This is a genomic window from Falsiroseomonas sp., from assembly GCF_041690465.1.
In the GTDB taxonomy this organism is placed as follows: domain Bacteria; phylum Pseudomonadota; class Alphaproteobacteria; order Acetobacterales; family Acetobacteraceae; genus Falsiroseomonas.
Genome location: NZ_JAWLHG010000023.1, coordinates 1 through 54403 on the forward strand (window position 1 = coordinate 1; position 54403 = coordinate 54403).

The 54403-nt window shown below is 72.0% G+C and carries 57 protein-coding genes and 1 tRNA gene (1 of these 58 cut by a window edge); 31 read left to right on the forward strand and 27 right to left on the reverse strand.

The genetic code is table 11. The features are described 5' to 3' along the window. Positions 1-168: 168 nt before the first annotated feature. The gene (locus ACESM1_RS19485; protein WP_372622953.1) at positions 169-2805 is read right to left on the reverse strand and encodes an SLBB domain-containing protein; all 2637 of its coding nucleotides are present in this window, start codon (positions 2803-2805) and stop codon (positions 169-171) included. Positions 2806-2891: 86 nt separating this feature from the next. Between ACESM1_RS19485 and ACESM1_RS19490 the strand changes: the two genes are divergently transcribed. The 8 genes from ACESM1_RS19490 (at position 2892) to ACESM1_RS19525 (ending at position 12023) form a co-directional block, all read left to right on the forward strand. Further along, positions 2892-4682: a heparinase II/III family protein gene (locus ACESM1_RS19490; protein WP_372622875.1), complete on the forward strand. Its 1791-nt coding sequence runs from the start codon at positions 2892-2894 to the stop codon at positions 4680-4682. A gap of 61 nt (positions 4683-4743) precedes the next feature. After that, a complete protein-coding gene (locus ACESM1_RS19495; protein ID WP_372622876.1) occupies positions 4744-5610 on the forward strand; it encodes a hypothetical protein in 867 nt (288 codons plus the stop codon). Beyond that, positions 5607-6830 (forward strand): O-antigen ligase family protein, encoded by a 1224-nt coding sequence (locus tag ACESM1_RS19500; protein WP_372622877.1) that lies wholly within the window; start codon positions 5607-5609, stop codon positions 6828-6830. The genes ACESM1_RS19495 and ACESM1_RS19500 overlap by 4 nt, the downstream gene beginning before the upstream one ends. Continuing rightward, positions 6823-7425: a sugar transferase gene (locus ACESM1_RS19505; RefSeq protein WP_372622878.1), complete on the forward strand. Its 603-nt coding sequence runs from the start codon at positions 6823-6825 to the stop codon at positions 7423-7425. Before ACESM1_RS19500 ends, ACESM1_RS19505 begins: the two co-directional genes overlap by 8 nt. An 85-nt stretch (positions 7426-7510) precedes the next feature. Beyond that, positions 7511-8713, forward strand: coding sequence for a DegT/DnrJ/EryC1/StrS family aminotransferase (locus tag ACESM1_RS19510; RefSeq protein ID WP_372622879.1), 1203 nt, complete (start codon positions 7511-7513; stop codon positions 8711-8713). Beyond that, entirely contained in the window at positions 8700-9974 is a 1275-nt protein-coding gene (locus ACESM1_RS19515; protein ID WP_372622880.1) for a glycosyltransferase family 4 protein, read from the forward strand. The genes ACESM1_RS19510 and ACESM1_RS19515 overlap by 14 nt, the downstream gene beginning before the upstream one ends. Then, positions 9971-11161, forward strand: a complete 1191-nt coding sequence (locus ACESM1_RS19520) for a glycosyltransferase (protein WP_372622881.1) — start codon at positions 9971-9973, stop codon at positions 11159-11161. The genes ACESM1_RS19515 and ACESM1_RS19520 overlap by 4 nt, the downstream gene beginning before the upstream one ends. A gap of 49 nt (positions 11162-11210) precedes the next feature. Beyond that, on the forward strand, positions 11211-12023 hold the full coding sequence (locus ACESM1_RS19525; RefSeq protein ID WP_372622882.1) for an alpha/beta fold hydrolase: 813 nt from the start codon (positions 11211-11213) through the stop codon (positions 12021-12023). A gap of 3 nt (positions 12024-12026) precedes the next feature. On the opposite strand, the gene ccmI is transcribed toward ACESM1_RS19525, so the two are convergent. The 7 genes from ccmI to ACESM1_RS19560 form a co-directional block, all read right to left on the reverse strand. Beyond that, positions 12027-12824: a c-type cytochrome biogenesis protein CcmI gene (gene ccmI / locus ACESM1_RS19530; RefSeq protein ID WP_372622883.1), complete on the reverse strand. Its 798-nt coding sequence runs from the start codon at positions 12822-12824 to the stop codon at positions 12027-12029. Beyond that, positions 12821-13285 (reverse strand): cytochrome c-type biogenesis protein, encoded by a 465-nt coding sequence (locus ACESM1_RS19535; RefSeq protein WP_372622884.1) that lies wholly within the window; start codon positions 13283-13285, stop codon positions 12821-12823. The genes ccmI and ACESM1_RS19535 overlap by 4 nt, the downstream gene beginning before the upstream one ends. A gap of 134 nt (positions 13286-13419) precedes the next feature. After that, positions 13420-13986 carry a DsbE family thiol:disulfide interchange protein gene (locus ACESM1_RS19540; protein ID WP_372622885.1) on the reverse strand — a complete coding sequence of 189 codons (567 nt, stop codon included), beginning with the start codon at positions 13984-13986 and terminating at the stop codon, positions 13420-13422. Between the two features lie 76 nt (positions 13987-14062). After that, a complete protein-coding gene (locus ACESM1_RS19545; protein WP_372622886.1) occupies positions 14063-16030 on the reverse strand; it encodes a heme lyase CcmF/NrfE family subunit in 1968 nt (655 codons plus the stop codon). Next, on the reverse strand, positions 16027-16554 hold the full coding sequence (gene ccmE / locus ACESM1_RS19550) for a cytochrome c maturation protein CcmE (RefSeq protein WP_372622954.1): 528 nt from the start codon (positions 16552-16554) through the stop codon (positions 16027-16029). Before ccmE ends, ACESM1_RS19545 begins: the two co-directional genes overlap by 4 nt. After that, on the reverse strand, positions 16554-16700 hold the full coding sequence (locus ACESM1_RS19555) for a heme exporter protein CcmD (protein WP_372622887.1): 147 nt from the start codon (positions 16698-16700) through the stop codon (positions 16554-16556). The genes ccmE and ACESM1_RS19555 overlap by 1 nt, the downstream gene beginning before the upstream one ends. Next, positions 16697-17431, reverse strand: coding sequence for a heme ABC transporter permease (locus ACESM1_RS19560; protein ID WP_372622955.1), 735 nt, complete (start codon positions 17429-17431; stop codon positions 16697-16699). Before ACESM1_RS19560 ends, ACESM1_RS19555 begins: the two co-directional genes overlap by 4 nt. A 182-nt stretch (positions 17432-17613) precedes the next feature. Here ACESM1_RS19560 and ACESM1_RS19565 point away from each other — a divergent pair, with 182 nt between their 5' ends. The 6 genes from ACESM1_RS19565 to ACESM1_RS19590 all read left to right on the forward strand — a co-directional run bounded on the left by ACESM1_RS19565 (position 17614) and on the right by ACESM1_RS19590 (position 21239). Then, positions 17614-17904 (forward strand): YciI family protein, encoded by a 291-nt coding sequence (locus ACESM1_RS19565; RefSeq protein WP_372622888.1) that lies wholly within the window; start codon positions 17614-17616, stop codon positions 17902-17904. A 2-nt stretch (positions 17905-17906) separates the two neighbouring features. Then, positions 17907-18344: an EVE domain-containing protein gene (locus tag ACESM1_RS19570; protein ID WP_372622889.1), complete on the forward strand. Its 438-nt coding sequence runs from the start codon at positions 17907-17909 to the stop codon at positions 18342-18344. Next, entirely contained in the window at positions 18341-18703 is a 363-nt protein-coding gene (locus ACESM1_RS19575; protein ID WP_372622890.1) for a Rieske (2Fe-2S) protein, read from the forward strand. Before ACESM1_RS19570 ends, ACESM1_RS19575 begins: the two co-directional genes overlap by 4 nt. A 99-nt stretch (positions 18704-18802) precedes the next feature. Then, a complete protein-coding gene (locus tag ACESM1_RS19580; protein ID WP_372622891.1) occupies positions 18803-19021 on the forward strand; it encodes a hypothetical protein in 219 nt (72 codons plus the stop codon). A gap of 89 nt (positions 19022-19110) precedes the next feature. Then, complete coding sequence (gene otsB / locus ACESM1_RS19585; protein WP_372622892.1) at positions 19111-19830, forward strand: trehalose-phosphatase; 720 nt, start codon at positions 19111-19113, stop codon at positions 19828-19830. After that, a complete protein-coding gene (locus ACESM1_RS19590; RefSeq protein ID WP_372622893.1) occupies positions 19827-21239 on the forward strand; it encodes a trehalose-6-phosphate synthase in 1413 nt (470 codons plus the stop codon). The genes otsB and ACESM1_RS19590 overlap by 4 nt, the downstream gene beginning before the upstream one ends. Here the strand turns inward: ACESM1_RS19590 and mdoH are convergent. The 4 genes from mdoH to ACESM1_RS19610 all read right to left on the reverse strand — a co-directional run bounded on the left by mdoH (position 21236) and on the right by ACESM1_RS19610 (position 25224). Then, positions 21236-22906 (reverse strand): glucans biosynthesis glucosyltransferase MdoH, encoded by a 1671-nt coding sequence (gene mdoH / locus ACESM1_RS19595; RefSeq protein ID WP_372622894.1) that lies wholly within the window; start codon positions 22904-22906, stop codon positions 21236-21238. The genes ACESM1_RS19590 and mdoH overlap by 4 nt on opposite strands. A gap of 81 nt (positions 22907-22987) precedes the next feature. After that, complete coding sequence (locus tag ACESM1_RS19600; RefSeq protein ID WP_372622895.1) at positions 22988-23953, reverse strand: Bug family tripartite tricarboxylate transporter substrate binding protein; 966 nt, start codon at positions 23951-23953, stop codon at positions 22988-22990. 48 nt (positions 23954-24001) lie between these two features. Next, on the reverse strand, positions 24002-24802 hold the full coding sequence (locus ACESM1_RS19605) for a hypothetical protein (protein WP_372622896.1): 801 nt from the start codon (positions 24800-24802) through the stop codon (positions 24002-24004). Beyond that, positions 24799-25224, reverse strand: a complete 426-nt coding sequence (locus ACESM1_RS19610) for an ABA4-like family protein (protein ID WP_372622897.1) — start codon at positions 25222-25224, stop codon at positions 24799-24801. Before ACESM1_RS19610 ends, ACESM1_RS19605 begins: the two co-directional genes overlap by 4 nt. Before the next feature lie 88 nt (positions 25225-25312). Between ACESM1_RS19610 and ACESM1_RS19615 the strand changes: the two genes are divergently transcribed. Continuing rightward, positions 25313-25954 (forward strand): TetR/AcrR family transcriptional regulator, encoded by a 642-nt coding sequence (locus ACESM1_RS19615; RefSeq protein WP_372622898.1) that lies wholly within the window; start codon positions 25313-25315, stop codon positions 25952-25954. Between the two features lie 54 nt (positions 25955-26008). Then, entirely contained in the window at positions 26009-27034 is a 1026-nt protein-coding gene (locus ACESM1_RS19620) for a family 43 glycosylhydrolase (protein ID WP_372622899.1), read from the forward strand. A gap of 40 nt (positions 27035-27074) precedes the next feature. On the opposite strand, the gene ACESM1_RS19625 is transcribed toward ACESM1_RS19620, so the two are convergent. From ACESM1_RS19625 to ACESM1_RS19635, 3 genes are read right to left on the reverse strand one after another with little or no spacing between them, the layout of a single operon-like run. Then, positions 27075-28577, reverse strand: coding sequence for a tripartite tricarboxylate transporter permease (locus ACESM1_RS19625; protein WP_372622900.1), 1503 nt, complete (start codon positions 28575-28577; stop codon positions 27075-27077). After that, positions 28577-29080, reverse strand: a complete 504-nt coding sequence (locus ACESM1_RS19630) for a tripartite tricarboxylate transporter TctB family protein (RefSeq protein ID WP_372622901.1) — start codon at positions 29078-29080, stop codon at positions 28577-28579. The genes ACESM1_RS19625 and ACESM1_RS19630 overlap by 1 nt, the downstream gene beginning before the upstream one ends. Positions 29081-29102: 22 nt before the next feature. Continuing rightward, positions 29103-30077 (reverse strand): Bug family tripartite tricarboxylate transporter substrate binding protein, encoded by a 975-nt coding sequence (locus tag ACESM1_RS19635; RefSeq protein WP_372622902.1) that lies wholly within the window; start codon positions 30075-30077, stop codon positions 29103-29105. 132 nt (positions 30078-30209) lie between these two features. On the opposite strand from ACESM1_RS19635, the gene ACESM1_RS19640 reads away from it, so the two are divergent. The 3 genes from ACESM1_RS19640 (at position 30210) to ACESM1_RS19650 (ending at position 33164) form a co-directional block, all read left to right on the forward strand. Beyond that, positions 30210-31541: an APC family permease gene (locus ACESM1_RS19640; protein ID WP_372622903.1), complete on the forward strand. Its 1332-nt coding sequence runs from the start codon at positions 30210-30212 to the stop codon at positions 31539-31541. A gap of 100 nt (positions 31542-31641) precedes the next feature. Continuing rightward, a complete protein-coding gene (locus ACESM1_RS19645; RefSeq protein WP_372622904.1) occupies positions 31642-32304 on the forward strand; it encodes a hypothetical protein in 663 nt (220 codons plus the stop codon). Further along, complete coding sequence (locus ACESM1_RS19650; RefSeq protein WP_372622905.1) at positions 32301-33164, forward strand: hypothetical protein; 864 nt, start codon at positions 32301-32303, stop codon at positions 33162-33164. The genes ACESM1_RS19645 and ACESM1_RS19650 overlap by 4 nt, the downstream gene beginning before the upstream one ends. A gap of 6 nt (positions 33165-33170) precedes the next feature. On the opposite strand, the gene gtdA is transcribed toward ACESM1_RS19650, so the two are convergent. After that, entirely contained in the window at positions 33171-34238 is a 1068-nt protein-coding gene (gtdA, locus tag ACESM1_RS19655; protein WP_372622906.1) for a gentisate 1,2-dioxygenase, read from the reverse strand. 142 nt (positions 34239-34380) lie between these two features. On the opposite strand from gtdA, the gene ACESM1_RS19660 reads away from it, so the two are divergent. After that, positions 34381-34457: transfer RNA gene (locus tag ACESM1_RS19660), tRNA-Arg, on the forward strand. Positions 34458-34633: 176 nt separating this feature from the next. Here the strand turns inward: ACESM1_RS19660 and ACESM1_RS19665 are convergent. Together ACESM1_RS19665 and ACESM1_RS19670 are read right to left on the reverse strand one after the other, a co-directional pair. After that, positions 34634-34885 (reverse strand): hypothetical protein, encoded by a 252-nt coding sequence (locus ACESM1_RS19665; protein WP_372622907.1) that lies wholly within the window; start codon positions 34883-34885, stop codon positions 34634-34636. Between the two features lie 18 nt (positions 34886-34903). Continuing rightward, positions 34904-35065, reverse strand: a complete 162-nt coding sequence (locus ACESM1_RS19670; protein ID WP_372622908.1) for a hypothetical protein — start codon at positions 35063-35065, stop codon at positions 34904-34906. A gap of 319 nt (positions 35066-35384) precedes the next feature. Here ACESM1_RS19670 and ACESM1_RS19675 point away from each other — a divergent pair, with 319 nt between their 5' ends. Further along, positions 35385-36590, forward strand: a complete 1206-nt coding sequence (locus ACESM1_RS19675; RefSeq protein ID WP_372622909.1) for a hemerythrin domain-containing protein — start codon at positions 35385-35387, stop codon at positions 36588-36590. Positions 36591-36888: 298 nt separating this feature from the next. On the opposite strand, the gene ACESM1_RS19680 is transcribed toward ACESM1_RS19675, so the two are convergent. After that, on the reverse strand, positions 36889-38142 hold the full coding sequence (locus ACESM1_RS19680) for a cation:proton antiporter (protein ID WP_372622910.1): 1254 nt from the start codon (positions 38140-38142) through the stop codon (positions 36889-36891). A 436-nt stretch (positions 38143-38578) separates the two neighbouring features. On the opposite strand from ACESM1_RS19680, the gene ACESM1_RS19685 reads away from it, so the two are divergent. Further along, positions 38579-39031, forward strand: a complete 453-nt coding sequence (locus ACESM1_RS19685; protein WP_372622911.1) for an OsmC family protein — start codon at positions 38579-38581, stop codon at positions 39029-39031. Here ACESM1_RS19685 and ACESM1_RS19690 read toward each other — a convergent pair. From ACESM1_RS19690 to ACESM1_RS19700, 3 genes are all read right to left on the reverse strand, one after another. Next, positions 39011-39955, reverse strand: a complete 945-nt coding sequence (locus tag ACESM1_RS19690; RefSeq protein ID WP_372622912.1) for a LysR family transcriptional regulator — start codon at positions 39953-39955, stop codon at positions 39011-39013. The two genes, ACESM1_RS19685 and ACESM1_RS19690, sit on opposite strands and share 21 nt — an antisense overlap. A 90-nt stretch (positions 39956-40045) precedes the next feature. Beyond that, positions 40046-40246, reverse strand: coding sequence for a hypothetical protein (locus ACESM1_RS19695; protein ID WP_372622913.1), 201 nt, complete (start codon positions 40244-40246; stop codon positions 40046-40048). 73 nt (positions 40247-40319) lie between these two features. Then, complete coding sequence (locus ACESM1_RS19700; RefSeq protein ID WP_372622914.1) at positions 40320-41246, reverse strand: hypothetical protein; 927 nt, start codon at positions 41244-41246, stop codon at positions 40320-40322. 140 nt (positions 41247-41386) lie between these two features. Between ACESM1_RS19700 and ACESM1_RS19705 the strand changes: the two genes are divergently transcribed. The 4 genes from ACESM1_RS19705 to ACESM1_RS19720 all read left to right on the forward strand — a co-directional run bounded on the left by ACESM1_RS19705 (position 41387) and on the right by ACESM1_RS19720 (position 44735). Next, the gene (locus ACESM1_RS19705; RefSeq protein WP_372622915.1) at positions 41387-41887 is read left to right on the forward strand and encodes a YsnF/AvaK domain-containing protein; all 501 of its coding nucleotides are present in this window, start codon (positions 41387-41389) and stop codon (positions 41885-41887) included. A gap of 579 nt (positions 41888-42466) precedes the next feature. Beyond that, positions 42467-42784: a co-chaperone GroES gene (locus ACESM1_RS19710; RefSeq protein ID WP_372622916.1), complete on the forward strand. Its 318-nt coding sequence runs from the start codon at positions 42467-42469 to the stop codon at positions 42782-42784. A 51-nt stretch (positions 42785-42835) separates the two neighbouring features. Next, positions 42836-44458, forward strand: coding sequence for a chaperonin GroEL (gene groL, locus ACESM1_RS19715; protein WP_372622917.1), 1623 nt, complete (start codon positions 42836-42838; stop codon positions 44456-44458). Positions 44459-44591: 133 nt separating this feature from the next. After that, positions 44592-44735: a hypothetical protein gene (locus ACESM1_RS19720; protein ID WP_372622918.1), complete on the forward strand. Its 144-nt coding sequence runs from the start codon at positions 44592-44594 to the stop codon at positions 44733-44735. A gap of 529 nt (positions 44736-45264) precedes the next feature. Here ACESM1_RS19720 and ACESM1_RS19725 read toward each other — a convergent pair. The 4 genes from ACESM1_RS19725 to ACESM1_RS19740 all read right to left on the reverse strand — a co-directional run bounded on the left by ACESM1_RS19725 (position 45265) and on the right by ACESM1_RS19740 (position 47761). After that, positions 45265-45426, reverse strand: a complete 162-nt coding sequence (locus tag ACESM1_RS19725) for a hypothetical protein (RefSeq protein ID WP_372622919.1) — start codon at positions 45424-45426, stop codon at positions 45265-45267. A gap of 96 nt (positions 45427-45522) precedes the next feature. Further along, positions 45523-45801, reverse strand: coding sequence for a hypothetical protein (locus tag ACESM1_RS19730; protein WP_372622920.1), 279 nt, complete (start codon positions 45799-45801; stop codon positions 45523-45525). Continuing rightward, entirely contained in the window at positions 45801-46448 is a 648-nt protein-coding gene (locus ACESM1_RS19735; RefSeq protein ID WP_372622921.1) for a sigma-70 family RNA polymerase sigma factor, read from the reverse strand. Before ACESM1_RS19735 ends, ACESM1_RS19730 begins: the two co-directional genes overlap by 1 nt. Positions 46449-46756: 308 nt before the next feature. Further along, entirely contained in the window at positions 46757-47761 is a 1005-nt protein-coding gene (locus ACESM1_RS19740; protein WP_372622922.1) for a sensor histidine kinase, read from the reverse strand. 560 nt (positions 47762-48321) lie between these two features. On the opposite strand from ACESM1_RS19740, the gene ACESM1_RS19745 reads away from it, so the two are divergent. Beyond that, complete coding sequence (locus ACESM1_RS19745) at positions 48322-51507, forward strand: CheR family methyltransferase (RefSeq protein WP_372622923.1); 3186 nt, start codon at positions 48322-48324, stop codon at positions 51505-51507. 61 nt (positions 51508-51568) lie between these two features. On the opposite strand, the gene ACESM1_RS19750 is transcribed toward ACESM1_RS19745, so the two are convergent. Further along, positions 51569-52888 (reverse strand): glycerate kinase, encoded by a 1320-nt coding sequence (locus ACESM1_RS19750; protein ID WP_372622924.1) that lies wholly within the window; start codon positions 52886-52888, stop codon positions 51569-51571. A 72-nt stretch (positions 52889-52960) separates the two neighbouring features. Between ACESM1_RS19750 and ACESM1_RS19755 the strand changes: the two genes are divergently transcribed. The 4 genes from ACESM1_RS19755 to ACESM1_RS19770 form a co-directional block, all read left to right on the forward strand. After that, positions 52961-53272 carry a DUF1244 domain-containing protein gene (locus ACESM1_RS19755; protein WP_372622925.1) on the forward strand — a complete coding sequence of 104 codons (312 nt, stop codon included), beginning with the start codon at positions 52961-52963 and terminating at the stop codon, positions 53270-53272. A 75-nt stretch (positions 53273-53347) separates the two neighbouring features. Beyond that, the gene (locus ACESM1_RS19760; protein ID WP_372622926.1) at positions 53348-53704 is read left to right on the forward strand and encodes a DUF2312 domain-containing protein; all 357 of its coding nucleotides are present in this window, start codon (positions 53348-53350) and stop codon (positions 53702-53704) included. Further along, the gene (locus tag ACESM1_RS19765; RefSeq protein WP_372622927.1) at positions 53704-54165 is read left to right on the forward strand and encodes a DUF427 domain-containing protein; all 462 of its coding nucleotides are present in this window, start codon (positions 53704-53706) and stop codon (positions 54163-54165) included. Before ACESM1_RS19760 ends, ACESM1_RS19765 begins: the two co-directional genes overlap by 1 nt. Positions 54166-54197: 32 nt before the next feature. Then, positions 54198-54403, forward strand: the 5' end (the start) of a protein-coding gene (locus ACESM1_RS19770; RefSeq protein WP_372622928.1) for a flavin reductase family protein. Its footprint extends 433 nt past the window's final position; 206 of the gene's 639 nt are visible here — the first part of the coding sequence; its start codon is at positions 54198-54200; its stop codon lies beyond the right edge, outside the window.

Sequence of the window (54403 nt, forward strand, 5' to 3'; positions counted from 1 at the left end):
GGTGTCGATGACCCCCTCGGCCAACAGGAACCCGAAGTAAGTCCGCGCCGACGACCGCGCGCGTCGTACCGAGGCCGGCGCCAAGCCCCCGCTCCTCAGGGGGGGCCCCCCCCCCCCCCCCCGGGGGGGGGGGGGGCCCCCCCCCCCCCCCCAAGCAGCACGCCACCCTCAACGCAGCTCCCGCGAGATCACCGCCAGCGCCGCGGAGGAGATCGTCACCTGGCTCAGGATGGCCGTCAGGTCGCGGATCAGGCCGCGCGTCTCGAAGGGAGAGGGGTCCTGCGGGACGACGACGAGGCTGCCCGGTGGCACGGGCGGGCCGCCGGCCTGCCAGCCGGAGATACCGGCCGGGGCGGACTGGCCGTTCGGCAGCACCACAAAGGTGCGCCCGGGGTCGGCGAAGCGTTGCGTGCCGCCGGCGGCGCGGACGTAGTCGCTGGCGCGCCAGCCGGATTGGAACTGCAGGCTGCCGGCGTTCAGCACCGCGCCCACCACCGTCACCTCGTTCGGCCGCTTGGGGATGACGATCAGGTCGCCTGGCTCCAGCAGCACGTCGAGCTCCGGCCGCGCGGCGAGCACCACCGGGTTGGCCTCCACCACCATCCGCCCCGCCGCCTGCGCCTGGCGCAGCGAGGCGGCCAGTGCCTGGCCGGCGGTGACCAGCCCGCCGAGGTCGGGCGCCCGCCCCAGCCCGCCGGCATTCGCCTGGCCCGCCGCCACCTGGATCAGCGAGGTCTCCAGGTCGCGCGCGGTGCGCTGGAAGCCGTCCTGCTGGCGGAGGCGCACGCTCTCGCGCGTGAAGACGGCGCCGTAGGCGTAGGCCTGGGGCGTGAGGCCGCCGGCGCGTGCCAGCAGTTCCGAAAGCCGCTCGCCGCGGCGGATGTCATAGACACCGGGCCGCACCGCCTCGCCGGCCAGTGTCACCGGCCCGGTCTCGCGGTCGGAGAAGCCGCGCGGCACCCGCACCACGTCGCGGGGCGAAAGGCGCACGGCGCGGAAGTTGCGGCTGCGCAGGTCGAGGAGCGTGCGGCTCAGCGGGATCGCGCCGGCCTGCTCCGTCGGCTCGCGCGCCAGCTCCACGGCGGTGAGGTCGGCGCCATCCGTCACGCCGCCCGCCGCCGCGAGCAGCTGGTCGAGCCCGGTGTCGTCCTGGATCGGGAACAGGCCGGGCTGCTTCACCTCGCCGGTCAGCAGCACGGCGGTGTCCAGCAGCCAGGCGAGCAGCGGCGGGTAGTCCTGGAACACCTGTGGGCAGGCCGGCGCGCCGATATCGGGGAAGCCGGCGCCGCGCGCATGGGCGAAGCGCGCCGGCGCCGAGCGGGCGGAGATCGCCAGCTGGGTCAGCGCGGGGCAGGCCGCATCGGCCGGCGCCTCGCCGCGCAGCGCGCGCTGCACCGGCGGGCTGGCGAGGAAGGCGATGTCGGCGTTGCCGAGCACCACCACCTCGTCGCCCTCCTGCAGGGCCGGGTTGGCGCCGCGCCCCATCACCACCGCCAGGTCGAAGGGCACGAAGGCCCGCACCCGCGTCGCCTGGTCGAGGCGCAGGATCACCCCCATCCGCGCATAGGGATCGGGCCGCAGCAGCCGTGGGTCGGAGAGCAGCCCGCGCAGCGAGGTGCCGCCACGCCCCGCCGCGCGCGTGACCGGCGCGGTGACGTGGCCGGCCAGCCTGAGCTGGTTCGCCACCACATCGGCGCCCGGCTGCACCAGAACCGAATCGCCGCGCCGGACCTGGTCGGCGGGCCGCAGTTCGGTGAAGGAGCGGCGGCCGGCGGAATCGGTGCCCTGCACCAGGAAGCGGTTGCCGGCCGGGCGCAGCGGCTCGCCCGCCAGGCGCAGGAGGGTATCGAGCGACACCCCGCGCGCGCCGGCGGGCAATTCGTAGATCGCCGGCCGCGTCACCTCGCCGGCCACCGCCACCACCCCGCCGAGCGCGGGCACCAGGATGCGCTCGCCCTCCCGCAGGCGGAGATTCGCCTCGCCCGGCTCGCCGGCGATGACGGTGTAGAGGTCGAGCACCCGGCTGCCGTGCGGCCCGTCCACCCGGATGGCGCGCAGCGAGCCGGTCTTGCGCACGCCGCCCGCCTGCTGCAGGGCGTCGAGCACGGTGGAAAGCGCGGTCAGCGCCTGCATCCCCGGCCGCTGCACCTCGCCGCCGACGAAGACCGCGATCTGCCGCACCTGGCCGATGGAGAGGTAGAGCTCGGTCCCCGGCAGGTCGCGCGCGACCCGGGCTTCGAGCTCGGCGCGCAGCTCGCGCAGGGTGCGGCCGGCGGCTGGGACGGGGGGCAGGTCGGGCGGCAGCACGGTGCCGTCGCGCAGCACGCGGAGCGTCAGCGTCGCACGGGTACGGCCGCGCAGCGCCAGTACCAGCTCGTCATCGCGGCCGATCGTGTAGTCGTCCGGCAGCGCGCCCACGACGGGCGAGGGCGAGGGGCCGGCGCGGAAGCTGTCATAGCCGAACTGGCGCAGCGCCAGGCCGAGGCGCTCGGCGAAGAACGCCTCGGTGTGGGAGGGCGGATCCATCGGCGCCGCCTGCAGTGTCGCGTGCGGGGGGGCTGCGGGCATGGGCGCTGCCGGGCCGGGCAGCGGCCCGGGCGGCAGCGGCGGTGCCCGGCCGCCGGCGGCGTCGAGGATGCGTTGCAGGATCTCCTGCTGCGCGCCGCCCGGCAATTGCGGCAGCGGCAGCCCGCCCGGCAGCGTGGAGGGCAGCGACGGCGGCAGCAGAGCAGGCGCGCCCGAGGCAGGCGAGCCCGCCGGCTGCGCCACAACCGGCTTCCATCCCGGCAGCAGCGCCAGCGCCATGGCCACGGGGAGGCACGTCAATCTCAACCGGAACACGAATTTACACCGACAGCTTGACGACTTCCTGTAGCATACGCGGACGATTCATGTCCGACCAAGCCACCTTTCTCACCCGGATTGACGGCCAGGTTGCGGGTGCCCCCCGGCATGCAGCCGGCGGCAGGCTGCTGCTGCTCGATGCGGCGTGGCGGCTCGGCCCTCGGCCGGTGGCGCTGCGCCTTGCCGACCAGGTGCTGCGCCGCTGCGGGCTGGCGCGGATGCGGCTGGCCGCGCAGCCGGTCCCCTCCGGCCGTTTCCTGCCGGCAAAGGCCCCGCCCGCCCCGGAACTGCCGCCCGGCACGCACGGCGCGGTGCTGGACGCGGCCGCCGCCCTGCCGGCGCTGCCGGATTGGCATGGCGGCTTCGATCCGGCGGCGCATGCGCTCGCCATCACGCTGCACCAGCGCGGCGGCGCCCGCCCGGTCTGGGAGGCGAATCGCCTGGCCGCGCTGCCGCTGCTGGCGCAGGCGGCGCGACTCGATCCCGGCGGGGGGCATCTGGCGCGGGCCGAGGCGCTGGTCGCGCTCTGGTGCCTGTCGAACCCGCCCTTTCGCGGCGTCGCCTGGGCCTGCGGGCAGGAGGCGGCGTTCCGCGCGCTGCACCTCGCCCTGGCGCTGGCGCTGCTCGACGCCGACCGCGATTCGCCGGAGGGCGCGCGCGCCCTGCTCGGGCTCTGCGCCCGGCGCATCGCCGCGACGCCGCTCTATGCGCTCGCGCAGGACAACAACCACCCGCTGTCGGAGGCCGCCGGCGCCTATGCCTGCGCCCTGCTGCTCGGCGGCGACCCTGGCCGGCCGGCGGCGGCGCTGGCGGCGCGGTTGGCACGCCTGGTCGCGCCGGATGGCGGCTTCGCGCAGGTTTCTCCGGGTTACGCGCGGGCGCTGCTGGACACGCTCTCGGTCGTGGAATGGCTGCGCCGGCGGCATGGCGCGCCAGCCTTCCCCGCGCCGCTCGCCGAGCGCGCCGCCGCGCTCACGGCCTGGCTGCATCGCCTGGTGGAGCCCGCCACCGGCTCCACGCCGCGCCTCGGGCTCGAGGATGGCGCGGCGCTGGCCGACCTTTCGCTCGCCGGCCGGGCCGATTCGCGCGCCAGCGTGGAGCGCGCCGCCCGCCTCTTCGCCGGATGCGGCGCCGACGCGCCGGAAGATGCCGGTTGCGCCTGGCTCGCCCTGATGCGTCCTGCGCGAAAGCTGGAGCGACCGCCTCGGTGGCAGGCCGCGGGCAGCATGGGTTGGGCGGAGGCCGGCGCGGCCGCGGTGCTGCGCACCGGGCCGCTGCGCTTCCGGCCGGGGCAATGCGACCTGCTGCACTTCTCGCTGCGCGATGGCGCGACCTGGGTGATCCGCGACGGCGGCACCGGCAGCTACGACCCGCCATCGGCGTGGTGGTGGCCGGCCCTGGGCGGCGCGGCCGGGCATGACGGGCCGGTGTTCGACGGCCAGGAGCCGATGCCGCGCGCCGGCCGCTTCCTGCTCGCCCGCTGGCCGCGAGTCGCGCCGCTGCCCGACGGTGCCGCGCTGCGCGACGCCAACGGCAATGCCGCGGCGCGGGAGGTGCGCGTCGCCGGGCGGTGCTGGACGGTCGAGGACCGGATCGCCGGGCCGTTCCGTCGCGTTGCCTGGCATTGGCGGCTTTGCCCGGGCCCCTGGCGGCTTGCGGAAGGCGGCGCCATCGGGCCGGCTGCCGCCATCACGGTGCAGGCCGACGCGCCGCTGCGCATCCGGCTCGCGCAAGGCTGGGAGAGCCCGGCCTATGGCGAGATCCAGCCGGCGGCGCTGCTGCTGGTCGAAGCGGAGGCCCTGGTCTCGCACGTGACCACGCGGATCCGGCTGCCATGACGGCATCCCGGCCTGCGCCGAGTCTCCCATTTCGCCAATCCTGCGCGGGGGAATTGTCCGCATGAGGCTCGAGGATCTGCTCGCCGGGGTCTGGGCCCGGCGCGTGCGCGTCGCGCTGGCGGCGCTGCTGCTGTTCGCCGCCGGCGCCGCCGTGGTGCTCGCCTGGCCGCGCAGCTTCGTCGCCGAGGCGGTGGTGGCGCCGGCCGAGACCACCGGCATCGCCACCTCCACCCTGCTCTCCCCGGCGCCGACGATCGGTGGGCTGCTCGACCAGCGGCCCACCGGCAATTTCGCGGTCTATCTCGGTGCGCTGCGCTCGGCCGAGGCGGCGGCGATGCTGGCGGCCGAGACCGACATCCTGCAGCGCCTGACCGGGCAGCGCGCCGCGCGGCCCGGCGCCGCCATCCGCGCCTGGCTCGGCCTGCGCAGCGAGGCCGACCTCGACGACCTCCGCGCCTGGCTCGAGCGGCGGCTCTCTGTGACGCAGACGCTCGGCGGCGTCACCTGGACGCTGGCGCTGGCACATCCCGACCGCGAGGCGGCGCTCGATCTGCTGCGCCGGCTGCACGGCTTCGCCGAGTCGAAGGTGCGGGCGGACCTCGAGCAGCTGGCGCGCCGCCGCGTCGCGGCGCTGGAGGCGCGGCTGAACCGCGAGAGCGACCTCTACATCCGCCAGTCGCTCTACGAATTGCTGGCGCAGAGCCAGCGCGCCGGCGTGGTGGCGGCGGCGGACGAGGCTGTCGCGGCGCGGCTGGTTTCGGCGCCGAGCGTCGGCATCCGCCCCTCGCTGCCGAACCGGCCGCTGCTGCTGCTGCTGCTGCTGGTCGCCGCCCCGATGGCCGCGGTTGCGCTGGTGGGCGCGGGCGTGCTGGCCGGTCCGACGCGGCGGCGCCTGCCGTTGCGCGCCATGCCCGAACCGGCCGAATGACCGCGACGCGCGCCCCGCTTGCGCTGCTCGCCGGCCTCGCGGCGGCGCTGCTGCACCTGGCCGGCGCGCTGAAGACCGCATCGCCTTTCGCCGTGCTGCCCTTCGACCTGACGCTGGCCGCATTCGGCCTGCTGCTGCCGCTGCTCGCGCTGCTGGCCGCGACGCGGCGGTGGGAGCTGGATCCGAGCCTTGCCCTGCCGCTGGCCGCTGCGGCGCTGCTGCCGCTCTGGCTGGTGGTGGCGGGCGCCTGGACACCCTCCCGCATGGTGGCGGCGGCCAAGCTGCCGGAGGTGGTGCTGGCCGCACCGGTGATGCTCGCCGCCGGGCTGCTCATCGGCGCCGAGCCGGCGGCGCGCCGCGCACTCTGCGGCATGTCCATGCTGGTCGGGCTGGCGCTGGCGGCGATGGTCGGCTGGAGCACGGCCGGCGGATGGGCCCTGCAGGCGGCGATGGAGACCGAGCAGGCCAAGCTGCACCACCAGCTCGCCGGCCTGGCGATGGCGATCGCTGCCGGGCTCGCCGCGGTGCGCGCGGCGGAGGCGACGCGGCCGGTCGCGGCGCTGGCCTGGCTGCTGCTGGTCGGCGGGCTCGCCGCGGCCGCCCTGGTGCCGGGCGGGCGGACGGCGCTGCTCGCACTCGGCCTCGGCGTGGCACTGGCGCCGGCGTTGCGCCTCTGGCTGGCTGGGCGGCGCGCCGCGGCGGCGGGCTGGCTGGCGGCGGCGCTGGGCGCCGGGCTCGTCTTTGCAGTGCTGCTGCTGCTCGATCCCGGACGCGCCGCGGGGCTGCGCACGCTGGAGCGGCTGACGGCGGAGGCCGGCGGGCTGGAGGCGCGGCTCGGCCTGTGGTCGGCCGCGCTGGACTGGGCAGGGCAGGCGGCGCCGCTCGGCCTCGGCACCGGCGGCTTCACCATCGCCGCCGGGCATGGGGAGCGGCGCGGCCTCTACCCGCACAACCACGCGCTGGAGGCCTTGGCCGAGGCCGGGCTGCCCGGGCTGCTGCTGTGGCTCGCGGCCTTCGGCGGCGGGATGGTGGCGGCGATCCGGCTGTTGCGCGCCGCTGAACCCGGCCGGGCGGCGCGCATCGCGGCGATGGTGCTGCCGGTGGCGATGACGGTGATGGTCTCGACCGATCTCGGCAACCGGATGGCCTGGTTCGCGCTGGGCCTGGCGCTCAGCCTGGGCGTCGCGGCGCACCGGCCGCTGGTGGCGCGCCATGTATGAGGCCTGGGGCAAGCGCGCGCTCGACATCGCGGCGGCGGCGCTGCTGCTGGCCCTGCTGGCGCCGCTCTTCGCGCTGGTCGCGGCGCTGGTGCGGATCCGGCTCGGCAGGCCGGTGCTGTTCATCCAGCTGCGCGCCGGGCGTGGCGGGCGGCCCTTCCGGATCCTGAAGTTCCGCTCGATGCGCGACGGGCCGGGCAGCGATGCGGAGCGGCTGGATGGCTTCGGCCGCCTGCTCCGGGGCAGCTGCCTCGACGAGCTGCCGCAGCTGGTGAACGTGCTGCGCGGCGAGATGAGCCTGGTCGGGCCGCGGCCGCTGCCGCTCGACTATCTCCGCCACTACTCGCCGCGCCAAGCGCTGATGCTGCGGGTGCGCCCGGGCCTGGCCGGGCCGGGGATTGCCGCCGGGCGCAACGCGGTGCCCTGGGCGGAGCGGCTGGAGCTCGGCGCTGCCTATGCCGAGGCGCCGCCGAGCCTGCGCGCGGACCTGCGGCTGCTCGGCGCGAGCCTCGGCGTCTGGCTTGTGGGGCGCGGGGTGCATGCGCCGGGCCATGCAACCATGCCGCCATTCACCGGATCAGGCGACCGGGACGGTTGAGTTGCGATTCAATTTCACATCCAGGGCTTGATTGTTCCTTAAAAATTAAACCAAATTGGCGATACATCATCGAAGGTGTATCGCCTTGTCGGTTCACATCGTCGAACCGCCGCAGCCGTCCCGCCTGGGAGCCGTGCTGCCCTTCCCGGCGCGCACCGTGGGGCGACTGCACCTCTCGCCGCCAGCCCTGAGCGGCCTGGAACTGGACAGCCTGCGCGCCACGCTGGAGTCGGGCTGGCTCGCCCCCGCCGGCCCGGCCCCTGCCGCCTTCGAGGAAGCGCTGGCGGAGGCCACCGGCTTCCCCGCCGCGCTCGCCACCGCCTCCGGCACGGCTGCGCTGCATCTCGGCTACCGCGTGCTCGGTGTCGAGCCGGGCGACGAGGTGTGGGTGCCGAGCGCAACCTTCGTGGCGACGGTGGCGCCGGCGGTGCAGATGGGCGCGGTGCCACGCTTCCTCGACGCCAACGGGCCGGGCTTCACCCTCGATCCCGGCCTGCTGGCGGAAGAGCTGGCGCGCGCGGCGCGGCGCGGCAGGCTGCCGCGGGTGGTGGTGCCGGTGGACCTGTACGGCCAGTGCTGCGACCTCGACGCCATCGTCGCCGCCTGCGACCGCTGGGGCGTGCCGGTGCTGTGCGACAGCGCGGCAGCGATGGGCGCCCTAGGCCGCAGCGGACAGCATGCCGGGCGGGGCGCGCGGCTGGCGGCCTTCTCCTTCAACGGCAACAAGATCGTCACCACCGGCGGCGGCGGCGCGCTGGCCGGCGACGATCCGGCGCTGCTGGCCCGCGCCCGCGCGCTCGCCGGGCAGGCACGCGAGCCGGCGGCGCATTACCAGCACGAGACCACCGGCTATGCCTACGGGCTCTCCTCCGTGCTCGCCGCCGTCGGGCTGGCGCAGCTGCCGACGCTGGCGGCGCGGGTGGCGCGGCGGCGGGAGATCCATGCGGCCTATGTCGCCGCGCTGGGCGACCTGCCGGGCCTGTCCTTCATCGCCGAGCCGGGCTGGGGTCGCGCCAATCGCTGGCTGACGGTAGCGCTGTTCGAACCCGCGGTGTTCGGCGCCGACCGCGAGGCGGTGCGCCGCGCGCTGGAGGCGGCGGAGGTGGAGAGCCGCCCGGCCTGGAAGCCGCTGCACCTGCAACCCGCCTTCCGCGATGCGCCCTGCGCCGGCGGCGAGGCGGCGGCGCGGCTGTTCGAGCAGGGGCTCTGCCTGCCTTCCGGCAGCGGGATGAGCGCGGCGGACCAGGCGCGGGTGATCGACGTGGTGCGGGGCTGTGCCCGGCGCTGACGGGTTCCGCGCGGCGCCGGGCGCATCGTCCGCGACCTCGCGTCGCGGCCTTCGCATCCTCTACCTGCACCAGCACTTCTCCCGCCCCGAGGGCAGCACGGCGACGCGCTCCTTCCACCAGGCGGCGGCGCTGGCGGCGGCGGGGCACGCGGTGACGCTGGCCTGCGGCCGCTACCAGGGCGCGGTGACCGGGCTCGACGCGCCGTTTCGCCACGGCCTGCGCAGCGGCGCGATGGACGGCTTCACGCTGCGCGAATTCGACATCGGCTGCGGCAATGCCCAGGGGCTGGCTGCCCGCAGCGCCGCCTTCCTGCGCTACGCCGCGCGCGGCACCGCCGCGGCGCTGCGCGAGCGCTGGGACCTGGTGATCGCGTCCTCCACGCCCCTGACGGTGGCGCTGCCCGCGCTGGCGGCGAAGCGGATGCGCGGCATCCCCTTCATCTTCGAGATGCGCGATCCCTGGCCTGAACTGCCGGCCGCGCTGTCGTCCCGCCAGGGTGGCGTGCCGCGCCCGGTTCTGGCGGCGATGGGGCGCCTGGCCGATGCCGCCTGCCGCGAGGCCGCGCATGTCGTCGCGCTCACCGAGGGCATGGCGGAGGTCGCGGTGGCGCGCGGCGCCGATCCCCGGGATGTGGCGGTGCTGCCGCAGGGGGCGGATCTCGACCTGTTCGGCCCGCATGTGGCGCCCTGGCGGCCCGCCGGCATGGATGAGGTGCTGGCGGTCTATGCCGGCACGCACGGCGCGGCGAACGGCCTTGAGGCGCTGCTCGACGCCGCGGCGCTGCTGCGCGGCGCGAAGATCCGCCTGCTGCTGGTCGGCGAGGGCGCGCGCAAGCCGGCGCTGATGGCGCGCGCCGCCGCCGAGGCGCTGCCGGTCAGCTTCCTCGACCCGCTGCCCAAGCCGCGCCTGGCCGCGCTGATGGCGGGGGCGGAGATCGGCCTGCACTGCCTGGCGCCGGTGCCGGAATTCGCCGAGTGGTCGGCGCCCAACAAGCTGGTGGAGGGCCTCGCCGCCGGGCGGCCGATGGTCACCAACGTGCCCGGCCGTGCGGCCCGCCTGCTGCGCGAGGAACGCTGCGGCGTTGCAGTGCCGCCGGGCGACGCGCCTGCGCTCGCCGCCGCGCTGCGCCGCCTCGCCGCCGATCCCGCGCTGCGCGCGGCGATGGGCGCGGCCGGTCGGCGCCTGGCGGAAGCGCGCTTCGACCAGCGGCGCATCGCCGCCGGGCTGGTCGCACTGGCCGAGCGGGTAGCGGTGCGATGAGCGGGCTGGTCCTGATGCTCTCGGCCGCGCATCCGCCGGAGGATGTGCGGATCGTCGCGAAGGAGGGCGCGGCGCTTGCCGCCGCCGGCTTCTATGTCGGGCACCTGGCGCCGGGCGAGCCGGCGTGTTCCACGCTGCACGGCGTCGCGCTGCATGGCCATGCACGGCGCGGGCGCGGCTGGCGCGGGCGCCTGTTCGGCATCCCGGCGCTGGCGCGCGAAGCCGCGGCGCTTCGGCCGGCGGTGATCCACGCGCATGAGCCGGACAGCTGGCTCGCCGCGCTGCTCGCCGCCCGGCGCTGCGGCGCGCGCGTGGTGCTCGACGTGCACGAGCATTACCCATCGCGGCTCGATCCGCGCCTGCCGCGCGCGTTGCGGCCGCTGGGCCGTGCGGCGCTGGCCGCGCTCTGCCGGCTGCTCGCCGCGCGCGCCGATGCGGTGGTGCTGGCCAAGGACGGGCTGGCGCAGGATTTCGGCGGCGCCGCACACTGCACCGAGGTGCGCAACTACGGCGCCGATCCCGGCATCGCGCCACGTACGCACGGAGCGGGGCCGCTGCGCCTGCTGCACCTCGGCGCGCTTGGTGAATCGCGCGGTGCCTTCACCATGCTTGACGCGCTGGCATTGCTGCCGCCGGAGACGCGGCTGGTGCTGGTCGGCCGATTCACCGATGGCAGCGAAGGCGCGTTCGAGGACTGCGCCCGGTCGCTCGGTGTCGCGGGGCGGATCGAGAAGCATGGCTGGCTGCCGCACCGGCAGGCGCTGGAATGCGCGGCGGGCTGCGATGTCGCGCTGGTGCTGTTCCAGCCCGGCGTCGAAAACCACCGCCTGGCGCTGCCGCACAAGCTGTTCGACGCGATGGTGCTCGGCCTGCCGGTGATCGTGCCGGAATTCGCCGAGCAGGTCGCGCGGGTGGTGGCCGAAGCCGGCTGCGGCCTGGCGCTCGACACCGCCGATCCGTCGCGCGTCGCCGCCGGCCTGCAGCTTCTGTCCGACCCGGCGTTGCGGGCGACGATGGGCGCGCGGGGACGCGCCGCTGCGCTGACGTGCTTCGGCTGGGAGGGCGAGGCCGCGCGGCTGGTCGCGCTCTATCGCAGGCTGTTGCCGGCCGCATCCATGTCGGCGCAGCAGCAGGGGGCAGTCGCTGATGGCTCCGAGCGACTCCTCGGAGTTGCCTTGCGCCGATAGTCCGTCCTACTGCCCCGGATCAGCCGAACGCAGGAAGGGAGGCCGGCCGATGACGGGCGGAACCGCCGGGCAGGATGCGCCCAACGGATGCCATGCCGACCTGCCCGGCGTGCGGCTGTGGTTCACCGACAGCGGCGGCGAGGGCGCGCCGATCGTCCTGCTGCACCCCAACACCGGCAACAGCGAGGTCTGGCAGAAGCAGGTGCCGGCGCTGGCGGCGGCCGGCTTCCGCGCCATCGCCTTCGACCGCCGCGGCTGGGGCCGCAGCCTCGCCGTGCCGGAAACCGGCGCGCAGCCGGGCAGCATCGCCGGCGACCTCGATGCGCTGGCCGACCATCTCGGCCTCGGGCGCTTCCACCTGCTCGGCGTTGCCGGCGGCGGCTTCGCCGCGCTGGACTACGCGTGCTGGCGGCCGGAGCGCGTGCGCAGCCTGGTGGTCGGCGCCAGCTACGGCCAGTTCCAGGAGCCGGAGATCCAGGCGATCTTCCAGCGGATCGCCACGCCGGACTTCCAGCGCGTGCCGGCCCTGCTGCGCGAGGTCGGCGCCACCTTCCGCGGCCTCGATCCCGAAGGCACCGCGCAGTGGCTCGAGATCGAGCATCGCGCCATGCAGCCGGGCGCCGTGGCGCAGCCGCTGCGCAGCCCGAACACCTACGCCAAGCTCGCCGCCATCGCCTGCCCGGTGCTGGTGCTGGCCGCCGGTGCCGACCTCTACGCGCCGCCGGCGCTGATGCGCCGCTGGGCGGCGCATCTGCCATCGCATGAGTGGGACGTGCTGCCGGAAGCCGGCCACGCGATCAGCTGGGAACAGCCCGAGGCCTTCAACGCGCGGGTCATCGCCTTCCTGCGCGGCGTGCCGTAGCCGTCAGGGCAGCGCCTGCAGCTGCCGCTCCACCACCTCGCGCCAGGGCGCATCGCGCGGCGCATCGGCGAGCAGAGCCTGCCAGACGCTGCGCGCATTCGCCGCGCGGCCGGCGCGCGCCTCCGCGAGTCCGGCGAGGAAACGCAGCCGCGGATCGCCCGGCGCATTGCCCAGCGCACGGGCCAGCAGCGCGGCGGCCTCGGCGTGGTTCTGCTGCTCGATCTGCAACTCCGCGAGGTCACCGGCCAGTTGCGGGTCGAAGCGGATCGCCAGCGCGCGCGTCCAGGCCTCGACCGCCTGCTCGACGCGGCCGCGGTTGCGCTCGGCATTGCCGAGCAGCACCAGGCCCTGCCGCGCCGGCTCGCCGTTCGGGTCCACCTGCGCGATGCGCTCGCGCAGCGATGCCAGCAACTGCTCCTCCGCCTCGGCCTGCTGGCGGCGGAGGTCGTAGGGCGCGCTCGGCATCTCGGGGATGCCGCGCACGAGGTAGAGGCCGACCGCCGCGGCGGGCACCAGGAACAGCGCGGCGGCAACGAGCGCGCCGCTGCGCCGGCTGGCATGCGCCGCGTCCTCCTTCGGGGCGGCGAGGATGCGCCGCTGCACTTCCAGCGTGGCGGCGGCATGCGCGGCGGCGTCGAGCCGTCCGGCCTCGCGCTCCCGGTCCAGCTCCGCGAGCTGTGCGCGGTAGAGCGCGAGGTCGGCCTCGGCGCGCCCGCGCGCGCGGGCGGGGCGGAACACCGCGATGGCGAGCGGCAGCATCGCCGCCAGGGCGAGCGCGCCGACGAGCAGCCAGATGGTCACGCGCGATTCCCGTCCTGTCCCGGCGGCAGGCCGAGCGCGGCCAGGCGCTGGCGCTCCTCATCGGTCAGCGGCGGCGGCCCGGCGGCGGCGGCCTGCGCGGCCCGGCGACGCATGGAGGCGATCAGCCCCAGGCCCGCCAGGACGGCGACGAGGGGCGTCGCCCAGAGCACCGCGGTGGACCAGGCGAAGGGCGGCTTCAACAGCACGAAGTCGCCGTAGCGGTCATGCAGGAAGGCCATGATCTGCGAATCGCTGTCGCCGGCGGTGATGCGTTCCCGCACGATCAGCCTGAGGTCGCGCGCGAGGCCGACCTCGCTGTCCTCGATGGACTGGTTCTGGCAGACCATGCAGCGGATCTCGCGGCCCAGCGCGCGGGCGCGCGCTTCCTGCGCCGGGTCGGGCAGCATGTCGTCGGGGTTGGAGACAGCGAGGGCGTGGAGGGGCGCCAGCAGCAGAAGCAATACGAGGAGGCGGCCAGCGCAGCTGGCCGAGCGCGCGAATGCGCGCCGCGCACAGACCGACAGTGCCGCGCGGAGAACCAGTGGCCTGCGCGAAGCCAAGGCGGCGGAGCCGCCGCCCGGCACCTGAGCGCACCTCATGACGCATACCGCCGCAGGAGCGGCCGGATGTCCTGCTCCAGCACCTCCGGCGTGACCGGGCCCGCCCAGCGCCAGCGGATGATGCCCTGGCGGTCCAGCAGGTAGGTCTCCGGCACGCCATAGACGCCCCAGTCGATCGCGACGCGGCCCGGCTCGTCCTTCGCCAGGCGGCCATAGGGATTGCCGCGCTCGCGGAGGAATTTCAGGCTGTCCTCGGGCTTGTCCTTGTAGGCGATGCCGAACACCGGCACGCCCTCGCGCGCAAGGCGCATCAGCTGCGGATGCTCGATGATGCAGGGCACGCACCAGCTCGCCCAGAAATTCACCAGCACCGGGCCGGGCAGCCCCTGCAGATCCGCCGAGGACAAGGCCGGCGTGTCCACGCCCGGCAGCGCCGGCAGCGTGAAGTCCGGCGGCGTGCGGCCGATCAGCGCGGAGGGGACGCCGCGCGGGTTGTACTCGCCGGTCCGCATGCCCTGCAGCATGCCGTAGAACGCGACGCCGCCGGCGGCGGCCAAGGCGAAGGGGGTGAACAGCAGCGCGCGCCGGGCGAGGGGGGTCATGCTGCCCGCCTCGAATACGTCACGCGGGCGGCGCAGCCGGCCGAGCGCCCGGCGCTTGAGGGCACCAAAAGATCTCTCATGCCGGTGCCGCCTGCGCCGCCGCCTTGCGGTTCGGTGCGGAGACGCGCACGCGCCGATCCGCCAGCGAGAGCCCGCCGCCCAGCGCCATGATCGCGGCGCCGATCCACAGCCAGGGCGCGAGCAGGTTGTAGTGGATGCGGATCACCGCCTTGCCGCCGCTTTCCTCGCCGATCACGGCGTAGAGGTCGTAGAGCAGGTTGGTGCGGATCGAGACCTCGGTGGTGTTCTGGCGGCCGACCGGGAACCAGCGGCGCGACGGCTCCATCACGTGCAGCACCTCGCCATCGCGCAGCACGGTGATGGTGGCGCGGCGCGCGGTGAAGTTGGCGCCGGGCGTGTCGCGCACGCCATCGAGCCGCCAGGTGTAGCCGGCCATCTCCGTGGTATCGCCGGGCGCCATCGCCACCAGCTTCTCCTGCGCCATCCCCATGCCGGCGATGCCCGCGGCGACGATGCCGATGCCGGCATGGGCGATCGCAGCCCCCCAGGCGGCGCGCGGCAGGGCCTTCGCGCGCGCCCAGGAATTGGCGAGCTTGGTGCGGAACAGTGCCGTCCGATCGGCGATGTCGGTGATCGCGGCGCCCACCACCCAGGCCGCGAAGGCGAAGCCCACCGCCGGCAGCGCGCGGCTTCCGGTCAGCAGCAGCGCGAGGAAGAAGACTGCGAAGGCGATCAGCGCCGCCCACCAGAGCCGCTGCACCACGGGCCAGAGCTGCGCGCGCTTCCAGGGCATCAGCGGCCCGCAGGCCATCGCCAGCAGCAGCGGCACGACGAGGGGAAAGCTTGCCATGTTGAAGAAGGGCGCGCCCACCGAAACCTTCGCGCCGAACAGCGCATCGGCGAACATCGGCCAGAGCGTGCCGACGAACACCACCGCGCTGATCGAGCAGACCAGCAGGTTGTTCAGCACGATCGCGCCCTCGCGCGAGACCGGCGCGAAGATCCCGGTCGGCACCATCGCCTGCGCCCGCCACGCGAACAGCAGGAAGGCGCCGCCCATGTAGAACATCAGCAGGCCGAGGATGAACAGCCCGCGCTCCGGGTCGTTGGCGAAGGAATGCACGGAGTTCAGCACGCCCGAGCGCACCAGGAAGGTGCCGAGCAGGCTCATCCCGAAGGCGATGATCGCCAGCAGCACGGTCCAGGTCTTCAGCGACTCGCGCTTCTCCACCACGATGGCGGAGTGCAGCAGCGCCGTGCCGATCAGCCAGGGCAGCAGCGAGGCGTTCTCGACCGGATCCCAGAACCAGTAGCCGCCCCAGCCGAGCTCATAGTACGCCCACCAGGAGCCGAGCGCGATGCCCGCTGTCAGGAAGCTCCACGCCGCCAGCGACCAGGGTCGCACCCAGCGGCCCCAGGCGGCGTCCACGCGGCCCTCGATCAGTGCCGCGATGGCGAAGGCGAAGGTCACAGCATAGCCGACATAGCCGAGGTAGAGTAGCGGCGGATGCATCGCCAGCCCGATATCCTGCAGGATCGGGTTCAGCCCCTGGCCGTCCGGCGCCGGCGGCCACATCCGCTCGAACGGGTTGGACGTCTTCAGGATGAACAGCAGGAAGCCGACCGAGATCAGCCCGAGCACGCCGAGCACGCGCGCCTTCAGCGTGGAGGGCAGCTCCCGCCCGAAGGCCGCCACCGCCAGGCCGCACAGCGCCAGGATCATCACCCAGAGGATCAGCGATCCCTCGTGGTTTCCCCAGGTGCCGGTGATCTTGTAGAGCATCGGCTTCAGCGAGTGGCTGTTCTGCACGACGTTCAGCACGGTGGTGTCGTTGATCGCGTAGGACCACATCAGGCAGGCGAAGCTCGCCGCGATGGCGAAGGCCTGCCCGACGGCGAGCGGCGAGGCGGTGGCCATCAGCCGCGCATCCCGCTGCTCCGCGCCGAGCAGCGGCAGCGCGGTCTGCGCCAGCGCGAGGATCAGCGCGAGCGCCAGCGCAAAATGGCCGAGTTCGGCGATCATGAGCCGGTGCGTCCCTGCGGAGCCGCGCGTGCGGGATCCAGCGTGTTCCAGGTGGCTGGCGGCGGTGCCGCGCCCTGTTCGGGCTGCCAGTGGCCGGCGCGCTTCAGCGCATCGGCGACCTCGGGCGGCATGTAGGTCTCGTCGTGGCGCGCGAGAACCTCGGAGGCGCGGAACACGCCATCGGGGCCAAGCCGGCCCATGGTGACCACGCCCTGACCTTCGCGGAACAGGTCGGGCAGCACGCCATTGTAGGCCACGCGCACGGTATGTGCGCCGTCGGTGACGCGGAAATGCACCAGCGGCCGCTGGCCCGCGACCGCGGGCTCGCGTTCCACGCTGCCAGCCTCGACCAGGCCGCCGAGGCGGAAGGCGCGATCGGGTCCGGGCTGCTGCGCCACGATGTCCGAGGGCGAGCGGAAGAACACCAGATTGTCCTGGAAGGCCGTGAGCGTCAGGGCCGTAGCGCTGCCGAGCCCGATGCCGCAGAGCACCAGGATCCACATCCGCCGCTTCTTGCGAGTCATCATGCGTCCCGCTCCCCGCGCGGATCGAGTTGCTTCAGCCGCGCCGCTGCCGTGCGGTGACGCAGGAAGGCGCCGAAGGCGAGGCCGCCGAACACCAGGGCGGTGATCGCCCAGGACAGGCTCACATGCAGCCAGTGCGTCGTCATTGCGCTGCGTCAAGCCGCCGCGCACGGGCGGTCTCCAGCGCGCGCACGCGCCGCTCCATCACCGCCGCGCGGGTGCGCGCCAGCACCACCACGGCGAACAGCAGCGAGAAACCGATCGCGCAGGTGAGCAGGGGATAGAGCATGTCCACATGCATCCCGGGGCTGTCGAGGCGGGTCACGCTCGCCGGCTGGTGCAGCGTGTTCCACCAATCCACCGAGAACTTCACGATGGGCACGTTGACGATGCCGACAAGGGCCAGGATGGCCCCGGCCCGAGCGCCGCGCTCGGCGTCGTCGAAGGCGCGCACCAGCGCGGCGTGCCCCAGCCACAGGAAGAACAGCACCAGCACCGAGGTCAGCCGCGCATCCCACACCCACCAGGTGCCCCACATCGGCTTGCCCCAGAGGCTGCCGGTCGCCAGGCAGAGCGCGGTGGCGGCGGCGCCGACCGGAGAAAGCTCCCGCGCCGTCAGGTCGGCCAGCGGGTGCCGCCAGATCAGCGACATGATCGAGAGGATCGCGAGGCCCGTGTAGCCGCCCATCGCCAGCCAGGCCATCGGGACGTGGACGTACATGATCCGCACCGTCTCGCCCTGCTGCCAGTCCGTCGGCGAGAGCAGCAGCGCCCAGGCGGCGCCGAGGCCGGTCACGCCGATCGCCAAGGCCCAGAGCCAGGGCATCCAGGGATCGGTCATGCGCAGGAAGCGGCCGGGATTGGCAAAGCGATGCAGCGACCGCCCCCCGGCGGGTGCGGCGGGTCGCGGCCCGGTTGGCCGGGTCGGGGCGGGAGTGCTGGCGTCCACGCCCCTAACCTAGGCCCGGTTCGCATCGGATTGAAGCCGGAGCCCGCACGGGTTACGTGCCTGTTGCGCAATCGCACGCGCCGATCGCGCAACGGGGAGACTTCGAACGAATGTTGTTCGCCATCACCTGCACGGACAAGCCCGGTGCGCTGGAGCTGCGCATGGCCACCCGGCCCGCCCATCTGGAGCACCTGAAGGCGCATGAGGCGGCGCTGGTGCTGGTCGGCCCGCTGCTCGACCCGGCCGGGCAGCCCTGCGGCAGCCTGTTGGTGGTGGAGGCCGCCGACCGCGCCGCTGCCGAGGCGCTGGCCGCCGGCGACCCCTATGCCAAGGCCGGCCTGTTCGAGAGCGTGGTGGTCCGGCCCTTCCGGACCGTGTTCAAGGACGGCAAGCAGGCCTGAGCATGCCTTCGCGCCGCTCCTACTGGCTGGTGAAGTCCGAGCCGGACGCCTTCTCCTGGGAGCAGCAGGTGGCCAACGGCGTCGAGCCCTGGACCGGCGTTCGCAACCACATGGCCAAGGCGAACCTGAAGGCCATGAAGTGCGGCGACCTGGCCTTCTTCTACCACTCCAACATCGGCAAGGAGATCGTCGGCGTCGTCGAGGTGGCCCGCGAGGCCTATCCGGACCCCACCATCGGCCCGGACGACCCGAAGGGGGAGTGGGTCTGCGTGGACATGAAGGCGGTCGGCCCGCTGCCGAAGCCGGTGACGCTCGCCGCCATCAAGGCGGAGCCGGCGCTGGCCGAACTCGCCCTGGTGCGGCAGTCCCGGCTTTCGGTGATGCCGATCAGCCCGGAGCATTGGAAGCTGCTTTGCCAGATGGGTGGCCGCAAGCCGTGAGCGAGGTGGCGGCGAACGAGCGCGTGCTCTGCCTGCTGTCGGACCTGCCGGACGGCGAGAGCCGCGGATTCCCGCCGGCGCCGGGCGGCTTCACCGGCCTGTTCGCGATCCGCCGCGGCCAGCGCGTGGTGGTCTATGTCAATTCCTGCCCGCATATCGGCCTGCCGCTCGACCCGGCGCCGGACCGGTTCCTCGACGCAAAGAAGACCGCGATCGTCTGCTCCGCCCATGGCGCGCGGTTCCGGATCGAGGATGGGGAATGCATCTCCGGCCCCTGCTACGGCGAAAGCCTGGAGGCGGTGCCGGTGCGGGTGGACGCGGCCGGCCGGGTGATCGTGCCGGCGGATGCGGGGCTGTAGCGGGGACTCGCCGGCCTGGGCCTGGAGCCACATGGACAGGCTCACGAAGTCGTGTATCGTATACGGAAGGCCCGCGATCCGCGGTGCGCCTCCTGCGAGATGGGTCGCATTGTGAAGAAGTTCCTGCCGACGTTCACTGACGAGAGCCTCGCCCTGGCCATCTCGATCGCCTGGCTGCTGGCCATGCAGGTCCTTGCCATGCTGGCCTGGGACGCGGAATTGCTGAGCCGCCAGGAGGCGCTGATGCACTGGCTGGTGGTCGGCGTGCTGCCGCCGGCGCTGGCGCTCTGGAGCACGCCGCCCGCGCCGGAAAGCTGACGCCTCGCGGGTCCGGTCGGGCCGATCCGGGCACACAACGCCGTGAGGGGTCGCCCAGACGGCCCGGATGGCGCTATGTCGTTCCCGCCATGGATGCCTCCCCGATCGCCCTCGACCGGGCAGCGCTCTTCCTCGACTTCGACGGCACCCTCGTCGAGATCGCCCCGCGCCCGGACGCCGTGGTGGTCCCGGAGGGGTTGCCCGCGCTGCTGCAACGGCTGGCGGAGCGGATGGAAGGTGCGCTTGCCATCGTCTCCGGCCGCCCCCTCTCGCAGCTCGATGCCTTCCTGCCGGTGCCGCTCGCCATGGCGGGCGACCACGGTGCCAGCCTGCGCCCGACGCCCGGCGCGGCGGTGGAATCGCCCCCGCTGCCGGCTCCGCCCATCGCCTGGCGCGAGGAAGCCGAGCGATTCGCGGCCGGCTTTCCCGGCGCGCTGGTCGAGCCCAAGGGCCACGGCTTCGTGCTGCATTTCCGCCAGGCGCCGGAAGCCGGCCCACCCGGCCGCGCGCTGCTCGAGCAGCTGATCGCCGGCAGCGACGCCTTCCTGTTGATGCCCGCCCACATGGCCTGGGAGGTGAAGCCGGCGGCCATCTCCAAGGCGACGGCGGTCGAGGGGCTGATGGCCCGCCCGCCCTTCGCCGGCCGCACGCCGGTCTATGTCGGCGACGACGTGACCGACGAGGCGGGCATGGATGCGGCCCGCGCGGCGGGCGGCGTCGGTCTCCGGCTGCAGGACGCCTTCGGCACGCCGGCGGGGCTGCGCGCCTGGCTGGCCCGGCTGGAGTCCGCCGCGGTGTCACGCGCATGAGCCGGCTCGTCATCGTCGCCAACCGCGTGCCGGACCCGCGCGAGCGCGGCGCCAGCGCCGGCGGGCTCGCGGTCGCCCTGAAGGATGCCCTGGCGCGGCGCGACTCGCTCTGGTTCGGCTGGTCCGGCGGCACCGCGCCGGAAACCGGCACCGAGCCGCGCCTGCTTCGCAAGGGGCGCACCACCTACGCCACGCTCGACCTCGGCGAGGAGGATTACCGCCACTACTACCAGGGCTTCTCCAACGCCGCGCTGTGGCCGGTGCTGCACTACCGCCTCGGCATCGCCCGCTTCTCGCGCGAGGATTGGCTGGGCTACCGCCGCGTCAACGCTGCCTTCGCGGCCTCGCTGGCGCCGATGCTGCGCGACGACGACACCATCTGGGTGCACGACTTCCACCTGTTCCTGATGGCCGCGGAGCTCCGCGCATTGGGCTGCCGGCAGAAGATCGGCTTCTTCCTGCACGTGCCATTCCCGCCCCGCCAGGTCTTCATGGGCCTGCCGAACGCGGAGCCGGTGCTGTTGGCGATGGCGGCACTCGACACCATCGGCGTGCAGACCGCGGACGATGCGGAGAACCTGCGCGGCGCGCTGCAGGCCGTCGGCAAGCCCGAGGCCGCCGAGCGCGTCGGCGTGTTCCCCGTCGGCATCGACAGCGGCGGCTTCGCCAACCTAGCCGCGCGCCGCTTCCGCACCAGGGAGGTGGAGATGCTGCGCGCCTCGCTGGTGAACCGCGCGCTGGCGATCGGCGTGGACCGGCTGGACTACACCAAGGGCCTGCCGCAGCGCATCGCCGGCTTCGGCAAGCTGCTGGAGCGCTTCCCGCAGCACCTCAGCAAGATCACCTTCCTGCAGGTTGCGCCGGTCAGCCGCGGCGATGTCGCCACCTACCGCGCGCTGCGGCGGGAACTGGACGAGGCGGTGGGCCGCATCAACGGCCAGTATGCCGAGCCGGACTGGGCGCCGATCCGCTACATCACGCGCGCCGTCGCCCGCCCGACGCTCGCCGGCTACATGCGGCTGGCACGCATCGGCCTGGTGACGCCGCTGCGCGACGGGATGAATCTGGTGGCGAAGGAATACGTCGCCGCCCAGGACCCCGAGGATCCGGGCGTGCTGGTGCTCTCCCACTTCGCCGGTGCATCGAGCGAGCTGGAGGGGGCGCTGCTGGTCAATCCGCTCGACCCCGACGACATCGCCGAGGCGCTGGACGTTGCGCTGACGATGCCGGCCGACGAGCGGCTGGCGCGCTGGAAGACGATGGACGCGGCGGTGCGCACCACCACGGCTGCCGCCTGGGCGCGGAGCTTCCTCACCGCGCTGGAGGGCGAGGCCGCGGCCGCTTCGCCATCCAAGGCCGAGTCGCGGCGCGCCACTGGCCGCCGCGGCACGTCACGCCGGGCGGCTTAGGCGGTCGCGGCCAGTTCCTCCGGCGTCGCGGCGATCCGGCGCCTGCGCAGCCAGTTCGACACCTGCGGGTCCGCGCTGAGCACGCAGAGCGGGATCGCGAGCACCATGCCGAGCGTGAAGGGCAGCGCGAGCAGCAGCGCCGGCAGAGAGACGGTGGCGAAGGCGAAGGTCAGCGCGAGGCCGATCAGCGTGTGCGGCCAGAGCAGCCGCGCCGCGTCGCCCCAGGCGATGCCGCGGTCGGCGCGGTTCTGCGGCGCCCAGCCGGCGCGGCGGCCGAAGGGAAGCGTGGCCAGGAACAGCGCCTTGTTCAGCGTGGAGAGCGGCTCGAAGAGCTGCATGAAGGCGATCTCCGCCAGCGCACCCTTGGCGAAGGCCGCACGCCCGCCATATCGCGCCGCGACGCGCCGCTGGATCAGGGCCTGCGCGTAGCCCGAGAGCTTCGGCGCGAAGTAGCAGAGCCAATGCGCGAGCACCGCCAGCGTTAGCGCGCCCATCGGCGTCTCCGCGCCACCGCCGCTCGCGCCGTTCAGCGCCGCCAGCAGCAGGATCAGGGCATGGAGCGGCGCGCCGAGGAACAGCAGGATCGCCTGCAGCAGCTGCAGCCGGCCCATCGCGGTGAGATTCGGCAGCCGCAGCAGCTGCCAGTACTGCATGTTGCCCGCGCCCCAGCGCTCGTCGCGGCGCATGAACTCCGGCATGGCCGGCGGATTGGCTTCCAGGCTGCCATCCTCCTCCGGCAGGCAGCGCACGCGCCAGCCGGCGGCCTGCAGGCGCACCGACTCCACCATGTCGTGGCTGAGGATGCGGCTGCCGTCGGACAGCGCTTCCAGTCGCGCATGGCGGCGAAAGGGCTCGCAGCGGATGATGGCGTTGTGGCCCCAGTACGGCCCGGCATCGAGCTGCCACCAGGCCTGCCCGGTCGCCCAGCTGCGCATCCCCGCGCGCATGCCGAACTGGAACAGCCGCGGGAAGGCCGCCGTCGCCGGCCGCCCGACGATCAGCTGCTGCACGATGGCGAGATCCGGCTCCGCCTCCATGATCGAGACCAGGCGCAGCACGGCGCGCGGCGTCATCACGCTGTCGGCGTCGAGGGTGAGGAAGAACGCCGCCTCGCCGGCATGGTGGTCCAGGAAATCCATGATGTTGCCGGCCTTGAAGCCGGTGTTCTGCGCGCGGCGGCGGTACTGCACCCGCGGGTGCTGCCGCGCGAAGGCCGCGACGGCGGCTGCCTCCGCCGCGGCGGCATCCGGATCCTGCGTGTCGGACAGCAGCCACAGTCGGAACCGGTCGCCGGCGCCGGCCGCGGCCAGCCCGTCGAGCAACTGCCCGAGCGGCGGCAGCACCTCCGCCATGTCCTCGTTGCGGATGCACACGGCGAGCGCGGTGAGACGCTGCGGCGCGCCCGGCCTGGCGCGGTGCACCGCCGGCAGCACGGCGGCCGGCGGATCGTAGGAGGCCAGCAGGATCGTCAAGCCCACCAGCGAGTTGCCGGCCGAGAGCGCCGCCCAGGGCGTCACCAGCAGCACGCCGAGCAGGATCAGCGCCTCCGCCGCGTTGATGCCGCCCGGCGCAACGGCGCGCCAGGTGAGCCACAGCAGCATCAGGGCGATTGCCAGCACCAGCGCGCCGAACAGCGCGCGCCGCAGCACGGGGGATTCGTCGGTCACGCCCGCCCCAATCCGACAGGATGATGGCGGGCGTGCGGCGGCGCTGCCCGTCGTCCGGGCGGGTCCGCCCTGCGATCCGCTCTATTGCACGGTGATCCCTGCCTCCCGCACCACGCGGCCCCAGGTCTCGACCTGGCCGGCGAAGAAGGCGGCGAAATCGGCTGGCGAGCTTTCCACCGGCTCGATCGTCAGGGATTCGATTCGCGTCCGCACCTCCGGCCGCGCCATCGCCGCGCGCGCGGCCGCCACCAGCTTCTGCACCGCCTCCTCGGGCGCGCCGTTGCGGGTGAACAGGCCGTGCCAGGAATTGATCGTCAGGTCGGCGCCGAAGCCGGCCTCGGTGATCGCCGGCACGTCGGGGAACAGCGGCAGCCGCGTGTCGCGGAACACGGCCAGCGGCCGGATCGGCGAGCCGGGCGCCATGAAGGCGGGCTGCGGATTCTCGCACATGAAATCCACCTGCCGGCCCATCACCGCCTGCATCGCCGGCGCGCCGCCGCGGAAGGGAACATGCGTTGCCTTCAGCCCGACGCGGCGGGCGAAGAGCTCGGGTGCCAGATGGCTCGCGGTGCCGCTGCCGCCGGAGGCGTAGGTGAGGCCGTCCGGCTTCGCCTTGCCGGCGGCGACGAGCTCCGCCGCGGTCTGCCAGGGGCTGTCCTTGTGAACGATCAGCACGGTCGGCACGCGGGTGAGCTGCAGCACCGGCTTGAGCTCGGAGAGATCGTAGCCGAGCCGGATCAGGCTCGGGTTCACGCCATGCGCGAAGGCGCCCATCAGCACGGTGTGGCCGTCCGGCGGGCTCGAGGCCAGCGCGGCCGCGGCGATGTTGGCGCTGGCGCCGGGGCGGTTCTCTACCACGACGGATTGCCCCAATGCCTCGCCCATCGGGCCGGCGATCAGCCGCGCCACCGTGTCCACCGCGCCGCCCGGCGCGAAGCCAACCAGCAGGCGGATCTGCCGGTCCGGCCAGGCGAGGGCCGGCCTCGCCAGGGCGAGCGCCGCCCCCATGCCAAGCCCTGTGCCGAGCAGCGATCTGCGTGCGATCATGTGGCGCCCTCCTTCTCTGTTTGCGCCACTCTGGCACGCACGCGTCGTTCAGGGCGAGAGTGGAACGCCCGCCAGCGCAAGCGCGTAGGCGCCGAGGGCGAGCGTCGTCCAACCCGCTGCGCCGAGCCAGACCATGCCGGCGCCGGCGCCGAGCAACGCAAGTGCCGGCAGCGCCTGCATCGCGTGGATCCCGAGGAAATGCGCCACCCGCAGGTCGCCGCCGTCGCGCGACCAGAAGAACGGTGCGAGGTTGCCGGCGTCGCTCGCTGCGCCGCCGATGTGCGGCGTGCCGAGAGCGGAGATGCTCACGCCCGTCACGCCGCCGAGCACGCCGCCGATCACCAGGCCAAGCCCGACGGCCAGGCGCCAGGGACGCGGCTGCGCCGGATCCGGCCGCAGCAGGACCAGCAGGCCGAGCAGCGCGGCGAACGCCACCAGGCCCAGCGCGGCCAGACCCATCAGCCCGTACATCACGCTCCCCACCGCGTCGTCGGCAAAGTGGCTGGGCTGGCCGAGCGCCGCGCGGAGCGCGATCCAGCCGACCTCGAAGCCGCCGGTCGCCAGCGTTCCCCAGAGCACCAGCCGCGCCGTCCAAGCCTCTCTGACCTGCGGCGCGAGGACGCCCCATGCCCAGGCGAGGGTCCACAGCCAGGCGAGGAACGAGGCGGCGAACTTCGCCGGCTTCACCCAGACGGAGACGCCGTTGAGGGTGCGCGGGTCCAACGTCATCGCGGCGAGGCAGGCGAGAAGCACCAGCAGCATGGCCCATCCGGCCCGGGTGAGGAACTTCTGGCGCGCTTCGATCTCGGCAAGGATCGAACGTCGGGGGTGCAGCGCGAGCGCAGTCATGCGCGGATCTCCTTCACGGTGGCGAAGCGGAGCGTGAGGAACAGCAGCAGCCCGATCGGGCCGGCGAGGAAGGTGGGCGGCAGGCAGAGCCGCACCAGCCAGGGGTTCATCCCCTCCGCCGCGCCGCGACGACAGATCCAGGCGCCGATGAAGAGATCGAAGGCGAGGTAATGGATCCAGCCGGCGAGCAGCACGCCCTCCGTGCGGAACAGCGCTGCCACCTCGGCCAGCGAGCCGAAGCCGCCCTCGGCGCCCGGTGCGTGGATCGCCAGCAGCACGGCGTAGAGCGCAGCGAGCAGGGCAGGGATGGCGAGGCCCGCGATGGTCCGGTTCGCCAGCCGCGCCCGCGGCGCCACCAGCAGCGCGAGCCAGCCGACAATGGCAAGCAGGTTGGCGACGGAGAACAGCGTTTCGGCCGGCACGGGCGGCTCCTCGAACTTTCCAGCGGTCAGTTCATGGAGGATCGAACTGCCCATTGTCAAGTTCGACGTGCGGGCCCAGGATCGGCCGATGTCCGTGACCCCGAAGGCCAAGGGCCGCCACCACCACGGCGCGCTGCGCGACGCGCTGCTGGCGGCGGTCGCCGAGATCGTGCTGGAGGCCGGGCCGGAAGCGGTGACCTTGCGCGAATGCGCCCGCCGCGCCGGTGTCTCCCACTCCGCGGCGGCGCCGCATTTCGGCGACAAGCGCGGCCTGCTCACCGCCTTCGCCGCCGAGGGTGGGCGTCGGCTGGCGGCGGCGATGGAGGCGGCACTGGCGGCGCTGCCGGAGGCGGCCGGTGCCGCCGAGCGGCTGGCGGCGACGGGCCGCGGCTACATCGCCTTCGCCCGCGCCAATCCCGCGCATTTCCGGCTGATGTTCCGCGCCGAGTTGATCGACCGTGCGGACCCGGCCTGGCAGGAAGCGGCGGGGCAGCCTTTCATGCTGCTGTCGGAGGCGATGGCCGCGCTGGCGCCTGCGCTGGATGCGCGCGCGCGCCGCGCCAGGCTGGCGCTCGCCTGGGCTGCCGTGCATGGCTTCTGCACCTTGCGGGCAGAGGGCGCGGGCGGCGATCTGTGGAAGCCGGAGGCGCGCGCGGCGGAGGTGGCGGAGGACCTGATCGCGCTGATCGTGGCGGCCTGCGCAGCCCCGGCCAGTCACGGGGCTTCATGACGCAGTCGCGCCCGCGAGCCGGCACCAGCCGGCGCAAGGAAGGAGGCTGCAACCTTGGCCACCTATACCGAGACATCCTACTGCAACCCGACCATAGCGGCGGTGTGGCCCGATCCGGCGCTGGCCGGTCCCGACCGGGAGGGCTTCTACTGGTGCTACGCGACGGATGACGAGCACGAACCTCTGCCGCGGCGCCGGTTCAAGGCGGCGCGCTCACGTGACCTAGTGAGCTGGGAGTTGAACCCGGCAGGAGCGGAATGCGGCGCTTTCCCCCAACCCATCCCGAACTACGGCAGGTATCGCGCCTGCTGGGCTCCCGACGTCAGGCGCATGGGGTCTGCCGCCTGGAATCTCTACGGCTCCCTCAAGTTCGACGACCATCAGGAGACCGGCCCGGACGGTCACGGCATCTTCGTCGCGCGCTCGACGACGCCGATCGGCTTCCGCAATCCCATCATCCTGAAGCGCGGGCCGGGATTCACCGTTATCGACCCGTGCTTCTATCGCTCGACCAGGCTGGGCAGGAACTTCCTCTTCTGGGGCTCCGGCCATGCGCCGATCAAGGGGCAGGAACTGACCGCGGACGGGACCGCCTTCGTCGCAGGGTCGGAGCCGACCGACATCCTCTCGCCCGATCCCGCAGACCCGGACGACCGCCTCTGGGAGGGCGTCCACGTCATCGAACATCCGACCACGCATGATCCCATCGTGCTGGCCTCCAAGGTGGACACCTGGAAGGGGCCGTACCGCACCTATGCCTTCCGGGGAGCGCCGCACCCCCTCGATCCCTTGCGTTCGCGCCCGACCTGCCTGCTCGCCGAGAACGACGTCTGGAACCGCTGCGGCAATGCATTCGTGCTGCCCGATGCCATCGGACAGCTGTGGATCTTCTTCCACGCGGTGCGGGGCGACGCGATCATCCCCGGGACGGAGCATATCGACGCGATGGGCCGCCGCGGCGTGCCGCTGCGGCAGATGTGCATGGAACGGCTGCACTTCGACGCGGCAGGCCTGCCCTATGTCAACGGGGGCTCGCCGAGCTCGACGGAACAGCCCGGCCCGGTCGTGCTGAGAGCGTGATCCGCGGTCGCAGCCCCGTCGGCGCGGCGTGCCGGCTGTCCTACGTCGCCGCCACCCGCCGCACCCAGGCACCATACAGCCGCGGCCCGGCCAGCGCCGCCACCGCGATCAGCAGGATCACCAGCGAGACCGGCCGTGTCACGAAGGTGCTCCAGTCGCCCTGGCTGATGGTCAGCGCCTGGCGCATCGCCTGCTCGGCCATCGGGCCGAGGATCATGCCGATCACCACCGGCGCCACCGGGAAGTCGAAGCGGCGCATGAACATCGCGACGATGCCGATGCCATAGAGCAGCATCAGGTCCACCACGGAATTGCTGATGCCGTAGGTGCCGATCGTCGCGAACACCAGGATCCCGGCGTAGAGCTGCGGCTGCGGGATCTTCAGGATGCGCGCCCACAACCCCACCAGCGGCAGGTTCAGCACCACCAGCATGACGTTGGCGATGAACAGTGACGCAATCAGCGTCCACACCAGCTCCGCCTGCGCCGTGAACAGCAGCGGGCCCGGCTGGATGCCGTAGCTCTGGAAGGCGCTCAGCATGATCGCCGCGGTCGCAGAGGTCGGCAGGCCGAGGGTCAGCATCGGCACCAGCACGCCCGCCGCTGCGGCGTTGTTCGCCGCCTCCGGCCCGGCCACGCCCTCGATCGCGCCGGTGGTGCCGAATTCGCGCTGCGCATCGGGCGAGGCGAGCTTCCTCTCCGCATAGTAGCTCAGCATGGTCGGCATCTCGGAGCCGCCAGCCGGCAGCACGCCGAAGGGAAAGCCGAGGCCGGCGCCGCGCAGCCAGGGCCAGAAGCTGCGCCGCAGATCCGACCGCGACATCATGATCTTCCCGACCGGCCGCACCTCCTGCGGGCCCTCCACATGCCGCCAGGCGAGGTGCAGCGTCTCGCCCACCGCGAACAGCGCCACCGCCACCAGCACCACGTTCACCCCGTCCAGCAACTCCGGGATGCCGAAGGTCAGCCGCGGCTGTCCGGTCTGCAGGTCGATGCCGACCAGCCCGAGCAGCAGCCCGAAGCCGAGGCTCGTCAGCCCGCGCAGCGCGCTGCCGCCGAGCACCGCCGAGACGGTGACGAAGCACAGCACCATCAGCGAGAAATACTCGGCCGGGCCAAGCTGCAGTGCGTATTCCACGATCACCGGCCCGAGGAAGGCGAGGCCGAGCGTGCCCACCGTGCCGGCGACGAAGCTGCCGATCGCCGAGGTCGCCAGGGCCGGCCCCGCGCGCCCGTTGCGCGCCATCTTCGCCCCTTCGAGCGCGGTGATGATGGAGCCCGATTCCCCCGGCGTGTTCAGCAGGATCGAGGTGGTGGAGCCGCCATACATCGCGCCGTAGAAGATGCCGCAGAACAGGATGAAGGCGCCGGTCGCGCTGACGGTGAAGGTGATCGGCAGCAGCAGCGCGATGGTCAGCGCCGGCCCGATGCCCGGCAGCACGCCGATCGCCGTGCCGAGGAAGCAGCCGAGCAGCGCCCAGCCGAGATTCGGGATCGTGAGCGCATGCCCGAAACCGAGCGCGAGGCCATCCAGCGCGCCCATCACTCCGGCACCCCGAAGATCAGCCCCTCGACCAGCCCGGCGCCGATGTTCACGCCGAGCGCCTTCACGAACAGCGTGTAGGCGCCGAGCGAGACCACCACCGCGATGCCGAGGTTGCGCAGATGCGCGCGGCTGCCGAAGGCGGCCGCGACCAGCACGAATTGCGCACTCGCCGCGATGGTGAAGCCGAGCGGGCCGATCAGCACCAGGTTGGCGAGCAGCCCGGCCAGCAGCAGGCCGAGCGAACGCGGAATGGCCGGCGGCGCCTCCGCTACCTCCTCGATGCCGGCCGACCAGCCGCCGCGCAGCGCGGAGACGGTCAGCAGGGCGCCGAGCACCAGCAGCGCGGCCGAGACGAGCGCGGGCACCAGCGTCGGCCCGACCTGTGCGTAGAGCGGCGAGGCCGGGATGACGAGCGTCTGCCACATCGCCAGCCCGCCCAGGCCGAGCACGAACAGCCCGGCGCCGAGATCCGCCCGATCCGGGCGGCTGCCCCCGCTCACGCGCCGGGCCGCGCCGCCGGCTTCACGAGGCGAGGCCGAGGTCGCGCAGCACCTCCTCGGTCGCTGCGATATCGCGCGTCAGATACTGCGCGAAGGCGTCGCCGGCCAGGAACGCATCGTCCCAGCCGCGGGTCTCCAGGATCTGCTTCCAGGCGGGCAGGGCGTGGATCGCCGTCATCAGCTCCACCAGCGCCTGGCGCTGCGCCGCGCTGATCCCCGGCGCGCCGAACACGCCGCGCCAGTTGGAGGTGACGACATCCACCCCGCTCTCCTTCAGCGTCGGGATGGCGGGGTCGGAGCGCCGCTCGCCGGTGGTGGCCAGCGCGCGCATCCGCCCGGCCTTGATCTGCTCGGCGAATTCCGAATAGCCGGAGATGCCGGCCTTCACCTGCCCGCCGAGGATCGCCGCCTGGGCCGGGCCGCCGCCGGCAAACGCGACATAGGAGGCCTCCCGCGGGTTGCGCCCCAGTGCCTTCAGGATCAGGCCGAGCGTGATGTGGTCGGTCCCGCCCGCCGAGCCGCCGCCCACCGGGACCGCGCCCGGATTGCTGCGCAGCGCCGCCAGGAGCGCGGCGATATCGCGGAACTCGGAACTGGCCGGCACCACGACCACGCCGACCTCCTCGGTCATGCGCGCCACCGGCACCACGTCCTTGATGGTGACGGGCGACTTGTTGGTGATGCCTGCGCCCACCATCACCGAGCCGCCGACCAGCAGCGCGTTCGGCCGGCCGCGGCGCTGCGCGACGAAGCGCGGCAGGCCGACCATGCCGCCGGCGCCGCCGACATGCTCGAACTGGAAGCTGCCGACCAGCCCGGCCTCGCGCGAGACCTGCTCGATGGCACGGGCCAGCCCGTCCCAGCCGCCGCCGGGGCCGGCAGGGACGAACATGGTCATGCTGGCGAAGCGCTGCTGCGCGAAGCCGGGCCTGGACAGCAGCGGCGCGGCCGCGAGGCCGGCGGCAGCGGCAAGCACCGTGCGGCGTGTGGTGGTCATGAATCCTCCCTGGGGTCCCGCCGGCGAAACGTGTGTGCGAGCCTATGCCACCGGCGCGAGGCACGCAAAGGGGCGATACGGAACCGGTTGCGGCCGCCCGGCGTCTCCCGCCATACGGGGAGGCGCCTGCGCATGATCGAGCCCGGCCAGACCGGCCAGCCCAGCCTCCGGCAGAGCATCGGCCCCTTCCAGCTGTTCGCGTACACGCTCGGCGGCATGCTCGGCGCCGGGATCTACGGGCTGGTCGGGCGCGCGGCGGGGGAGCTGGGCTCGGCGGTCTGGCTCGGCTTCCTGGTGGCGATGGTGGCGGCGCTGCTGACCGGGCTTTCCTATGCCTCGCTCGGCAGCCGCTATCCCCGGGCGGGCGGTGCCGCTTATGTCACCGGGCGCGCCTTCGCCTGGCCGCTGCTGACCTGGATGGTCGGGCTGGCGGTGATGGCCTCCGGCCTCACCTCGGTCGCAACGCAGTCGCGCGTGGTCGCGGCGAACCTGCTCGAACTCACCGGGCTCCAGGGCGTGCCGGCGGTGGCCATCGCGCTCGGCTTCCTGCTGCTGGTCGCCGGCATCGTGCTGCGCGGCATCCGCGAGAGCATGTGGGTCAACATCTTCTGCACCACGATCGAGGCCGCGGGGCTTGTGCTGGTGGTCGCGGTCGGCGTCCAGTGGTGGGGCGCGCAGCCGCTGCTGGAGACGCCGACGGGCGAGCCGATCGGCCTCTCCTTCCTGATGACCGGCGCGATCCTCACCTTCTTCGCCTTCATCGGCTTCGAGGACACGCTGAACGTCGCCGAGGAAGCGCGCGACCCCCGGCGGACGCTGCCGATCGGCATCATCGCCGCGATGCTGACGGCCACCGCGCTCTACATTGCGGTGTCGGTCACCGCCGTCTCCGTCGTGCCCTGGCGGGAACTGGCGGAAGCACCCGGCCCGCTGGTGGAGGTGATGGCGCGCGCCGCGCCCTGGTTTCCGCCCTGGGGGTATGCGGCGATCACCCTCTTCGCGGTCTCCAACACGGCGCTGCTGAATTACGTCACCGCGTCGCGGCTGATGCTGGGGATGGCGCGGCAGGGGCTGCTGCCGGCGCCGCTGGCGCGCATCCATCCCAGGCGGCGCACGCCGCATGTCGCGATCCTCGCGCTGCTGCCGGTGCTGGCGGCGCTGGTGCTGGCGGGCGATATCGGGCAGCTGGCCTCTGCGACCGTGCTGCTGCTGCTCGGCGTGTTCTCCGTGGTGAATCTGGCGCTGCTGGTGCTGCAGCGCCGCCCGGGCGAGCCGCATGGCGGCTTCGAGGTGCCCTCGCTGGTGCCGGTCTGCGGCGCGCTGGTCTGCGCCAGCCTGCTGGTCAACCGCGTGCTCGCCGGCGATTGGCGCGCGCCGGCGCTGGCCGGGGCGATCCTGCCCGTGATCCTGCTGGGTTTCCTGCTGCTGCGCCCGGCCGCCACGCCCGAGGCGATGGAAGGTTGAACAGATGCTGTCCCGGAACGTCACGCCGGTGCGGCGCTTGCGGCAGGGCCGGCCGGCGACGCATGCTCCGCCCCGCTCTGATTCGGGAGACGGCCGGCGCATGACAGCTTTCCGCGGCTACCATCTTGCCGCCTTGGCGCTGGCCGGTGGCCTGTTCGGCGCGCTGCCCGCCGCGGCGCAGACCCGCGAGCGGGCGATCGAGACCCGCAGCGTCGTGCTGGCGAACCGCCACCTGGCGACGGTGCAGCAGGTCTATCTCTCGCCGGTGACCGACAACAACTGGGGCCCCGACCGCCTGGGCGCCGACACGCTGCCGGTCGGCGAGGACACCACCATCGAGATGCGCGGCGGCTGCGAGGCGGATCTGCGCATCGTCTTCCCCAATGGCGCCGCCGAGGAGCGGCGGGTGGTGGATGTCTGCGAGACCACCCGCATCGTGCTGCGCCCCGGCTGGACCGTCGCCGAGGAGCTGGACGAGGAAGGTCCGGTCGCCGCCCTGCCGGCCGAGCCCGCGGCCGGCGCGCTGCGCCTGCGCAATGCCGGGCCGCTGCCGATCGTCGAGATCTACGCCGCGCCGCCCGGCACCCCCCGGGGCGAGGACCGGCTGGGCGCCGATACGCTGCCGATCGGCGAGATCTTCGAGATCGAGCCGCCCGACCCGGATGCCTGCGCCGCCGACCTGGTGGCCGTGTTCCGCGATGGGCGCGAGGTGGCGCGCGCCGGCGTGGACCTCTGCACCGGCGAGGAGATCGAGATCCGATGAGGAAGATCCTGGTCCTGGCGCTCGCGCTGCTCGCCGCGCCGGCCGCTGCCCAAGGGAACGCCCAACCGGGTGCCCGGGAGATGAATGGCGGCGTGCCGGAGCCGATGCGTGGCGCCTGGTTCGCCGGCGACTGCGCCGACCCGCAGGCGATGCTGGTGCTGACCGCCCGCTCCGCCGCGCGGGTGGATGCGGAACTGCCTGGCCGGCTGTTCCGCTTCGACGCGATGCGGCCGGCGGCCGGCTACACGATGGGCGTCGGCGCGGGGCCGGAGGCGCCGCGGTTGCTGTTCCGTCCCTCGCCGGAAGGCCTCGACACCATCGAGCCCGAGCCGAAGACACGCGACGACCGGCTGCCCGGCGATGCCGGCGCCGAGGTCTGGCGTCGCTGCCCGGCGCCGCCCGCGGCACTCGCCGCGCTCCATGGCGAGGGCGTGGCGATGCTCGCCGCCTTCGAGCACCTGGAAGCCGCCTGCGGCGCCGGCACGCCCGGTGCCTGCGCCGAGGCGCTGATCCGCCAAGGCGACGTCAGCGGCGACGGGCTGCTCGCCCCGGCGGAGCTTGCCCGCATCGCGCGCGGTGCCGCTTGGGTGGTGGCGGTGCAGGAGGGCGCGACGCAGGAGGTGCTGGCCGGCGCGGTGGGCGTCGGCGCGCTGGGTGGCATCCTGGCCGCGCGGCTGCTGCTGGAGAGCCTGGACTACGACGCCGACGGTCGGATCTCGGCCGCGGAGCTCACCCAGGACCGCGCCGGGGCCTTCGCCGCCGCCGCGGGAACGGCCGAAGGGCGGCCGCTGCGGACGGAAGGCCTGGTGGAGGGCGCGGGGATGCTGCGTGGCTTGGTTGAGGCGCTGATGAGCCGGTAGACGACCCTACAGGCGCGCCTCGCGCCACAGGCCGAGCTTCTGCTGCGCGGCGGCGTCCGAATAGCCGAACAGCACCAGCTCGCTCTCCGCCTCGATCGACAGGCTTTCCCAGGAGGGCACCACCAGCAGGTCGCGCGGGGCGAGGGCGAAGGCCTGCTCGCCGACGCGTGCGGTACCGCTGCCTTCCACCACCACGAACACTGCCGCATCGGTGGCCTGGCGGGGGCGGGTGGCGAAGCCCTTCGGCAGCAGGCGCACATGCGCGGCGATGGTCGGCATCACTGGCCCGCCATCCGCCGGGTTCACGAATTCGAGCGCGTGTCCGAGATGCGGGTCCGGCGCATCCGAGCGCGCCATGGCGGCGAGGCTGTCGCGCCATTCGGCGTAGGGGTAGTGGAACAGCGGCAATGCAGTGGGGCGGCGCGCCGCTGCGGTGCCGCCGAAGGGGCGCAGGTTACGGCCGTAGCGCGCGCTCGTGTCGCCGGGCGGCGCGGTTTCGTGATGCGCCATGGCACCGTCCGGCAAGTGCTCCGCGAAGGAGGCGGCGAAGTGCCGCACCGTCGGGATGTCGAGCCCGTCGAGCCAGATCATCGGCTTGCCGCTGGTGTTGCCGTGGTCGTGCCACTGCCAGTTGGGTGTCAGCACCAGGTCGAAGGGGCGCATGATCGCCTTCTCGCCATCCAGCGCGGTGAAGGCGCCGTCGCCTTCCATCGCGAAGCGCAGCGCGCATTGGGTGTGTCGGTGGCAGGGCGCGACCTCGCCCGGCAGGATCAACTGCAGCCCTGCATAGAGACTGGTGGTGACGGCGGAGGAGCCCGGCAGCCCCGGGTTCTCCAGGATCAGCACGCGCCGTTCCGCCTGTTCGGCCGAGATCAGGTCGCCGGCCCGCAGCAGATGCGCGCGGGCGCCGTCATAGTGCCAGAGATGCGGCTGCACCGAAGAGCGCGGCGTCGGGGTGACGAGGGCGTGCAGCACTTCCCAGAGCGGGTAGAGGTGCTGTGGCGCCATCTCGGCGTAGAGGCCCTGGAGCATGGCCTGGGCCTCGTTGGAGCCGGGGGCGGGTTTGGCAGTCATCGGGCGCGGGTCCTGGGGGCGTGTTTTCGGGCGGTCTGGGCGCCGGCGCGGTGCCTGGGGCGAAAGCGTAGCGGAGGCCCGGGGTTGCCGTGAATGCCCGAGGGCTTCCTTCCTGCGCCCGCATTCGGTATGGAGGGCGGACGGACCCGTAGCTCAGCTGGATAGAGCGTTGCCCTCCGAAGGCAAAGGTCGCACGTTCGAATCGTGTCGGGTCCGCCAATCTTTCAATCGCGTACATGCTGATCGCCGCCCCGCTGTAGGGGGCTGGATCGCCGAAAGCTGCCGCCAAGCTACCGGGCCTTGGCCTTTTACGACGGTGTCGGCCATGCGGCGGGGCGTCGTTTTTCCCTGCTTTCAGGCGACTCCGGCCTCATCACCATCAAGCTGCCGCCAAGCTATCGCCTGCGCCCGAAACGGCGGGCGCCATAAGCAGACGGCCATGTCACGGTGGGCGGACGGTAAGCTGCAGCATCACGGCCAGCTTGGTGTGATGACGTGACGCCGAAGGTGCCGCGATCCGGTGCCTTCGGCCCGACCGGCCGCACCTGTCCCGCCGCCTCGACCGTGATCTCCTTCTTCTTGAGCCCGGTGAAGAAGCCGCGCGCCGTGTCCTTGTTCCAGCAGGTGGCCTCGTGGACCTGGGCCACAGTGGCGTCCTCCGCCCGCTACAGCATCGCCAGGACGGTCATCAGCTTCGTCCCCTCCCGCGGGCTCCGCGGGGCGGCCGGGTTGCGCGCCGACTTGCCGGCGAGGGCGGCACGCAGGGCGTCTATGGCGTCCGCCAGGTCGGGGCGCCCGTTTGCCTCGTCGGCGCAGGCCGCCAGCACCCGTGCGCCGCATCACGCTGACTGCGCGGCACCCTCTCCTCCGCTGTCGCGGCGGCCTCGTCCTCCGGCGTGGGCGCGCCAGCGGCGGAGTTCGGCGCCGGGCCGTCAAACTGTTCGAACAATAGGGATCACTTCACAGTCTTGCCGCATCGAGACGCCTACCGGTCGCAGTACACAAGAACCGTACGCGCCCGGGATTACCAGGAGGTGTGACTCTTCCGGGTCCGATCATCCGGGTTTTATTTTTGAAGAGATCGAACGTTGGGCGGGGATGTGCGCTGGATCCTTTACGCTGCACCGCAGCAAAGGGGATTTCAGAATGAATTTCAGAGCGATGATGCAAAGCGGTCCCGCCAAGGCCATTGAGCTGTTCTCGAAGCTGGCGGACACATCGGATGGCGCGGTGAAGACCAGGGAGAGGCTTTTCGCCGAACTCAAGGCCGAGCTTGAGCTCCACACCAGTCTCGAAGAACAGCACCTGTTTCCGATCCTCCGGAAGAACCCCGAGACCAAGGACCTGGTCGCGGACGCCATTCGGGAGAACAAGGAGCTTCGCGCGAAGCTGGACGAGCTCGACGCCCTGCCGAAGAACGATGAGACCTTCTCCGGCAAGCTTGCCGACCTCCAGAAGGCGTTCCGTCAGCACGCCCGCGACGAGAAGAAGGAACTGCTGCCGGCGGTGCAGCGCGCGCTCAGCGACGAGCAGGTGCAGGACGTGACCGAGCGGATGGAAGCCGGCCTCGCCGAAGCCGAGCAGGCGAAGCAGGACGAGGCGGAGGAGCGTCGCGCCAGGCAGCGCCAGGACCGTGAGCAGGCTGAATTCATGGCCCGCCAGGCAGAACTCCGCGTTGAGCAGGCCCAGACGGCGGAGCGCGAGCGTGCTGCCGCCGAGCAACGCGCACGCGCCGATGCGCGGCGGATGGCCGATGCCGCAGCCATGCCGGCCGCTGTCGCGGCCAAGGCTGCGGGCGAGACCGCCCGCCTTGCCACGGCGGCGTCCGCCGATGCGCGTGGACGCGCTCAGGCCCAGGCCTCCGCCCTGACGAACATGTTCATGTGGCCGTGGCTCGGCGCCATGCAGAACATGCCGAACCCGGGGAAGGCCACGCCGGCACGGGGCCCCTCCGGCATGGAGGAGGTGATCCCGCTCGGCGAGGAGGTCCTCGAGGTCGGCAAGCGCACCGAGAACCGCGGCACGGCGCGCATCCACCGCTTCGTCGTCGAAACGCCGGTCGAGCGACAGGTCACCCTGCAGAGCGAGAGGGTGGTCGTGGAACGCCGACGCCCCGTCAGCGACACGGCGACCGGGGAGATCCTGACGGAAGTCACGGTCGAAGTGGTCGAGACCGAGGAGGTCCCGACGGTCAGCAAGCGCATGCGGCTGCGCGAGGAGGTCGTTGTCAGGATGGAACGCACGCAGCGCGTCGAGACGGTGAGGGAGACGGTCCGCCGCGACGAGGTCGAGATCGAGCAGGCCGGCCGGAAGCGTGGCAACCAGCATCGCGCGGTAGCCGCCGAACACTGAGGCGTCAGGCAACCAACCGACAAGCAGGCACCGAGCGATTCACTGCGACATCGGCTTGGTGCCTGCCTCGACCGGGACATGCGGATCCCTGACCGCGTCAGGGGCGGCCGGGGCACCGGCATCGTCTGCGCCAGGGATTTGTGCCCTGGCGCGCCCACCCCGGGGCGCACGCACTCGGGTCGGTCGGCTCGGCCTTGCAGCCACGGCGAAGGACGGCCTCGTCGCTTGCGGACAGAAACGGGGCTCTGCGTCAGGGCAGGAGGCTGCTGGCGGCAGCCTTGTTCGGCTGAGCTGCGCTTCAAGACCTCTCCGCCGGGGCCTGGCGGCGGTCCAGCCAGCGCATCGTCGGCGTCACCGTGATCCCATGCAGCATGATGGAAACGAGCACGGTGAAGCCCACCACCGCCCACAGCGCTTCCGCCTCCCAGAGATCGGCGCGGTTGACGGCGTAGGCGAGATAATAGAACGAGCCCAGGCCGCGGATGCCGAAGAAGGCGATCGCGACCCGCTCCCGCAGCGGGTGCCGTGCGCCGGCCAGCCCGATCAGGCCAGCCGCCGGACGCACCAGGAACAGGAAGGCAAGGCTCGCCAGCGCCCCCTCCAGGGTCAGCGCAGCGAGCAGTCCGCCGGCCAGCGCGCCGCCGAACAGCATCAGCAGCACCATCATCAGCAGCCGCTCGGTCTGTTCCGCGAAGTCATGCATGCGCTCGTGGAAAGCGTGCCGTCGCTCCGCGTCGCGCAGCGCCAGGGCAGCCACGAAGACGGCGACGAAGCCGTACCCATGCGCACCCTCGGCCAGACCATATGCGAGCAGCGTGGCACCCAGCGCAACGAACCCGTCGCCCGTGCGCGAGAGTTGCGCCCGGTTCGGAAGATGGAACATCAGCCAGCCGAGAGCGCGGCCGGTAGCCCAGCCGAGCATGCCTCCGGCGGCCAGCTTCCAACCGACATCCACCACGAGCCATTCCACCGCCCAGCCAGGCACGCCCGGCTCCGGGGGCTCGTTGAGTGCCAGGGCAAGCGCGAGGGCCAGGTTGACGAAGGGGAAGGCGAGCCCGTCGTTCAACCCCGCTTCGGAGGTCAGGGCGAAGCGCACCTCATCCTCCACGCCGGTGTCAGGCGGCCCGACCTGCACATCCGATGCCAGCACCGGGTCGGTCGGCGCCAGCACTGCGCCGAGCAGCAGCGCCGCGGCAACGCCGAGGCCCAGCCACGCATAGCCGACCAGCGCGATCCCGAGAATCGAGAGTGGCATGGAGATCGCGAGCAGTCGCCAGGTCAGGTTCCAGGATCGCCAGCCCAGCCGGCGATCCAGCTTGAGCCCCGATCCCATGAGAGCCACGATGACGATGACCTCGGTCAGGCGCTCCGTCGCAACCGGGAAGCGGAGCGGCAGCGGCTCCTCTCCACCCACCACATGGAACAGGCCGAAGCCGAGCCCGACGCAGACCATCGGGAGGGACAGCGGCAGTTCCTTCAGCGCCATCGGCAGCCAGGCGACGAGCAGTATCAGCGCGCCGGCGCCCGTCAGGAGCAGGATATAGGGGTCCAAGCGCTGCGCCTTCTCGGTACGGTTTCAGCCGGAGATCCGAACGCCCGGCAGGGCCTGCAGTCGCCGCCGAGGCGTCGCGCAAGCTGCCTGGAGCCACCGTGGATGTGGTGGACCTTACCGGCATGACGTGTGGCATGCTGATCTCATAGTGATGCGCCGCCCGTTCGAGGTTGCCGATCTTGTCCGCGGCGACAGGGAGGCGAGGGCGCCCTCGCTGTGAAGCCCGTGGTGCATCCGCGCACAGCGGATCGCCGATCTTGCGCCGTGCCGCCGGCCCTCGGCGATGCCATCTGTCCGTGGGCTTGTCGGCCCCGGCATCCGCGGGTCGAACTGCGAACGGGAGGACAGCGGCCTTGCCCGACCTGTTGGACCATCGGCCTTGCGGCCTGCCCGGCCGCGCCGGCACAACGTGCGTCCTCCGCCTTCCGAGTCAGCCGTGAGCCCGTCGCGCACGCTGCACTGCCGGACGGCCGTCGGAGGGCGCTTCCGCCTGACGAACCATATCCGCGACCTGCCGCCGATCGTCCTGGATGAGCCGGGTGGCCTTCCCGCCCCGGATTCGACGCCGCAGCCGCTCGATATCCTGCTTGCCGCGCTCGGCTCCTGCCTCGCCAGCGCGATCCGGGCGAATGCGATGGCGCAGGGCATCGTCATCTCAGCCCTCGCGCTTGATGTGGAAGCGGATCTTGCCAAGGCGCCGATGGACGAGGTGCATCCACCGCCGCTCGGCTTCGACGAGGTGCGCGTCACCGTGCATATCAACGCGGACGCCCCGCAGGAGGCCCTGACCGCGCTCATCGCACGCGCAACGCTGCGCTCGCAGGTGGCCAGCACGCTGCATGACGGAACGCAGCTCAGCGTCGCCCTGTCATCCCCGACAGGCCCCTGAGGAGGGACCGCCGGAGCCCCGACGCCCCGGCGGATCCAGCTCGTCGGCGCGGTCGCGGAAGGCGGCGGCGACGGCGTCCAGCACCAGGCGGATCCTCGGCGTCCTGCGGTTATCCTTGTGCACGGCGAGCCAGATCCCGACCGCGGCAGACTGCACCTGCGGCGCGTCGAGCCGCCGGAGTTGCGTGCCGAAGGCGTCGCCGCGCAGGCGCGCCAGGCATGCGATGCCCGCGCCGCAGAGTGCTGCCCGCAATTGCGCCCCCGGACTGTCGGTCCTGAGCGCCACGGTGGCGCGCGGCGCGATCTCCGCCACCCAGGCGGCAAGCTGCGGCGCCTCCGCCCCGTCGAGGCTCGCCACCAGGCGGTGGCCGGCGCAGCCGGCGCCGAAATCCGGTTCGCCGTGGCGCTCCAGATAGGCGGGGCTGGCATAGAGGCCGTATGCAAGGCTTCCGATCCGCCGCACCACCAGGTCGTGCCCCTCGAACGGGGCGAGGCGCACGGCGATGTCGGCCTCTCGCATGGCGAGGCTGAGATGTCGTACATCGGCGACCAGTTCGAGCGCGACCTCCGGGCTGCCGATCTGCAAGGCCACGGCGCAGCGCACAAGGACGTGGCTGGCCAGCGTCTCGACCGCGGTGACGCGGACCACGCCCTCGAGCTGCGCGTCCCGTCCGCCGACGGTCCGCTCGACTGCGAGCAACTCCGCCTCGACGCGCTCGGCCTGGCCCATGATCGCCTCGCCGGCGAGCGTCGGCACGTAGCCCTCCGGCGTGCGGTGCAGCAGCCTGGCGCCGAGACCGCTCTCGAGGGAGGCGAGGCGGCGCCCGACTGTCGATTGCGTCACGCGCAACTCACGCGCCGCCGCGGAGAGGCTCCGCAGGCGTGCGATCGCGAGGAAGAAGCGAAGATCATCCCAGTCCAGCAACGGCGCCGCCCATGCCTGCAGCCCACCGCTCACCGGCGAGGCGCAGGCCGGCAACGAGGCGGCGCCGCGGCGGTTCGGTCCGCCGGGCGGTCAGTCGTCCTCGCGCGGGGCGTCCGGCGTCTCCGATCCGCCCTCGGCGTCACTGCCGGGGAGGGGCGCGAGCCGGTGGCTTTCCCGGATGAGTGCCAGGGCGTCGCGCGAGGGCGCCTCCCAGTCGCCGCCATTGGCGGCATGCAGCGCCTGCAGCCGCGGCGCCAGCCGTGTCACGAGGTCCGCATCTCCGTTCTTCATCGGCCTGTCCTTTCTTGGCTGCTGTCGGGAAGAGGGCGAGGCAACAAGGATCCTGCCTCGCCCTTGTTGCCGTTCAGGAGACGCGCGGGGCCATGCCGGGGGCCTCTGCGCGCACGGCCACCCAGTCGCGGGTGCCGCGCCGGGCGCCGAACACCGCCGCAACCGCACCCAGCAGCAGCGCCGCGAAGGCGCCGAAGCCGCCGATCGACGTGGCGCGTGCCGTCGCATCGGCCGCCTCGCGGGCCTGCTGCGCAGCTTCGGCCGCAGTGCGCTGTGCCTGCTCCTCGACGCTCTGGACGCGCCTGGCAGCCTCCTCCGCGGGGATGTTGGACTGGGCCGCGACCAGCGCGTTCAGCCGTGTCCGTTCCTCGTCGGTGAAGGCGCCATTCGCGGCGCGGCGCGTGAGCAGGGAGGCGATCTCCGTACCGCGCTGCTCCGTCGTCATGGCGGCGGGATCGTTCCCGGTGCCGAGCAGGGTGTCCTGTGCGCGCTGCAGCAGCGCCTCGGGGCTCGCCTGGCCTGCCACGGCCGACACGGCGGATCCGACCCCGCTCGCCGCGCTGCCGGCGATGCTCGACGCCGTGGAAGCGGCGGTGGAGACCGCACCGGCAACCAGGTTGCCGAGCAGCGTGGCGGATACGAGGAAGGCGATCGCCCAGACCGCCAGGCCGTGCAGCACGCCATCCGTTCCATCGGCGCTGCCGGAGAGGCGCGCGGCCGTGTAGCCGCCGACCGCGAGGGCGATCGTGCTGGCGACGACCAGCCACGCGACCGCCCCGATGCCGAGGCTCGCCGCATCGGGCGTCGCCCGGCCGGCCGCGTCCACCGTGGCCGCCCCGATCGCGGCGCCGAGGATGTTGAGCATCGCCGCGATCGCTGCCGCGATGACGCCGCCCGCCAGCACGGCGCCCCAGGAGACGCGGGAGGGCAGCGCCGGCCCGCCTTCCGGCAGCGCGACGCCAGCATGGGCGTGGGCCAAGGTCTCAGTGTGGGCAGGCATGGCTGTGCGATCCTTCTCGTCGGCACCCGCAACGCGCATGCCCTGCTCCCGGCAGCGCAGAATCGACGCATGGCTGCTGCCCGGCTTTCGGGCCGCACGCATCGCCTGCGCCGGCGTTGAGCACCCGAACACCCGGCGAGATGTGGCCGGATGCCTCCTGGAGTGCAGCCGACGTGACAGAGCGCAGGCCCGAAGCGACCGCTCAGGCGATTCCCCTGCTTGAGGAACACCTGACCCTGGGCCACCGGCGGGTGGAGACCGGGCGCGTGCGCGTCCACCTCGCCACCACGACGGAGGAGGCGCGACTGCGCGAGCCGGCATGGCACGAGCGGGTCGAGATCCAGCGCGTCGCCATCGGTCGCGAGGTCGCCGAGGCGCCTGGAATCCGCGAGGAGGAGGATGGCGCCGTCCTCGTCGTGCCCGTGCTGGAAGAGATCCTGGTGACGGAGCGGCGGATCGTCCTCAAGGAGGAGATCCGGATCCGCCGCGTCAGGACGAGCGAAACCATCGAGAAGACCGTCGCGCTGCACAGCCAGACCGCGACGGTCGAGCGCCTGCCGCCCGCGCCGCGGGACGGGCCGGAAAGCCAGACACGCCGCGACGGCGGCAACGGAGACGATGCAGGAACGCCACGGCCCTGACCGTCCATCCATGATGCACGCGCCGAGGCGGATGGCGCCGCGAGCCCCCTGGTGCGCGAAGCCGGCGCTGTCCCTTCGGATGTGAGCGTCATCGAACGGGAGGCGGAGAACACCGGCTCCGACGCCGCCGGGGACACCGGCTTCCTTGCTTCCTTGCGGAACATGTTCATGCCGGACGAGGACCGCGGGACCTGTTGCGAGGCGATCCGCCGCGCCGGCTTCCTGCTGACCGCGCAACTCGAGCAGTCCGGAATGTCCAGCGAAGCGGCGCCCGCCGTTCCCGCCGGACCTGCGCCCGGTTCCAGCTCGCCTTCCACCCTGCCGGGCCTCGGCCGCAACTCCCGCACGTCGCCGACCATACTCTCGCCATCCGTTTGCCACCCGGCCGGATGGCGAGTGACGCTTCAGCCGCCAGGCGAGCCTGCCGCTCTACCGTTTCCGTCTTGTAAGCAACCTACGGCTCCCCCATCTGACTTGGCACTCCCAAGCGCAGAGTGCCAAGTGCCCTCGATCGAGGGCCCGGCCCGTGCGGACGGGTAAGCAGACCAGCCACGTTGCTGGCACCGCAGAGTTCCAGCCATGACATTCCGTCCGCTGCACGACCGTGTCGTCGTGCGACGCATCGACGCCGAGCAGAAGAGCTCCGGCGGCATCATCATTCCAGATACCGCGCAGGAAAAGCCGATGCAGGGCGAGGTCGTCGCAGCCGGGCCGGGGGCGCGCAATGACCGCGGCGACCTCGTCGCACTCGACGTGAAGCCGGGCGACCGCGTGCTCTTCGGCAAGTGGTCGGGCACCGAAGTCAAGGTCGGCGGCGAGGATCTGCTGGTCATGAAGGAATCGGACCTCATGGGCGTGCTCCTGGACGCCCCGGCGGTGGCGAAGAAGGCAGCCTGACGTGCCTTCCGGCCACGCCGCCACACAGATCTGATCAGGAAACACATCCCCATGGCTGCCAAAGACGTTCGCTTCGGCGAAGACGCACGCAAGCGCATGCTGCGCGGCGTCGACATCCTTTCCGACGCGGTGAAGGTCACGCTGGGACCGAAGGGCCGCAACGTGGTGCTCGACAAGAGCTTCGGCGCGCCGCGGATCACCAAGGACGGCGTGACCGTCGCCAAGGAGATCGAGCTGGCCGACAAGTTCGAGAACATGGGCGCGCAGATGGTGCGCGAAGTGGCCTCGAAGACCAACGACATCGCCGGTGACGGCACCACCAGCGCAATCGTGCTGGCCCAGGCGATCGTCCGCGAGGGCATGCGGGCGGTGGCCGCGGGCATGAACCCGATGGACCTCAAGCGCGGCGTCGACACCGCGGTGACGGCCGTGGTCGCGGAACTGGCGTTGCGCACGCGCAGGATCACGACCGAGGCCGAGACGGCGCAGGTCGGCACCATCTCCGCCAATGGCGACAACGGGATCGGCGAGATGATCGCGCGCGCCATGCAGAAGGTCGGCAAGGAAGGCGTCATCACGGTCGAGGAGGCCAAGGGCCTGGAGACCGAGCTCGACATCGTGGATGGGATGCAGTTCGACCGCGGCTATCTCTCCCCGTATTTCATCACCAACGCGGAGAAGATGATCGTCGAACTCGACAACCCCTACATCCTCATCGTCGAGAAGAAGCTGTCGGGCCTGCAGCCCATGCTTCCCCTGCTCGAGGCGGTGGCGCAGTCGGCGCGGCCGCTGCTCATCCTGGCCGAGGATGTCGAAGGCGAATCGCTGGCCACGCTCGTTGTCAACAAGCTGCGCGGCGGCCTGAAGGTCGCGGCGGTGAAGGCGCCGGGCTTCGGTGATCGCCGCAAGGCGATGCTCGAGGACATCGCGATCCTCACCGGCGGCCAGGTGATCTCCGAGGATCTCGGCATCAAGCTCGAGAACGTCACCCTCGCGATGCTCGGCTCCGCCAAGACCGTTCGGATCGAGAGGGAGACGACGACGATCGTGGACGGTGCCGGCGACAAGCCCGCCATCCTCGCCCGCGTCGAGCAGATCAAGGCGCAGGTCGAGGAGACCACCTCGGACTATGACCGCGAGAAGCTGCAGGAGCGCCTGGCGAAGCTTGCCGGTGGCGTGGCGGTGATCCGCGTCGGCGGCTCCACCGAGGTCGAGGTGAAGGAGCGCAAGGACCGTGTCGACGACGCGCTGCATGCGACCCGCGCCGCGGTCGAGGAAGGCATCGTGCCGGGCGGCGGCGTTGCCCTGGCGCGCGCCGGACAGGCGCTGGTGAACCTGAACACCGCGAATGACGACCAGAAGTTCGGCATCGAGATCGTGCGTCGCGCGCTTCGCGCGCCCCTGCGGCAGATCGCCGAGAATGCGGGCGAAGACGGCGCCGTGATCGCCGGCGCCGTGCTGGGCAACGCCGCGTACGACTGGGGCTACGATGCGCAGACCGGCGTGCACAAGGACCTGGTCGCCGCCGGCATCGTCGATCCCACCAAGGTCGTCCGCGCCGCCCTGCAGCATGCGGCCTCGGTCGCCGGCCTGCTGATCACCACCGAGGCGATGGTGGGCGAGCATGTGGAGAGAGGGCCGCCGAACAGCGCTGCGGACGAGGCCAACTACTAGACGGTTCGTCTCTGGCGGGCGGCGCGGTGTCGCTGCAAGCCGGAGGCGGTCTCGGCACCGGCGGCCGGCGGTAGCCCCCAAGGCCGGCGCCGCGTCGCTGCTGGTCTCTTCCAACCGAACTGGAGCGCAGCGCATGACACGCAACGTCCTCTTTCTTGCGATCGGCGTGCTGGCGGTCGCCAGCGGCGCCTTCGGCTACTGGCTTTACGCTGAGCGTCAGAAGACCGGCATATCCATCACGATCGGCGGCCAAGGCGTCGAGATCCGGGAGAGATGATGCGACAGGCTTCCCGGCACGGGCCATGAGCCAAGGCGCTCGCCCGTCTCCCGCGCGAGCCCGTCGATCGCCTTGCCGGCCCCATCCCCATCGGGGCATGCGCACTCAGAGCGTGAGCGGCGCTGCGCTTCCCGTCACGCTCGCCAACTCACCCCGGGGCGAGACCGTACAGGCATTCCGGGAAACGCCCGTCGGCCTGCATGTCGGCGACACCGCCGCCAGCATCCTGGCGTCACCCGGGCGCTCGCCGCGGGTTCGATCGGTGACGTTCTCGGAGCCGTGCGGCGCCGCGCCTCAGAGGTGACGCGCGCCTGAGTGTGGGAGCATGGGCGCAGTCGATGGGCTTCGGGACAACCGTTCGCCGGGCAACTGCGGCGGAACTCCATCGAGCGACCGAGATCGCCTTTCTGCAAGCGCTGTCGCCCTGTCGGCCGAAGCCGCTGCGGCGGTCGCGATCGCGCGCCAACGGCGACGATAGCCGCGCCGCGCGCGGAGCCTCTCGAACAGCCTCAGCATGCGTTCACTTGCCTCAGCCCGGCAGGAGGGCCGGATCGCCCCAGCCCGGCCCGAACCCGCTGGTGCTCGCGATCACCGCCATCATCAGCAGCAGTGCCAGAGCACAGCAGGTCAGCGTCAGGCGGAAGCGGGGATGCGAAGCATGGGCCGTAAATCGGTTCGCCGGCGCTGGCATGGGAGAAGCTCCGGCGAGGACGATGGGGGACGCGACCCTCGCGAGCTTGCGCCTGCGGTGCCCGGGATGGTGCAAGGCACGCTTCCGAATGGCGCGTCACGTGCGCCAGGTCGCGGGAGGGTCGCGGGCGTCGATCGCCTGCGCTTCGGCGAGCTCGCCCGCGTCCACGAAGTGCGCCGACAGGAACGCGGCGGCCTGCGGGGCCTGGAGCATGATCATCGTCGAAACGCGGCGATAGGCAGGGAAGGACAGGCCTTCGAGCAGTTCCTCCTCCGTCTCGACGTCATAGACCCCGGCGGGCTGAGGACGATCGATGCCCTTCACGAGGAAGGGGCGCCTGAAGACGATCGTGGTGCGCTGGTTGCGTGTCAGCATCATGCATCTCCTGGCATCCTGGTGAGACCGACAAGCCGAGGATGCGGAATGCCGTGGCGCCGCCCTGCCGCCGAAGCGTCGTCGTCTGCGAAGAGGTGCGTCGGGGTGGCCGCGGTTTCCAACCCATGCTGCATCTGCGTGGCTGTCGCGGCCGGGGCTGTCGTGCCGGCAAGCCAGAGCTGCAGTTGCTGACGTGCACGGAACACGCGGCTCTTCGCGGTGCCGGTAGCGCAGCCCGTCGCCTCTGCTGCCTGCTCGTAGGACATCCCGTGCAGGACCACCAGAAAGAGCGTCTCGCGCTGGAGCGGGGGAAGCCGCCCGAGGGCGACATGCAGCTCCTTCAGCACAAGGCTGTCCTCGTGCGCCGCCGGCACGGCAAGTGCGGCTTCAGGAACATCGTCCATGTCGGTGTAGGGCCGACGCTTGCGCGTGTCGCTGATGAAGCGATTGCGCAGGATGCGGTGCATCCAGGCAGGGAAGTTGGTCCCTCGCGTGAAGCTGCCGCGCGCGGCCAGCGCGTTCGCCACGGCGGTCTGCACCAGATCGTCCGCGGCGGCGCCATTACGGGTCAAGGCGAGGGCCTGGATCCGGAGCCGGGGAAGCAGTGCTATTAATTCCGCATTGAAGTTATCTTCGATCTTCTTCATAAATAATCATATACAATACTTTCGCCTTTTACGGGCGCCTGATTGGCGCCGACGCCTGCACGGTTCCGAGAGGCGCCCGGCGGCGTCCTGTTTTCTTCATGCTGCGTAAATTGCGCTTTGTGGACGATCTCGGGATTTGGACAGGGGGCCGCAGTGCGGAAGCAGTGGAAGCATACCAGGTGTGGGAACGAGTGCCCGGGATGTGACAGGTGGCGGCACCCATGCCCGTTCATCGAATCGGCCCTTACTGCTCAAGCACGCCCGCTTCTCGCTGCCGCGACCCGCACACAACAAGATGCGTTGCTGGTTCACGCTCCAAGCCGGGCTCTGCTCATGCGCAGCGTCACCGTCACCCCCTCGCGTGGCCAGGCAAATGCAATGGAGCCGCCGAGCTGGCTGGTGATGCTCCTGTTCACCAGCCTGCTCCCGAAGCCGGCCTGCCCCTCCGCAACAGCGACAGGCGGACCGCCCTTCTCCGTCCAGACGATGACCACCTCGGCGTCGTCGGCAGTGCAGGAGACGTCCAGCGTACCGCTCGCATTCGAAAGTGCGCCGTATTTGAGCGAGTTGGTTGCCAGCTCATGGACCACCAGAGCCAGCGTTGTGACCGAGCCCTCGCCGACGAGCACAGCGGGCACGGCGATTCGGATACGGTCCCCGATCGCGCCCTTGTCGTCATAGGCGTCCAGCAGCACACCAAGCAGGGCGCCGAGTTCGATGGCCTTTCGCTGCTTGCTGAGCGCCGGGCGGACAAGTTCGTGGGCCTGCCCGAGCGCAGTCAGCCTGCTGACCAGATCGGAAGCCATTTCGGTCGTTGTCGTCGCCGAGCGTGCGACGATGCGGGTAAGCGCACAGGCAATGGCAAACAGGTTCTTGACCCGGTGACTCATCTCGCCCGCGAGCATCTCGCGCGCCTCCTCGGCCAGCTTGCGCTCGCTCACATCGATGAAGATCCCGAACATGGTGCGGCCGACAATGCCCTGGTCCTCACCTCGGCCGCGGGCCGATACCCAACGGACCTCACCATCGTGCAGGATACGGAAGTCGAGTTCGTATGCGCCCATGATTTCGCGTGTTGCCGTGAACGCGGCCCTCACCCGGTCGAGGTCCTCCGGATGGATGCGGGCGGACAGATCTTCGAACGTACCCAGCCCGTTGTTCGCGGGCACACCCCACATGCGATGCGCACGCTCGTCCAGAGCGATCTCGTCCGTATCGACGTTCCATGACCACAGGGCGATTCCTGCCGCATCGGCGGCGATGCGCAAACGGGCCGCGTCCCACACGGGCGGACTGGTGCTTTGCCGACGCATCGTTGTCGCTCCTAAGCCGTGAGCGCTGAGTGATGGAGCCAGTGGCTGCCGTGATCCGGACGCGTGCCGCCATCCGCATCATGCGCTGGGCACCGCACGCGGGCTCCCTCTGAGCAACGATCTGCCCTTGGACGTTGATGCCGAGCGCCGCAGGTGGAAGACAAGCCGGCTTCTCCGAGCTTTCGCACAGCCGGGAAGGCCAGCGCCTGCGCCAGTACGTGCATCCCACACTCAGGCAGTCGCCCCGCCGCGCGGCCAGCCGATCGCTTGATGCAGGGCACCCTACGGCACTCAGGTGCCGATGGCATCGATACAGCATCCACCCCGCGGCGCGGGAACTTTCTTGGGGAGCGGGGATCCGTCCCTGCTCGTTCCGTCGGCGGCGCGCAGTCGCATCACGTGAACGTCAACCCGCACGAAGCGCATGGCGCATTACCTCATGGAAACGGAACCAATGCGGCGCCGGTTCAAAGGATGTGCCCTGCGGCAATCCTTTGGTGCTAATACGGCGTCTCGCCGGTGCGCTCTCTGCTTCCCCCCACGCTCCGAAGGACCATCGCATGGAAATGCGCGCTCCGCGCTTCCCCATCGTCGGCATCGGCGCCTCCGCCGGCGGCGTGGAGGCGCTTCAGGCGCTGTTCCGGGCGATGCCGGAGCCGCCGCCCGCGGTGGCGCTGGTCATCATCACCCACCTCGGCCCCGATCATGAAAGCGCGCTGCCCTCCATCCTGCGCGACTGCACCACCATGCCGGTGCATCCTGCCCGCGACGGCGAGGCGGTGATGCCGGGCCATGCCTATGTGCTGCCGCGCAACGCCATCATCACCATCGCTGCCGGCCGGCTCACGCTGCGCGACCAGCCGCCCGATCTCCCGCGGGAGCGGCATCCGATCGACGTTTTCCTCGCCTCCCTCGCTGTGGACCAGCAGGAATGGGCGGCGGGCATCGTGCTGTCGGGCACCGGCAGCGACGGCACGCTCGGCCTCAAGGCCGTCCGGGAAGCCGGCGGCCTGACCATCGCGCAGGGCGCCCACGAGACCGCCCCGCCGCGCTATGCCGAGATGCCCGCGAGCGCCGTCGCAGGCGGCGCCGTCGAGTTGAGCATCGCGGCGGAGGAGATGCCGGCCAGGCTCGGCGAGTTCGCCGCGCTGCTCCGCCAATCCGGCACGCCGAAGGAGCAGGCGGGTCTGCCGGAAGACGAGGCCGCCAGCGCCGCCGCCCATGCCGAGATCGCCGCCATCCTGCAGGCCGCCGTCGGACATGATTTCTCCGGCTACAAGGACCGCACCTTCTTCCGCCGCGTGCAGCGCAGGATCCAGGTGCTGCGGCTGCCCGACCTCGCCGCCTATGTCGCGCTGCTGCGTGCGGAGCCGGAGGAGGCACGCAAGCTGTTCAGCGACCTGCTGATCGGCGTGACCGGGTTCTTCCGTGACCCCGACGCCTTCGAAAGCCTGGCGGAGCGCGTCATCCCTGCCCTGTTCCGCGACCGCGGCCCGGACGATGTCGTGCGCGTCTGGGTGCCCGGCTGCGCCACCGGCGAGGAAGCCTATTCGCTCGCGATGCTGCTGCGCGAATGGATGGGGGCGCATCCGGGCGGTCCGCGTGTGCAGATCTTCGCCACCGACATCGACGAGGCGGCCCTCGCCGTGGCACGCCGCGGCCACTACCCGGCGCCGCTCCTGGTCGATGTCTCGCCGCAGCGGCTCGCACGCTTCTTCACGCCGGGCGTGGCGAGCTACGATGTCTCGAAGGAACTGCGCGACATCTGCGTCTTCTCGCCGCACAGCATCATCGGCGATCCGCCGTTCTCCCGGATCGATCTGGTGTCCTGCCGCAACCTGCTGATCTATCTCGGCGGTGGGCTGCAGGAGCAGGTGATCCCGATGTTCCACTATGCGCTGCGGCCGGGCGGCTTCCTGTTCCTCGGCATCTCCGAGACCGTCGCGCGCCATATCGAGTTGTTCGCGCCGGAGGACAAGGCGCATCGCATCTACCGGCGTCGCGACGACGTCAGCCCCACGGTCCGCGTGCCGATGACGGTGCGTGGCCTCGCAATCAGCGGGCCGCAAGCCCGGATGTCGCACCACAACAGCCAAGGTCGCGCCGCAGGGCTGCGACAGATAGTCGAGGCTGCGATCTTCGAGCACTTCGTCTCGCCGCACCTGGTGGTGAACGGCGAAGGCAGTGTGGTCTACCAGTCCGCGCATCTGGGCAAATACCTCGAACCGGCGACCGGGGTGCCGAGCCGGCACCTTCTCGCGATGGCCCGGTTCGGCCTCCGGCTCGACCTGCGCGCCGCGCTGCGCAAGGCGGCGGAGACGCGCAGCCGGGTGGTGTACCCGCATGTCGAGATCGAGGTCGAGGATCGCCGGCAGGCGATCTCGCTGACGGTCGAGCCGCTGCCTGCGCGCGACGGCGGCGAGCGGTTGTTCCTGGTGCTGTTCTCGGACCTCGGGCCACCCTCGCCGCGACCAGAAGTGCCTGCCGAGGCCGCCGAAGCGTCAGGTGACGACGCCTCCGGCTGGGCCGAGCGGGAGCTTCGCGACACGCGCGAAAGGCTGCAATCCGTCACCGAGGAATACGACGCGGCGACCGAGGAACTCACCTCCGCCAACGAGGAGATGGTCTCGGTCAACGAGGAGCTGCAATCCACCAACGAGGAGCTCGAAACCTCGAAGGAAGAACTGCAATCCGTGAACGAGGAGTTGCGGGCGACCAACCTCGAACTGACCGGAAAGATCGAGGAACTCGACCGCGCCAATGCGGATCTGCGCAACCTGTTCGACAGCACGCAGATCGCCACGCTCTTCCTCGACCGCCACCTGGTGATCCGCAGCTTCACGCCGGCGGTGACGACCATCTTCAACCTGGTGCCAGGCGACCGCGGCAGGCCGGTGTTGGACTTCGTGAGCCATCTCGACCAGGTCAATTTGCGGGTCGAGACGCGCCGTGTGCTGGAGCAGCGCGAGCCGGTGGAGCGGCGCGTCACCGCCCGCGACGGCAAGATCCACTACCTCATGCGGATGCTTCCCTACCGGACCACGGACGGCCAGGTGGACGGCATCGTCCTGACCTTCTTCGACATCACCAAGGTGGTCGAGGGCGAGGTGCTCGGCACGCTGGTGGATGAGTTGAACCACCGGGTGCGCAATATGCTCCAGGTGGTGCAGGCGGTGGTGACTAGCACGCTGCGGCGGGCGACCTCGCTTGCCGAGTTCTCCGAATCCTTCTCTGGCCGGATCAAGGCGCTGGCGCGTGCGCATGAGTTGCTGGCGCAGCAGGGCTGGAGCGCGGTGGAGCTAAGGATGGTCATCGCCAAGGAGGTCGAGCCCTACGCCGACCACGCGCGCCGCATCCATCTGGCCGGCAAGCCGGTGCGGCTGAAGCCCAAGGCCGCGCTCGCGCTGGGCATGGTGCTGCACGAGATGGCGACCAACGCCGCAAAGCACGGCGCCTTGTCGAACGCGAAGGGCCGCATCGCGGTCAGTTGGACCGTCGAGGGACAGGAGCCGAAGACTCAGGTAGTGCTGCGCTGGGTGGAGAAGGGCGGGCCGCTTGCGCAGGAGGCAGTGGCGCCCGAGCGCCGCGGCTTCGGCTCGGAACTGATCGAGCGGCTGCTGCGGCATGACCTCGGCGGCACGATCGATGTGGTCACCACCGGGGCGGGCCGTGTGGCGACCCTGCGGTTGCCGCTCGGCCGGTCCGATGGTGCGTCGCTCAGCGCGCTGAGCGACGCACCGGGATAGAGAGCGGCCCCGCCTGAATTGTCCCGTCCGCAGACATGATTTCGTTTGTCGTAACTGCACCTCACGCCACCAGCACCGCCCGAACATCGTTGACGTTGGTCAGCGTCGGACCCGTCACCAGCAGGTCGCCGAGCGCCTCGAACACCCCGTAGCTGTCATGCGCCGCCAGCATCGCGCGCGGATCGAGCCCGGCGGCGCGTGCCCGCGCCAGCGTGCCCGGCCCGCAGACCGCACCCGCCGCATCGGACTTGCCGTCGATGCCGTCGGTATCCGCGCACAGCGCCCAGATCCCCGGCGTTCCCTCCAGCGCAAGCGCCAGGCCCAGCAGGCATTCCGTGCTCCGCCCGCCGCGGCTCTTCGCGCCGGAGGCGGGGGGAGGCGTGTTGCCCGGTGGCAGCGTCACCGTCGTCTCGCCGCCCGAGAGGATCACGCAAGGCGCGCGCAGGGGATGGCCGTGCAGCGCGGCACTCCGCGCGATGCCGGCCAGCGCCTTGCCCAACTCCTTCGCCTCGCCCTCCAGCGCATCGCCCAGGATCAGCGGCGCGAGGCCCAGGCCGCGCGCAGTCGCCGCCATCGCCTCCAGCGCCATCAGCGGCGTGGCGATCATCCGCAACTCCGCGCCAGCCAGGCGCGGATCGCCGGGCTTGGGTGATTCCTCCGCCCCCGTGGCCAGGTGCCGCATTACGGCCTCGGGCAACGTCATGCGGTAATGCGCGACCAGCGCGCGCGCCTCGGCGAAGGTGGTGGCGTCGGCCACCGTCGGGCCGCTGGCGATCACCGCAGGGTCGTCGCCCGGCACGTCGGAGATCGCCAGCGTGAGCACGCGGGCCGGGTGCGCCGCGGCCGCCAGCCGCCCACCGGAGAAGGCGCTGAGATGCTTGCGGATGCAGTTCATCTCGCCGATGGCCGCGCCGGAGCGCAGCAGTTCGCGGTTCACCGCGATCAGGTCCTCGAGCGACAGGCCGGGCGCCGGCAGCGTGGACAGCGCAGAGCCGCCGCCCGAGACCAGGAACAGCACCAGATCCCCCGCCGCCAGCCCGCGCACGGCCTCCAGCATTGCCCGCGCCGCCGCCGCGCCACTGGCGTCCGGCACCGGGTGGCTGGCGAAGCGCACCGCGATGCGCCGCGCCGCTGGCGGTGCCGGCAGGTCGGCGCCATAGGTTGTCACCACCAGGCCGGTGAGCGGCACCTCCGGCCAGGCCTGCTCCACCGCAGCCGCCATCTTCGCCGCCGCCTTGCCGCAGCCCACCACCACCACCCGTCCGTCGCGGGGCGGGGCCGGCAGGTGGGGGCCGAGGCAGGTCAGCGGATCGGCGGCGGCCAGCGCCGCGTCGAACAGGCTTCGCAGCGCCGCCCGCGCCGTCACATCCGTCCAGGCCATGTCGATCCTCCTGCGGCGACTATGGCGAAGCCCGGCTGGATGGGCCATCTAGCCTGGCCAGGAGGACCGAAAATGCCCGTTCCCGAGATCGACCAGGCCACCCGGACCGAGCTGGAAGCCGCCGCCTTCCGCCGATTGGTGCAGCATCTGCGCGAGCGCACGGACGTGCAGAACATCGACATGATGAACCTGGCCGGGTTCTGCCGGAACTGCCTTTCCAAGTGGTACCGCGCGGCGGCGGAGGAGAAGGGTCTCGAATTGTCGGATCCCGATGCGCGCGAGATCATCTATGGCATGCCGTACAAGGAATGGCAGGCGAAGCACCAGAAGGAAGCCACCGCCGAGCAGAAGGCGAAGTTCGCCGCTGCCAACCCCGGCCATTGAGATGCGTCCGGTGACCGCAGGGCCGCAGGCGCGGTGGCCTGAATCGGCCGCGCGGTCCGGCATGGCCGATTGAACATGGCGCCAAAGCGTGGCACCACCCGCGCCCTTAAAGTGGGGGATCAGCGGGTGAGCGATACGGACGACCTTCAGGACGCCAAGGCCAGCCGCGACCGCCAGGCCGCCAACCCGGACCCCGAGGTCGGTGGCATCGCCGTGGACCGCCTGCGCTCGATCATCGAGCGTGTCGAGCGGCTGGAGGAGGAGCGCAAGGCTCTCGCCGGCGACATCAAGGACATCTTTGCCGAAGCGAAATCCGCCGGCTTCGACGTGAAGGTGATCCGCCAGATCATCTCGCTCCGCAAGAAGGAGCCCGCCGAGGTGGAGGAGCAGGAGACGCTGCTCGATCTCTATCGTCGCGCGCTCGGCATGTGATGGAACGCGCGGCCGACTATCCGCGCCCGCCGCGGCTGGAACGCAGCAGCCGCCGCGTGCGCGTGGTGCTCGGCGGCGAAACCATCGCGGACACCACCGACGCCTGGCGCGTGCTGGAGACCTTCCACCCGCCGAGCTGGTATCTGCCGCCGGAGGCCTTCCGTCCCGGCTCGCTGCGGCCCACCTCCGGCGGCAGCTTCTGCGAATGGAAGGGCCACGCGCGCTACTTCGACCTGATCGGCGGCCAAACCAGCGCGCTGCGTTCGGCCTGGTCCTACCCGGATCCGACGCCCGCCTTCGCCGCCATCGCCGGGCATGTCGCGCTCTATGCCGGCCGCGTGGATGCCTGCTTCGTGGACGAGGAGCAGGTGCGGCCGCAGGAAGGCCCGTTCTACGGCGGCTGGATCACCTCGGACGTCGAAGGGCCGTTCAAGGGCGCACCCGGCACCGAAGGCTGGTAGCCCGGCCGCCGACATCCCGCAGGAGACGCCGCATGTTCTACGAAGCCGGCCAGCACCGCACCGCCGGGCTGCCGCACGACCCGCTGAAGGCCATTGTCGCCCCGCGCCCGATCGGCTGGATCTCCACCCTCGACCGCGACGGCCGCGCCAACCTCGCCCCCTACAGCTTCTTCAACATGGTGCAGACCACGCCCGCCATCTGCGCCTTCGGCAGCGATGGCATGAAGCACACCGCCGC

Excerpts from the sequence above, each read along its gene's own strand:
- ACESM1_RS19490 (WP_372622875.1), top strand. The coding sequence starts at position 2,892 with ATGTCCGACCAAGCCACCTTTCTCACCCGGATTGACGGCCAGGTTGCG.
- ACESM1_RS19505 (WP_372622878.1), top strand. The coding sequence starts at position 6,823 with ATGTATGAGGCCTGGGGCAAGCGCGCGCTCGACATCGCGGCGGCGGCG.
- ACESM1_RS19600 (WP_372622895.1), bottom strand. The coding sequence starts at position 23,953 with ATGATCGCACGCAGATCGCTGCTCGGCACAGGGCTTGGCATGGGGGCG.
- ACESM1_RS19750 (WP_372622924.1), bottom strand. The coding sequence starts at position 52,888 with ATGGCCTGGACGGATGTGACGGCGCGGGCGGCGCTGCGAAGCCTGTTC.
- ACESM1_RS19705 (WP_372622915.1), top strand. The coding sequence starts at position 41,387 with ATGTGGCCGGATGCCTCCTGGAGTGCAGCCGACGTGACAGAGCGCAGG.
- ACESM1_RS19645 (WP_372622904.1), top strand. The coding sequence starts at position 31,642 with ATGACAGCTTTCCGCGGCTACCATCTTGCCGCCTTGGCGCTGGCCGGT.
- ACESM1_RS19635 (WP_372622902.1), bottom strand. The coding sequence starts at position 30,077 with ATGACCACCACACGCCGCACGGTGCTTGCCGCTGCCGCCGGCCTCGCG.
- ACESM1_RS19605 (WP_372622896.1), bottom strand. The coding sequence starts at position 24,802 with ATGACTGCGCTCGCGCTGCACCCCCGACGTTCGATCCTTGCCGAGATC.
- ACESM1_RS19555 (WP_372622887.1), bottom strand. The coding sequence starts at position 16,700 with ATGACGACGCACTGGCTGCATGTGAGCCTGTCCTGGGCGATCACCGCC.
- ACESM1_RS19765 (WP_372622927.1), top strand. The coding sequence starts at position 53,704 with ATGGAACGCGCGGCCGACTATCCGCGCCCGCCGCGGCTGGAACGCAGC.
- ACESM1_RS19540 (WP_372622885.1), bottom strand. The coding sequence starts at position 13,986 with ATGACCCCCCTCGCCCGGCGCGCGCTGCTGTTCACCCCCTTCGCCTTG.
- ACESM1_RS19735 (WP_372622921.1), bottom strand. The coding sequence starts at position 46,448 with ATGAAGAAGATCGAAGATAACTTCAATGCGGAATTAATAGCACTGCTT.
- ACESM1_RS19720 (WP_372622918.1), top strand. The coding sequence starts at position 44,592 with ATGACACGCAACGTCCTCTTTCTTGCGATCGGCGTGCTGGCGGTCGCC.
- ACESM1_RS19485 (WP_372622953.1), bottom strand. The coding sequence starts at position 2,805 with ATGGCGCTGGCGCTGCTGCCGGGATGGAAGCCGGTTGTGGCGCAGCCG.
- ACESM1_RS19495 (WP_372622876.1), top strand. The coding sequence starts at position 4,744 with ATGAGGCTCGAGGATCTGCTCGCCGGGGTCTGGGCCCGGCGCGTGCGC.
- ACESM1_RS19580 (WP_372622891.1), top strand. The coding sequence starts at position 18,803 with ATGGGTCGCATTGTGAAGAAGTTCCTGCCGACGTTCACTGACGAGAGC.
- ACESM1_RS19740 (WP_372622922.1), bottom strand. The coding sequence starts at position 47,761 with ATGCGTCGGCAAAGCACCAGTCCGCCCGTGTGGGACGCGGCCCGTTTG.
- ccmE (WP_372622954.1), bottom strand. The coding sequence starts at position 16,554 with ATGACTCGCAAGAAGCGGCGGATGTGGATCCTGGTGCTCTGCGGCATC.
- ACESM1_RS19755 (WP_372622925.1), top strand. The coding sequence starts at position 52,961 with ATGCCCGTTCCCGAGATCGACCAGGCCACCCGGACCGAGCTGGAAGCC.
- ACESM1_RS19695 (WP_372622913.1), bottom strand. The coding sequence starts at position 40,246 with ATGAAGAACGGAGATGCGGACCTCGTGACACGGCTGGCGCCGCGGCTG.
- otsB (WP_372622892.1), top strand. The coding sequence starts at position 19,111 with ATGGATGCCTCCCCGATCGCCCTCGACCGGGCAGCGCTCTTCCTCGAC.
- ACESM1_RS19615 (WP_372622898.1), top strand. The coding sequence starts at position 25,313 with ATGTCCGTGACCCCGAAGGCCAAGGGCCGCCACCACCACGGCGCGCTG.
- ACESM1_RS19640 (WP_372622903.1), top strand. The coding sequence starts at position 30,210 with ATGATCGAGCCCGGCCAGACCGGCCAGCCCAGCCTCCGGCAGAGCATC.
- ACESM1_RS19590 (WP_372622893.1), top strand. The coding sequence starts at position 19,827 with ATGAGCCGGCTCGTCATCGTCGCCAACCGCGTGCCGGACCCGCGCGAG.
- ACESM1_RS19745 (WP_372622923.1), top strand. The coding sequence starts at position 48,322 with ATGGAAATGCGCGCTCCGCGCTTCCCCATCGTCGGCATCGGCGCCTCC.
- ACESM1_RS19650 (WP_372622905.1), top strand. The coding sequence starts at position 32,301 with ATGAGGAAGATCCTGGTCCTGGCGCTCGCGCTGCTCGCCGCGCCGGCC.
- ACESM1_RS19760 (WP_372622926.1), top strand. The coding sequence starts at position 53,348 with ATGGCGCCAAAGCGTGGCACCACCCGCGCCCTTAAAGTGGGGGATCAG.
- ACESM1_RS19725 (WP_372622919.1), bottom strand. The coding sequence starts at position 45,426 with ATGCCAGCGCCGGCGAACCGATTTACGGCCCATGCTTCGCATCCCCGC.
- ACESM1_RS19570 (WP_372622889.1), top strand. The coding sequence starts at position 17,907 with ATGCCTTCGCGCCGCTCCTACTGGCTGGTGAAGTCCGAGCCGGACGCC.
- ACESM1_RS19500 (WP_372622877.1), top strand. The coding sequence starts at position 5,607 with ATGACCGCGACGCGCGCCCCGCTTGCGCTGCTCGCCGGCCTCGCGGCG.
- groL (WP_372622917.1), top strand. The coding sequence starts at position 42,836 with ATGGCTGCCAAAGACGTTCGCTTCGGCGAAGACGCACGCAAGCGCATG.
- ACESM1_RS19730 (WP_372622920.1), bottom strand. The coding sequence starts at position 45,801 with ATGCTGACACGCAACCAGCGCACCACGATCGTCTTCAGGCGCCCCTTC.
- ACESM1_RS19565 (WP_372622888.1), top strand. The coding sequence starts at position 17,614 with ATGTTGTTCGCCATCACCTGCACGGACAAGCCCGGTGCGCTGGAGCTG.
- ACESM1_RS19525 (WP_372622882.1), top strand. The coding sequence starts at position 11,211 with ATGACGGGCGGAACCGCCGGGCAGGATGCGCCCAACGGATGCCATGCC.
- ACESM1_RS19675 (WP_372622909.1), top strand. The coding sequence starts at position 35,385 with ATGAATTTCAGAGCGATGATGCAAAGCGGTCCCGCCAAGGCCATTGAG.
- ACESM1_RS19520 (WP_372622881.1), top strand. The coding sequence starts at position 9,971 with ATGAGCGGGCTGGTCCTGATGCTCTCGGCCGCGCATCCGCCGGAGGAT.
- ACESM1_RS19700 (WP_372622914.1), bottom strand. The coding sequence starts at position 41,246 with ATGCCTGCCCACACTGAGACCTTGGCCCACGCCCATGCTGGCGTCGCG.
- ACESM1_RS19625 (WP_372622900.1), bottom strand. The coding sequence starts at position 28,577 with ATGGGCGCGCTGGATGGCCTCGCGCTCGGTTTCGGGCATGCGCTCACG.
- gtdA (WP_372622906.1), bottom strand. The coding sequence starts at position 34,238 with ATGACTGCCAAACCCGCCCCCGGCTCCAACGAGGCCCAGGCCATGCTC.
- ACESM1_RS19545 (WP_372622886.1), bottom strand. The coding sequence starts at position 16,030 with ATGATCGCCGAACTCGGCCATTTTGCGCTGGCGCTCGCGCTGATCCTC.
- ACESM1_RS19710 (WP_372622916.1), top strand. The coding sequence starts at position 42,467 with ATGACATTCCGTCCGCTGCACGACCGTGTCGTCGTGCGACGCATCGAC.